The organism is Pseudomonas sp. MOIL14HWK12:I2, assembly GCF_000510745.1.
GTDB classification, from domain to species: Bacteria; Pseudomonadota; Gammaproteobacteria; order Pseudomonadales; family Pseudomonadaceae; genus Chryseomonas; species Chryseomonas oryzihabitans.
The window spans coordinates 1-54,613 of sequence record NZ_AZOA01000016.1 but is presented as its reverse complement, the minus strand read 5'-3'; the positions used below and the strand labels follow the sequence as shown (position 1 = coordinate 54,613).

51 protein-coding genes and 2 pseudogenes (1 of these 53 cut by a window edge) are annotated in these 54,613 nt (G+C 66.6%); 20 read left to right on the top strand and 33 right to left on the bottom strand.

Translation table 11 applies throughout. The features are described 5' to 3' along the window. Window positions 1-212 carry the final stretch of an HTH-type transcriptional regulator CysB gene (gene cysB / locus PSK12I2_RS0114770; protein WP_007160555.1) on the top strand. 763 nt of this gene lie to the left of the window's left edge, so the window shows 212 of its 975 coding nt (coding positions 764-975); its start codon lies off the left edge, out of view; it ends in the stop codon at window positions 210-212. Window positions 213-455: 243 nt separating this feature from the next. Here the strand turns inward: cysB and PSK12I2_RS0114765 are convergent, their stop codons facing one another. Then, window positions 456-1,379 (bottom strand): LysR family transcriptional regulator, encoded by a 924-nt coding sequence (locus PSK12I2_RS0114765; RefSeq protein WP_007160554.1) that lies wholly within the window; start codon window positions 1,377-1,379, stop codon window positions 456-458. Between the two features lie 102 nt (window positions 1,380-1,481). On the opposite strand from PSK12I2_RS0114765, the gene araD1 reads away from it, so the two are divergent. Both araD1 and PSK12I2_RS0114755 read left to right on the top strand, forming a co-directional pair. Then, a complete protein-coding gene (gene araD1 / locus PSK12I2_RS0114760; RefSeq protein WP_027599002.1) occupies window positions 1,482-2,477 on the top strand; it encodes an AraD1 family protein in 996 nt (331 codons plus the stop codon). Between the two features lie 152 nt (window positions 2,478-2,629). Continuing rightward, window positions 2,630-4,207, top strand: a complete 1,578-nt coding sequence (locus tag PSK12I2_RS0114755) for an aldehyde dehydrogenase (NADP(+)) (protein WP_027599001.1) — start codon at window positions 2,630-2,632, stop codon at window positions 4,205-4,207. A gap of 248 nt (window positions 4,208-4,455) precedes the next feature. Here the strand turns inward: PSK12I2_RS0114755 and PSK12I2_RS0114750 are convergent, their stop codons facing one another. The 8 genes from PSK12I2_RS0114750 to PSK12I2_RS0114715 all read right to left on the bottom strand — a co-directional run bounded on the left by PSK12I2_RS0114750 (window position 4,456) and on the right by PSK12I2_RS0114715 (window position 13,777). After that, window positions 4,456-5,604: an aldose epimerase family protein gene (locus PSK12I2_RS0114750; RefSeq protein ID WP_027599000.1), complete on the bottom strand. Its 1,149-nt coding sequence runs from the start codon at window positions 5,602-5,604 to the stop codon at window positions 4,456-4,458. Window positions 5,605-5,726: 122 nt separating this feature from the next. Beyond that, entirely contained in the window at window positions 5,727-7,466 is a 1,740-nt protein-coding gene (locus PSK12I2_RS0114745; protein ID WP_007160550.1) for an IlvD/Edd family dehydratase, read from the bottom strand. An 82-nt stretch (window positions 7,467-7,548) separates the two neighbouring features. Continuing rightward, window positions 7,549-8,517 (bottom strand): L-arabinose ABC transporter permease AraH, encoded by a 969-nt coding sequence (araH, locus tag PSK12I2_RS0114740; protein ID WP_027598999.1) that lies wholly within the window; start codon window positions 8,515-8,517, stop codon window positions 7,549-7,551. A 26-nt stretch (window positions 8,518-8,543) separates the two neighbouring features. Then, the gene (araG, locus tag PSK12I2_RS0114735) at window positions 8,544-10,070 is read right to left on the bottom strand and encodes an L-arabinose ABC transporter ATP-binding protein AraG (protein WP_007160548.1); all 1,527 of its coding nucleotides are present in this window, start codon (window positions 10,068-10,070) and stop codon (window positions 8,544-8,546) included. Window positions 10,071-10,129: 59 nt separating this feature from the next. Continuing rightward, complete coding sequence (locus PSK12I2_RS0114730) at window positions 10,130-11,134, bottom strand: substrate-binding domain-containing protein (protein WP_007160547.1); 1,005 nt, start codon at window positions 11,132-11,134, stop codon at window positions 10,130-10,132. A gap of 221 nt (window positions 11,135-11,355) precedes the next feature. Further along, window positions 11,356-12,225 carry an SMP-30/gluconolactonase/LRE family protein gene (locus PSK12I2_RS0114725; RefSeq protein ID WP_027598998.1) on the bottom strand — a complete coding sequence of 290 codons (870 nt, stop codon included), beginning with the start codon at window positions 12,223-12,225 and terminating at the stop codon, window positions 11,356-11,358. 80 nt (window positions 12,226-12,305) lie between these two features. Next, window positions 12,306-12,992 (bottom strand): FadR/GntR family transcriptional regulator, encoded by a 687-nt coding sequence (locus tag PSK12I2_RS0114720; RefSeq protein WP_007160545.1) that lies wholly within the window; start codon window positions 12,990-12,992, stop codon window positions 12,306-12,308. Window positions 12,993-13,021: 29 nt separating this feature from the next. Further along, window positions 13,022-13,777, bottom strand: coding sequence for a FadR/GntR family transcriptional regulator (locus PSK12I2_RS0114715; protein WP_007160544.1), 756 nt, complete (start codon window positions 13,775-13,777; stop codon window positions 13,022-13,024). 268 nt (window positions 13,778-14,045) lie between these two features. Here PSK12I2_RS0114715 and PSK12I2_RS0114710 point away from each other — a divergent pair, with 268 nt between their 5' ends. After that, the gene (locus PSK12I2_RS0114710) at window positions 14,046-15,356 is read left to right on the top strand and encodes an MFS transporter (RefSeq protein ID WP_027598997.1); all 1,311 of its coding nucleotides are present in this window, start codon (window positions 14,046-14,048) and stop codon (window positions 15,354-15,356) included. Here the strand turns inward: PSK12I2_RS0114710 and PSK12I2_RS0114705 are convergent. The 3 genes from PSK12I2_RS0114705 to pabB all read right to left on the bottom strand — a co-directional run bounded on the left by PSK12I2_RS0114705 (window position 15,329) and on the right by pabB (window position 18,683). Continuing rightward, window positions 15,329-16,609: an MFS transporter gene (locus tag PSK12I2_RS0114705; protein WP_027598996.1), complete on the bottom strand. Its 1,281-nt coding sequence runs from the start codon at window positions 16,607-16,609 to the stop codon at window positions 15,329-15,331. The two genes, PSK12I2_RS0114710 and PSK12I2_RS0114705, sit on opposite strands and share 28 nt — an antisense overlap. Window positions 16,610-16,670: 61 nt before the next feature. Continuing rightward, a complete protein-coding gene (locus PSK12I2_RS0114700) occupies window positions 16,671-17,291 on the bottom strand; it encodes a phosphoadenosine phosphosulfate reductase family protein (RefSeq protein WP_017641933.1) in 621 nt (206 codons plus the stop codon). Between the two features lie 48 nt (window positions 17,292-17,339). Beyond that, window positions 17,340-18,683, bottom strand: a complete 1,344-nt coding sequence (pabB, locus tag PSK12I2_RS0114695; protein ID WP_027598995.1) for an aminodeoxychorismate synthase component I — start codon at window positions 18,681-18,683, stop codon at window positions 17,340-17,342. A 152-nt stretch (window positions 18,684-18,835) separates the two neighbouring features. Between pabB and PSK12I2_RS0114690 the strand changes: the two genes are divergently transcribed. From PSK12I2_RS0114690 to prpD, 4 genes are all read left to right on the top strand, one after another. Further along, entirely contained in the window at window positions 18,836-19,537 is a 702-nt protein-coding gene (locus PSK12I2_RS0114690) for a GntR family transcriptional regulator (protein ID WP_027598994.1), read from the top strand. Window positions 19,538-19,541: 4 nt separating this feature from the next. Further along, the gene (gene prpB / locus PSK12I2_RS0114685) at window positions 19,542-20,429 is read left to right on the top strand and encodes a methylisocitrate lyase (protein ID WP_027598993.1); all 888 of its coding nucleotides are present in this window, start codon (window positions 19,542-19,544) and stop codon (window positions 20,427-20,429) included. Window positions 20,430-20,484: 55 nt separating this feature from the next. Next, window positions 20,485-21,612 (top strand): 2-methylcitrate synthase, encoded by a 1,128-nt coding sequence (gene prpC, locus PSK12I2_RS0114680; RefSeq protein ID WP_027598992.1) that lies wholly within the window; start codon window positions 20,485-20,487, stop codon window positions 21,610-21,612. A gap of 146 nt (window positions 21,613-21,758) precedes the next feature. Next, a complete protein-coding gene (prpD, locus tag PSK12I2_RS0114675) occupies window positions 21,759-23,243 on the top strand; it encodes a 2-methylcitrate dehydratase (protein WP_027598991.1) in 1,485 nt (494 codons plus the stop codon). A gap of 114 nt (window positions 23,244-23,357) precedes the next feature. On the opposite strand, the gene PSK12I2_RS0114670 is transcribed toward prpD, so the two are convergent. The 6 genes and pseudogenes from PSK12I2_RS0114670 to PSK12I2_RS0114650 form a co-directional block, all read right to left on the bottom strand. After that, on the bottom strand, window positions 23,358-23,687 hold the full coding sequence (locus tag PSK12I2_RS0114670) for a hypothetical protein (protein WP_007160535.1): 330 nt from the start codon (window positions 23,685-23,687) through the stop codon (window positions 23,358-23,360). 26 nt (window positions 23,688-23,713) lie between these two features. Further along, complete coding sequence (locus tag PSK12I2_RS0114665) at window positions 23,714-25,309, bottom strand: isocitrate lyase (protein WP_027598990.1); 1,596 nt, start codon at window positions 25,307-25,309, stop codon at window positions 23,714-23,716. Between the two features lie 597 nt (window positions 25,310-25,906). Next, window positions 25,907-26,827, bottom strand: coding sequence for a methyl-accepting chemotaxis protein (locus PSK12I2_RS25565; protein WP_371099732.1), 921 nt, complete (start codon window positions 26,825-26,827; stop codon window positions 25,907-25,909). 3 nt (window positions 26,828-26,830) lie between these two features. Continuing rightward, a pseudogene (locus PSK12I2_RS25560) lies at window positions 26,831-27,940 on the bottom strand (FIST signal transduction protein); the annotation flags it as partial. A 235-nt stretch (window positions 27,941-28,175) separates the two neighbouring features. Further along, complete coding sequence (locus tag PSK12I2_RS0114655; protein WP_027598988.1) at window positions 28,176-28,598, bottom strand: GFA family protein; 423 nt, start codon at window positions 28,596-28,598, stop codon at window positions 28,176-28,178. Window positions 28,599-28,691: 93 nt separating this feature from the next. Continuing rightward, window positions 28,692-28,973: a peptidylprolyl isomerase gene (locus PSK12I2_RS0114650; protein ID WP_007160531.1), complete on the bottom strand. Its 282-nt coding sequence runs from the start codon at window positions 28,971-28,973 to the stop codon at window positions 28,692-28,694. Between the two features lie 153 nt (window positions 28,974-29,126). Between PSK12I2_RS0114650 and PSK12I2_RS0114645 the strand changes: the two genes are divergently transcribed. Then, window positions 29,127-29,975 (top strand): CAP domain-containing protein, encoded by an 849-nt coding sequence (locus PSK12I2_RS0114645; RefSeq protein ID WP_007160530.1) that lies wholly within the window; start codon window positions 29,127-29,129, stop codon window positions 29,973-29,975. Between the two features lie 141 nt (window positions 29,976-30,116). On the opposite strand, the gene PSK12I2_RS0114640 is transcribed toward PSK12I2_RS0114645, so the two are convergent. Both PSK12I2_RS0114640 and PSK12I2_RS0114635 read right to left on the bottom strand, forming a co-directional pair. Next, on the bottom strand, window positions 30,117-30,497 hold the full coding sequence (locus PSK12I2_RS0114640; RefSeq protein WP_027598987.1) for a VOC family protein: 381 nt from the start codon (window positions 30,495-30,497) through the stop codon (window positions 30,117-30,119). A gap of 61 nt (window positions 30,498-30,558) precedes the next feature. Then, window positions 30,559-30,894 (bottom strand): DUF305 domain-containing protein, encoded by a 336-nt coding sequence (locus PSK12I2_RS0114635; protein ID WP_027598986.1) that lies wholly within the window; start codon window positions 30,892-30,894, stop codon window positions 30,559-30,561. A gap of 416 nt (window positions 30,895-31,310) precedes the next feature. Here PSK12I2_RS0114635 and PSK12I2_RS0114630 point away from each other — a divergent pair, with 416 nt between their 5' ends. Both PSK12I2_RS0114630 and PSK12I2_RS0114625 read left to right on the top strand, forming a co-directional pair. Then, window positions 31,311-32,501 carry a sugar transporter gene (locus PSK12I2_RS0114630; protein WP_007160527.1) on the top strand — a complete coding sequence of 397 codons (1,191 nt, stop codon included), beginning with the start codon at window positions 31,311-31,313 and terminating at the stop codon, window positions 32,499-32,501. A gap of 156 nt (window positions 32,502-32,657) precedes the next feature. Continuing rightward, a complete protein-coding gene (locus PSK12I2_RS0114625; protein ID WP_027598985.1) occupies window positions 32,658-33,125 on the top strand; it encodes a DUF4442 domain-containing protein in 468 nt (155 codons plus the stop codon). Between the two features lie 162 nt (window positions 33,126-33,287). On the opposite strand, the gene PSK12I2_RS0114620 is transcribed toward PSK12I2_RS0114625, so the two are convergent. After that, window positions 33,288-35,681, bottom strand: a complete 2,394-nt coding sequence (locus tag PSK12I2_RS0114620) for a DEAD/DEAH box helicase (RefSeq protein ID WP_027598984.1) — start codon at window positions 35,679-35,681, stop codon at window positions 33,288-33,290. Window positions 35,682-35,859: 178 nt separating this feature from the next. Between PSK12I2_RS0114620 and PSK12I2_RS0114615 the strand changes: the two genes are divergently transcribed. The 3 genes from PSK12I2_RS0114615 (at window position 35,860) to PSK12I2_RS0114605 (ending at window position 38,420) form a co-directional block, all read left to right on the top strand. Continuing rightward, window positions 35,860-37,221 carry a sodium:proton antiporter gene (locus tag PSK12I2_RS0114615; RefSeq protein ID WP_027598983.1) on the top strand — a complete coding sequence of 454 codons (1,362 nt, stop codon included), beginning with the start codon at window positions 35,860-35,862 and terminating at the stop codon, window positions 37,219-37,221. A 29-nt stretch (window positions 37,222-37,250) separates the two neighbouring features. Then, complete coding sequence (locus PSK12I2_RS0114610) at window positions 37,251-37,877, top strand: hemolysin III family protein (protein ID WP_007160523.1); 627 nt, start codon at window positions 37,251-37,253, stop codon at window positions 37,875-37,877. A gap of 144 nt (window positions 37,878-38,021) precedes the next feature. Then, the gene (locus PSK12I2_RS0114605; RefSeq protein WP_007160522.1) at window positions 38,022-38,420 is read left to right on the top strand and encodes a septal ring lytic transglycosylase RlpA family protein; all 399 of its coding nucleotides are present in this window, start codon (window positions 38,022-38,024) and stop codon (window positions 38,418-38,420) included. 6 nt (window positions 38,421-38,426) lie between these two features. Here PSK12I2_RS0114605 and PSK12I2_RS23975 read toward each other — a convergent pair whose 3' ends face one another. Then, window positions 38,427-39,443 (bottom strand): GGDEF domain-containing protein, encoded by a 1,017-nt coding sequence (locus tag PSK12I2_RS23975; RefSeq protein WP_027598982.1) that lies wholly within the window; start codon window positions 39,441-39,443, stop codon window positions 38,427-38,429. A gap of 247 nt (window positions 39,444-39,690) precedes the next feature. On the opposite strand from PSK12I2_RS23975, the gene PSK12I2_RS0114595 reads away from it, so the two are divergent. Together PSK12I2_RS0114595 and PSK12I2_RS0114590 are read left to right on the top strand one after the other, a co-directional pair. After that, window positions 39,691-40,323, top strand: coding sequence for a DJ-1/PfpI family protein (locus PSK12I2_RS0114595; protein ID WP_027598981.1), 633 nt, complete (start codon window positions 39,691-39,693; stop codon window positions 40,321-40,323). After that, the gene (locus PSK12I2_RS0114590; protein WP_027598980.1) at window positions 40,317-40,940 is read left to right on the top strand and encodes a glutathione S-transferase family protein; all 624 of its coding nucleotides are present in this window, start codon (window positions 40,317-40,319) and stop codon (window positions 40,938-40,940) included. The genes PSK12I2_RS0114595 and PSK12I2_RS0114590 overlap by 7 nt, the downstream gene beginning before the upstream one ends. 39 nt (window positions 40,941-40,979) lie before the next feature. On the opposite strand, the gene PSK12I2_RS0114585 is transcribed toward PSK12I2_RS0114590, so the two are convergent. The 8 genes from PSK12I2_RS0114585 to PSK12I2_RS0114550 form a co-directional block, all read right to left on the bottom strand. After that, window positions 40,980-41,327: a cupin domain-containing protein gene (locus PSK12I2_RS0114585; RefSeq protein WP_007160512.1), complete on the bottom strand. Its 348-nt coding sequence runs from the start codon at window positions 41,325-41,327 to the stop codon at window positions 40,980-40,982. Between the two features lie 102 nt (window positions 41,328-41,429). Next, the gene (locus tag PSK12I2_RS0114580) at window positions 41,430-42,458 is read right to left on the bottom strand and encodes an ABC transporter substrate-binding protein (RefSeq protein WP_027598979.1); all 1,029 of its coding nucleotides are present in this window, start codon (window positions 42,456-42,458) and stop codon (window positions 41,430-41,432) included. Continuing rightward, complete coding sequence (locus PSK12I2_RS0114575; protein ID WP_027598978.1) at window positions 42,449-43,585, bottom strand: FAD-binding oxidoreductase; 1,137 nt, start codon at window positions 43,583-43,585, stop codon at window positions 42,449-42,451. The genes PSK12I2_RS0114580 and PSK12I2_RS0114575 overlap by 10 nt, the downstream gene beginning before the upstream one ends. Continuing rightward, entirely contained in the window at window positions 43,582-44,943 is a 1,362-nt protein-coding gene (locus PSK12I2_RS0114570) for an NAD(P)/FAD-dependent oxidoreductase (protein ID WP_027598977.1), read from the bottom strand. The genes PSK12I2_RS0114575 and PSK12I2_RS0114570 overlap by 4 nt, the downstream gene beginning before the upstream one ends. Then, complete coding sequence (locus tag PSK12I2_RS0114565) at window positions 44,940-45,230, bottom strand: (2Fe-2S)-binding protein (protein WP_027598976.1); 291 nt, start codon at window positions 45,228-45,230, stop codon at window positions 44,940-44,942. The genes PSK12I2_RS0114570 and PSK12I2_RS0114565 overlap by 4 nt, the downstream gene beginning before the upstream one ends. 17 nt (window positions 45,231-45,247) lie before the next feature. Then, window positions 45,248-46,042, bottom strand: coding sequence for an ABC transporter permease (locus tag PSK12I2_RS0114560; RefSeq protein WP_027598975.1), 795 nt, complete (start codon window positions 46,040-46,042; stop codon window positions 45,248-45,250). Between the two features lie 4 nt (window positions 46,043-46,046). Continuing rightward, the gene (locus PSK12I2_RS0114555; RefSeq protein ID WP_027598974.1) at window positions 46,047-46,913 is read right to left on the bottom strand and encodes an ABC transporter permease; all 867 of its coding nucleotides are present in this window, start codon (window positions 46,911-46,913) and stop codon (window positions 46,047-46,049) included. Further along, window positions 46,910-47,929: an ABC transporter ATP-binding protein gene (locus PSK12I2_RS0114550; RefSeq protein WP_027598973.1), complete on the bottom strand. Its 1,020-nt coding sequence runs from the start codon at window positions 47,927-47,929 to the stop codon at window positions 46,910-46,912. Before PSK12I2_RS0114550 ends, PSK12I2_RS0114555 begins: the two co-directional genes overlap by 4 nt. 238 nt (window positions 47,930-48,167) lie before the next feature. Here PSK12I2_RS0114550 and PSK12I2_RS0114545 point away from each other — a divergent pair, with 238 nt between their 5' ends. After that, window positions 48,168-48,998, top strand: a complete 831-nt coding sequence (locus PSK12I2_RS0114545; RefSeq protein ID WP_027598972.1) for an IclR family transcriptional regulator — start codon at window positions 48,168-48,170, stop codon at window positions 48,996-48,998. Window positions 48,999-49,003: 5 nt separating this feature from the next. Here the strand turns inward: PSK12I2_RS0114545 and PSK12I2_RS0114540 are convergent, their stop codons facing one another. Next, on the bottom strand, window positions 49,004-49,471 hold the full coding sequence (locus PSK12I2_RS0114540) for an RNA methyltransferase (protein WP_027598971.1): 468 nt from the start codon (window positions 49,469-49,471) through the stop codon (window positions 49,004-49,006). Between the two features lie 97 nt (window positions 49,472-49,568). Here PSK12I2_RS0114540 and PSK12I2_RS0114535 point away from each other — a divergent pair, with 97 nt between their 5' ends. Next, window positions 49,569-50,312: a class I SAM-dependent methyltransferase gene (locus PSK12I2_RS0114535; RefSeq protein ID WP_027598970.1), complete on the top strand. Its 744-nt coding sequence runs from the start codon at window positions 49,569-49,571 to the stop codon at window positions 50,310-50,312. A gap of 6 nt (window positions 50,313-50,318) precedes the next feature. Here PSK12I2_RS0114535 and PSK12I2_RS0114530 read toward each other — a convergent pair whose 3' ends face one another. Next, complete coding sequence (locus tag PSK12I2_RS0114530) at window positions 50,319-51,077, bottom strand: SDR family NAD(P)-dependent oxidoreductase (protein ID WP_027598969.1); 759 nt, start codon at window positions 51,075-51,077, stop codon at window positions 50,319-50,321. A gap of 177 nt (window positions 51,078-51,254) precedes the next feature. On the opposite strand from PSK12I2_RS0114530, the gene PSK12I2_RS0114525 reads away from it, so the two are divergent. Further along, entirely contained in the window at window positions 51,255-52,130 is an 876-nt protein-coding gene (locus PSK12I2_RS0114525; RefSeq protein WP_027598968.1) for a LysR family transcriptional regulator, read from the top strand. 205 nt (window positions 52,131-52,335) lie between these two features. Here the strand turns inward: PSK12I2_RS0114525 and PSK12I2_RS23970 are convergent. After that, a pseudogene (locus PSK12I2_RS23970) lies at window positions 52,336-52,867 on the bottom strand (transposase). Window positions 52,868-53,530: 663 nt separating this feature from the next. Between PSK12I2_RS23970 and PSK12I2_RS0114515 the strand changes: the two are divergent. Then, window positions 53,531-54,502: an IS110 family transposase gene (locus PSK12I2_RS0114515; RefSeq protein ID WP_027598967.1), complete on the top strand. Its 972-nt coding sequence runs from the start codon at window positions 53,531-53,533 to the stop codon at window positions 54,500-54,502. The last annotated feature ends 111 nt before the right edge of the window (window positions 54,503-54,613 follow it).

Genomic DNA, 54,613 nt, shown 5'->3' with positions numbered 1-54,613 from the left:
ACCTGGTCTGCCTGGACGCCAGCCACCTCTTCGAAGCCAGCGTGACCAAGATCGGCCTGCGCCGCGGCACCTTCCTGCGCGGCTTCATGTGCGACTTCATCGGCCGCTTCGCGCCGCACCTGACCCGCGATGTCCTCACCGAGGCCATGCAGACGCCCTCGCGGCAGGAGCTGGAGACCCTGTTCCACGGGGTGACGCTGCCGACGTATTGAGGGCTTCCTCTCGCTGAAATCATCGCGGCCGCAGCAGCACGTAGCGTGGAAAACGGCGTAGCCTTTTCCACTGGAGACTGCGCTGAAGGGGACACCCTCACCCCAACCCTCTCCCGAGGGGAGAGGGGGCTATCCGAGCAGGCGTTCAGTCACGTCAGCCTCGGTGAAATCGCAACAAGCCGTCGTGCTTCCATCTGTAGGAGCGGCCGCATCGGCGAACCGCCATGGCCACGATGCGTTACCTCACCCCGCCAACCGCCACTGCTCCAGCAGCAACTGCGCGGCCGCCGACAATCCCGCGCCCTGGCGAACCAGGATCGAATAGGGTTCGTTGCGGGTGCGCTGGACCACGGGCAGGCGGCGCAGCAGGCCGTGTCTTTCGCCGAACTGGGCGATGTCGCTGGGCAGCATGGCCACCTGGTTGGCGTCTTCCTGCAGCAGGCCGAGCAGGGTGAAGGTCGAGGAGGTTTCCACCGGATAGCGGGGAAACTCCAGCTCCGCCGCGCGAAATTCCCGCTCCAGGGTCAGGCGCATGGGCAGGTTGGCCGGATAGACGATCCAGCGGCTGTCGACCAGTTCGGCCAGGCTCAGCGTCTCGGACTCCGCCAGCGGATGGCGGGGATGGCAGACGATCTCCAGCCGCTCTTCGCGCACCTCCAGGCAGTCGTAGGCATCCGGCCGGCGGCTGACGCTGCTGCGGCAGATGGCCAGTTCGATGCGACCGGCGTCGAGCAGGTCGAGCAGGCGCACGCTGGTGTCTTCGATGATCTCGATCCCCAGCTGGGGCTGCGCCGCCCCCAGGCGCGACACCGCGGCGATCAGCCGAGGCACGGCGCCCATGATCACTCCCACCGCCAGCCGACCGCCTTCGCCCTGCAGGATACCGAGCATCTCTTCGCGCAGATGGGCCAGGTCGCTTTCGATCAGCCGCGCATAGCGGATCACGCAGCGGCCCAGGTCATTGGGCTGCAGGCCCTGGTGGGTGCGCAGGAAGAGGGTGGCGCCCAGGGTGCTCTCGATCTCGTGCAGGGCCTTGGTGGCGCCGGGCTGGGAAATGGCGATGCGCTCGGCGGCCTTGTGCAGCGAGCCTTCCTCGTCGAGGGCGATCAGCAGGCGCAGTTGCCGCAGGCGCAGACGGGAGGCGATGGAGCCCAGGGATGGCAGCATGGGAATAACCGTTGGTTATCGCGGGATAGGGAGCTCTCATTAGGCAGGCCCCATGGCGCCGAGTAAAGTCTCCTGCAGGCGATAACCAACAAGGAGAATGCCATGCACCTGATTCAGTTCGAAGACCAGCAGGGCCAGCGCCGCGTCGGCGTGGTCGAGCGCGGTGAAGTCCAGCAGGTCCGCGGCGCGACCAGCACCCGGACCCTGGCGCTGCAGGCCATCCGTGCCGGCGTTTCCCTGGAATCTCATGTGCAGACCCTGGGCCTGGAGCCCGGCCCGGCCTATGCCGAGCTGCTCGAGGCCGGTCGCCTGCTGCCGCCGCTGGACCATGAGGATCCCGCGCACTGCCTGGTCACCGGGACCGGTCTGACCCACCTGGGCAGCGCCGCCACCCGCGACAAGATGCACCAGCAGAACAGCCAGGAGGAGGCCAAGCTGACCGACTCCATGCGCATGTTCAAATGGGGCGTGGAGGGCGGTCGGCCTGCGGCGGGGAGCGCCGGTGCACAGCCGGAATGGTTCTACAAGGGCGACGGCGGCATCCTGGTGCGTCCGGGCGGCGACATCCCGCTGCCGGAATTCGCCGAGGACGCCGGGGAAGAGCCGGAGCTGACCGGTCTCTATGTGATCGGTGACGACGGCAAGCCCTACCGCCTGGGTTATGCGGTGGGCAACGAATTCTCCGACCACGTGATGGAACGCAAGAACTATCTCTACCTGGCCCATTCCAAACTACGCTACTGCAGCTTCGGTCCGGCCTTGCGCACCGGTGAACTGCCGCGTCATCTGGCGGGCACCAGCCGGATCCGTCGCGGCGAGCAGGTGATCTGGGAGAAGGAGTTCCTTTCGGGCGAGGACAACATGTGCCACAGCCTGGAGAACCTCGAGTATCACCACTTCAAGTACGCGCAGTTCCTACGGCCGGGCGATGTCCATGTACATTTCTTCGGCACGGCGACCCTGTCCTTCGCCGATGGGGTGCGGGTCGAGCCGGGCGACAGATTCGAGATCGCGGTGCCGGAATTCGGCGAGCCGCTGAGCAATGGCGTCAAGGCCGGCACGGCAGCTTTCCAGCCCGGGCAAGTCCGTCAGCTCTGATGGTTGTATGATGACTGCTGACTATGCGAATGCTAGAGTGGGTATCGCACAGGCTGGCCCGGCCGCTCGGACACCGAGCGTGCCACCCTTTCGAAGACCTCCCCGTAGCGGGTGGTCTTCCCTGAACCCCTAGGTATAAGGAGTCGAGAACAATGCAGATCCAAGGCAAGAACTACATCGGTGGCGCTCGCAGCGGCGAGGGCGAGGTGCGGGTCTACAGCATCGACGCCACGACCGGCGAACAGCTGCCCTACGAATTCTTCCAGGCGTCCACGGCCGAGGTCGATGCCGCCGCCCGCGCCGCCGAGCAGGCCGCGCCCCTGTACCGCAAGCTGAGCGCCGAAAAACGCGCCACCTTCCTCGATGCCATCGCCGACGAACTGGATGCCCTGGGCGACGACTTCGTCCAGCTGGTCTGCCAGGAAACCGCGCTGCCGGCAGGCCGCATTCAGGGTGAGCGCGGCCGTACCAGCGGCCAGATGCGCCTGTTCGCCAAGGTGCTGCGCCGGGGCGACTTCCACGGTGCGCGCATCGACACCGCGCTGCCCGAGCGCAAGCCGCTGCCGCGTCCTGACCTGCGCCAGTACCGTATCGGCCTGGGTCCGGTGGCCGTGTTCGGCGCCAGCAATTTCCCGCTGGCCTTCTCCACCGCCGGTGGCGACACCGCCGCGGCCCTGGCCGCTGGTTGCCCGGTGGTGTTCAAGGCCCACAGCGGCCACATGGTCACCGCCGAATACGTGGCCGACGCCATCATTCGCGCCGCCGATAAGACCGGCATGCCCAAGGGCGTGTTCAACATGATCTATGGCGGTGGCGTAGGCGAGCAGCTGGTCAAGCACCCGGCCATCCAGGCGGTGGGCTTCACCGGCTCCCTGCGCGGCGGTCGCGCCCTGTGCGACATGGCCGCGGCCCGTCCGCAGCCGATCCCGGTGTTCGCCGAGATGTCCAGCATCAACCCGGTGGTGGTCCTGCCCGAGGCGCTCAAGGCCCGTGGCGACGCCATCACCGGCGAACTCGCGGCCTCCGTGGTTCTGGGTTGCGGTCAGTTCTGCACCAATCCGGGTCTGGTCATTGGCCTGCGTTCGCCCGAATTCAGCGCCTTCCTCGAGCGCCTGGCCGGTGCCATGAACGAGCAGGCGCCCCAGACCATGCTCAATCCGGGCACCCTGAAGAGCTACGAGAAGGGCGTCGCGGCGCTGCTGGCTCATTCCGGCGTGCAACACCTGGCCGGTGCCAGCCAGGAAGGCAACCAGGCGCGTCCGCAGCTGTTCAAGGCTGACGTGAGCCTGCTGCTGGAAAACGACGAGTTGCTGCAGGAAGAAGTCTTCGGCCCCACCACCGTGGTGGTCGAGGTGGCCGACGAGGCCCAGCTGCACCAGGCGCTGCAAGGCCTGCATGGCCAGCTGACCGCCACCCTGCTGGCCGAGCCGGCCGATCTGCAACGTTTCGAGGCCATCATCGGCTTGCTGGAGCAGAAAGCCGGGCGCCTGTTGCTCAACGGCTATCCCACCGGTGTGGAAGTCTGTGACGCCATGGTCCACGGCGGTCCCTATCCGGCGACCTCCGATGCTCGCGGCACCTCGGTCGGCACCCTGGCGATCGACCGCTTCCTGCGCCCGGTCTGCTACCAGAACTATCCGGACGCCTTCCTCCCGGAAGCCCTGCAGAACGCCAACCCGCTGGGCATCCAGCGCCTGGTGAACGGCGAGAACACCAAGGCCGCGATCTGATCGCGCGGTCCTGAGTGGTTGAGAACCCGGCGTCGCGAGACGCCGGGTTTTTTATTGGGTGGTGGAAGGGGGGTGGCAGGACAGTGGAAAAGGCTGCGCCGTTTTCCATGCTACTGAAGAGCTATGCGCGCGTGCCGGAACAACCCCCTCTCCCTCCGGGAGAGGGTTGGGGTGAGGGAAGCCGCATGCACAATCCCCAAAGAAGAAGGCCGCTCCCGGGAGCGGCCTTGCGTGCATCGGCAATCGCCTTACTTGGCGGCGAACTTGAAGATGGTCGTCTGGGTGTAGGTCTGGCCGGGGTCCAGGCGGGTGGTGGGGAAGTTCGGCTGGTTGGGGGCGTCCGGGTAATGCTGGGTTTCCAGGGTGAAGGCACCCCAGTGGCCGTAGGTCTTGCCGGCCTTGCCCTTGATGTTTCCTTCCAGGAAGTTGCCGGTATAGAACTGCACGCCCGGTTCGGTGGTGTAGAGGGTCAGGGTGCGGCCGGAGCCCGGATCGGTTACCACGGCGGCGGCCTTCTGCAGATCGCCCGCGGTGTTGAGCACCCAGTTGAAGTCATAGCCACCCTGCTTGGGTTCGGCGTACTTCAGCTGCTGGTTGTCGTCGGCGATGTGCTTGCCGATGGCGGTCGGCTTGCGGAAGTCCAGGGGCGTGCCGGCCACGGGCGGCAATTCGCCGGTGGGAATCAGCTTGGCGGTCACCGGCGTGTATGTGTCGGCATTGAGCATCGCCACCTGCTTGAGCACGGTGCCACTGCCGGCGCCCGCCAGGTTGAAGTAGCTGTGGTTGGTCAGGTTGAGCACCGTCGGCTTGTCGGTGGTGGCGCGGTACTTGAGGGTCAGCTGGTTGTGTTCGTCCAGCTGGTAGGTCACCTGGGTGGTCAGGGTGCCGGGAAAGCCCATCTCGCCATCGGGGGAGACATAGCTCAGGGTCACGCCGACCCAGCCGTCGCCCTTGGCCGGCTCGGCCTTCCACACCTTGGTGTTGAAGCCCTGGGGACCGCCGTGCAGGGCGTTGGTCTTGTCGTTCTGGGGGATCTGGTAGCTCTTGCCGTCGAGGCTGAAACGACCGTCGGCGATGCGGTTGCCGAAGCGGCCGATGGTGGCGCCAAAGAATACCGTGGGGTTGTCGAGATAACCCTGGACGTCATCGAAGCCCAAGACCACGTCTTCGCTGTGGCCCTTGCGGTCGGGTACCTTGAGCGCCTGCAGCACGCCGCCGTAGGTGATGACGGTGGCCTGCATGCCGTGGCTGTTGGTCAGGACGAACTTCTCGATGGGGGTGCCATCGGGCAGCTTGCCAAAGCTCGACTGCTGGCTGCTGAGGCCGGCCGCCTGGGCGGTAAGGGTGCTGATCATGAGTGACAGTCCAAGTCCGGTGAGGGCTAACGTGCGTTTCATCTCGACCACCTTTTCGGTTTGTTGTTGTGCAAGGGTGGGTCAGGCGACCCGGAATCCGGAGGAGGGGCGGTAAAGCCTCCTCACCCCAACCCTCTCCCGAGGGGAGAGGGGGTAGAAGCGGATCAATGGGAGTGGCGGGGCACCTCGGCGCCGCGGCAGCCGACCAGGAAGTCGAAGTCGCAGCCTTCGTCGGCCTGCAGCACATGGTTGACGTAGAGGCGGCGATAACCGCCGGCCAGCAGCTGATCGGCCGGCGGTTGCCAGTCGGCCAGGCGCGCGGCCAGTTCTTCGTCGGGGATATCCAGGTGCAGGCGCCCGGAGGCGCAGTCCAGTTCGATCATGTCGCCTTCGCGCACCACCGCCAGCGGGCCGCCGGCCGAGGCCTCGGGTGCCACGTGCAGCACCACGGTGCCGTAGGCGGTGCCGCTCATGCGGGCGTCGGAGATGCGCACCATGTCGGTGATACCCTTGGCCAGCAGCTTGGGCGGTAGACCCATGTTGCCCACCTCGGCCATGCCCGGGTAACCCTTGGGCCCGCAGTTCTTCAGCACCATCACGCAGGTCTCGTCGATGTCCAGATCCGGGTCGACGATGCGCGCCTTGTAGTCTTCCAGGTTCTCGAACACCACTGCGCGACCGCGATGCTGCATGAGCGCCGGGGTCGCGGCCGAGGGCTTGAGCACCGCGCCCTTGGGCGCCAGGTTGCCGCGCAGCACGCAGATGCCGCCATCGGCGCGCAGCGGGTTGTCCAGGGCGCGGATGACCTCGTCGTCGCCGTAGATGGGGGCCTCGGCGCAGTTCGCCCAGATCGTCTTGCCGTTGGCGGTCAGGGCCTCGGGATGGGGCAGCAGATTGGCTTCACCCATGCGGCGGATCACCGCCGGCAGGCCGCCGGAATAATAGAACTCCTCCATCAGGAAGCGCCCGGAGGGCTGCAGATCGACGATGGTGGGGGTGCCGCGACCGACCCGGGTCCAGTCGTCCAGCTCCAGGTCCACGCCGATACGGCCGGCGATGGCCTTGAGGTGGATCACCGCGTTGGTGGAACCGCCGATGGCGGCGTTGACGCGGATGGCGTTCTCGAAGGCTTCCTTGGTAAGGATCTTCGACAGCCGCAGGTCTTCTTCCACCATCTCGACGATGCGCATGCCGGACAGGTGGGCCAGCACGTAGCGCCGCGAATCCACCGCCGGAATGGCGGCGTTGTGCGGCAGCGAGGTGCCCAGGGCCTCGGCCATGCAGGCCATGGTGGAGGCGGTGCCCATGGTGTTGCAGGTCCCGGCCGAACGCGACATCCCGGCTTCGGCGGAGAGGAATTCGTTGAGGTCGATGGCGCCCGCCTTGTAGGCCTCGTGCATCTGCCAGACGATGGTGCCGGCGCCGATGTCGCGGCCGTGGTGCTTGCCGTTGAGCATGGGGCCACCGGTGACGACGATGGCCGGCACGTCGCAGCTGGCGGCGCCCATCAGCAGCGCCGGCGTGGTCTTGTCGCAGCCGGTGAGCAGCACCACGGCGTCCACCGGGTTGCCGCGGATGGCCTCTTCCACGTCCATGCTGGCCAGGTTGCGGGTCAGCATGGCGGTGGGTCTGAGGTTGGATTCGCCGTTGGAGAACACCGGGAATTCCACCGGGAAGCCGCCGGCTTCGTAGATGCCGCGCTTGACGTGTTCGGCGATCTTCCGGAAGTGGGCGTTGCAGGGGGTCAGCTCGGACCAGGTGTTGCAGATGCCGATGACGGGCTTGCCCTGGAATTCATGGTCCGGGATGCCCTGGTTCTTCATCCAGCTGCGGTACATGAAGCCGTTCTTGTCGTTGCTGCCAAACCACTGGGCGGAGCGGAGCGGGCGTTTGGGCGTGGTCATTGTTTGGTCCTCGGGCATTTCACGGGCAAAGCGGTCCCCGGCACGGCGCGCCTGGCGCCGCGGGGGAGGGCAGAGTCAAGGTTTAGCGCTGCTTGAAGCGGTCGATGACCACGGCCAGCAGCAGGATGGTTCCGCGGATGACGTACTGATAGAAGGTGTCGATGTTCTTCAGGTTCATGGCGTTCTCGATGATCGCCAGGATCAGCACGCCGGCGATCACGTGGCGGATCATGCCGATGCCGCCGGCCAGGGAAACCCCGCCCAGCACGCAGGCGGAGATCACCGTGAGTTCGAAGCCCTGGCCGATCATCGGCTGGCCGGAGGTCATGCGCGAGGCCAGCACCACGCCGGCCAGCGCGCCGATCACCCCGTGCATGGCGAAGATGATGATCTTGGTGCGGTCGACGTGGACGCCGGCCAGCAGCGCGGCTTCCTCGTTGCCGCCGATGGCCATGGTGTTGCGGCCGAAGGTGGTGTAGTTGAGCAGCCAGCCAAAGAACAGGATGCACAGCAGGGTGATGACGATGGGCACCGGCAGGCCGAACAGCTGGCCGTTGCCGAACACGAAGAACTGCTCCTGGGAGACGCCCACGGCCTTGCCGTCGGAGAAGATGTAGCCCAGGCCGCGCACGATCTGCATGGTCGCCAGCGTGGTGATCAGGGCGTTGATCTTGAGCTTGGCGATCACCAGGCCGTTGATCAAACCCACCACCAGACCCATGGCCAGGGCGGCGGCGACGCCGAGAAAGACGCTGTCGAATTCGCGCATCACCACCGCGGCGACCACCCCGGCACAGGCGATGACCGACCCCACCGAGAGGTCGAAGTGGCCGGAGGCCAGGCAGAACAGCATGGTGCAGGCGGCGATGCCCACCGTGGAGATCGCCAGACCCAGACCGCGCATGTTCAGCGGCGAGAGGAAGTTCTGCACGAACAGCGCGCAGAGGGTGAAGATGACGACGGCGGCCAGCATCATGGCCCAGTCGTCGAGGAAGCGGCGGGTGTCGAAACCGCGGCGCGGCGGGGTCAGGCTGTGGGGTTGGGCGGACATGGACGTGACCTCTTTTCTTGTTTTCATCAGGCCCGGGTACGGGGCAGGGCGAGCTGCAGCAGGCGCTCGTCGTTGAACTCGGCGCGGGCCACCTCGCCGGTGATGGCGCCTTCGCTCATCACCAGGATGCGATCGGCCACGCCCATGACTTCCATCAGGTCGCTGGACACCACCACCACGGCGATGCCGCGGGCGGCGAGGTCATGGATGATGGCGTAGATCTCCGACTTGGCGCCCACGTCGATGCCGCGGGTGGGTTCGTCGAGCAGCAGCACCTGCATGGGCATCGACAGCCAGCGCCCGAGGATGGCCTTCTGCTGGTTGCCGCCGGAGAGATTCTTGATCTTCTGCCCGGCGTGGGGCGTCTTCACGTTCAGCGCGCGAATCTGCTTTTCGGCGTTGGCCTTTTCCCAGCGACCCTGGATCAGGCAGCCGAGGCTGGCGTGGTGGGCGCGGGCGCTGATGTTGATGTTCTCGGCCACGCTGGCCAGGGGCACGATGCCTTCCTTCTTGCGATCTTCCGGGCACAGCAGGATGCCGGCGGCGATGGCGTCACGCGGCGACTTCAGGCTGACCGGGGCGCCCTTGAGACTCAGGCTGCCGGCCTTGTGCTTTTCCAGCCCCGCCAGCAGGCGCAAGAGCTCGGTGCGACCGGCACCGACCAGGCCGAACAGGCCGAGGATCTCGCCCTGGCAGACCTCGAAACCCACCGGTTGCTGCAGGCCCTGGCCGAGCAGGCCCTCGACCTTGAGGCAGCCACCGCCGATTTCGCGCGGGCGGTAGTCGTAGATGTCGGCGAGATCGCGGCCGACCATCAGGGTGATCAGCTGGTCGGGGGTGATGTCGGCAAGGCGCTCGATGGTGCGCACGTGGCGGCCGTCCTTGAACACCGTGACCGCGTCGCAGATGCGGAAGACTTCTTCCATGCGGTGAGAGACATAGAGCACCACCCGGCCTTCGTCGCGCAGTCGGGCGATGATGGTCATCAGCCGATCGGTCTCGCGGGCGGACAGCGAGCTGGTCGGCTCGTCGAAGGCGATGACGCGGGCGCCCCGGGAGAGCGCCTTGGCGATCTCCACCAGCTGGCGCTGACCGAGCGACAGGCGCCCGACCTTGGTGTTGGGGTCGATCTCTTCGGCCAGGCCCTTGAGCAGGTCCAGGGCCTGGCGGCGCAGGTGGCCGCGATTGACGATGCCATAGCGCGCCGGCAGGTGCCCGAGAAAGAGATTTTCGGCGACGGTCATTTCCGGCACCAGCTGCAGCTCCTGCTGGATCACGGCGACGCCGGCGCGGATGGCTTCGGCGGTGCTCTTGAACACCAGCTCCTGGCCGTCGATGTTGAGGTGGCCGGTGGTGGGGGCGTGGTAGCCGCTGAGGATCTTCAGCAGGGTCGACTTGCCGGCGCCGTTCTCGCCCATGAGGGCGTGCACCGAGCCGGGACGCACGTTGAAGGAGATGTCGGCGAGCGCCTTGACGCCGGGAAAGGTCTTGCCGATGCCGACGAAACCGAGGCTGTCGGCGCTCTGGGCGGTGGTTTGTTCCAGGGCTGCCATGGGGCACTCCTGTCAGACGAAAGAGGAGGGCGGCGCCAGCAGAGGCGCCGCCGGGGTCATCACTTCCAGAGGCCGATCTTTTCCAGCTCCTGCTGGAAATTGGCGCGAGTGATGAGGGTGACCTTGTCCATCGCGGTGTACTTGGGCGGTTCCTTACCGGTGGTCACCCATTCGTACATCATGCTGGCGGTCTGGTAGCCCTCTTCGTGGGGGCTGGGCAGCATGGAGCCGAAGAAGCCGCTGTTGGGTTTCTTCAGTTCGCCGATGGCGTCGGTGCCGTTGATGCCGATGCCGATCACCTGCTCGGCCTTGAAGCCGGCGCTTTCGGTGGCGCGGACGCCGCCCAGCACGGTGTTGTCGTTCATGCCGCCGATGATCAGATGCTTGGCGCCCGAGGGCAGCTTGACCAGCGCGGAGGTGGTGGAGTCCATGCTGCCAGGCACGTCCAGGGTCTTCTGCGGCGCGAAGATGATGTGATCGGCGGGCAGACCGGCCTTCTTCAGGGCTTCCACCGAACCGTCGGTGCGCTTCTTGCCGGTGTCCAGCTCGTTGTAGGTGTTGATCACCGCATAGGTGTCATCCCACTTCCAGCCACGCTTCTCGGCTTCGGCGGCCATGGCGGCGCCCTGCTGCTGGCCGACCTCGAAGGCGGCCATGCCCAGGTAGGGCACGTCTTCCATGAACTTGCCCTTGGCGTCAACGAAGCGGTCGTCCACGGCCATGACCTTGAGGTCGTTGAGCTTGGCCTTGGCCACGATGGCCGGGCCGAGGGAGACGTCGGGCGGGCAGATCACGAAGCCCTTGGCGCCGTTGGCGGCCAGGCTGTCGATGGCGGCGAGGGTCTTCTCGCCATCCGGCACGGCGATCTTGAGCAGGGTGAAGCCCTTGTCCTTGGCGGCTTTCTCGGCGAAGGCCCACTCGGTCTGGAACCAGGGTTCCTCGGGTTGCTTGACCAGGAAACCGATCTTGACCGGATCGGCAGCGAAAGCGGAGAGAGACAGGCTGACGGCACCGGCGGCGAGGGCGGCACGCAGCAGAGAACGAACTCCCGGAACACGGAACATAGCTGGAACTCCTTGTTTTTATTGGTGTGGCCAGGCAATGCGAGGCGGCGGGCTGCCGTCGTGGAGGTCAGACGACACCGCTCTTCATTGATATTATGATTGGATGGATGCGGGTGCAAGGAAAAGGTGACGAGATTTTTCGTCACCTCTGTCACCAAGCTGTTACATAGGGGCTGGAACGGAAAGGCGCCTCGGAGGGGCGCCTGGGTCGGTAGGATGAATCAGCCAGCGAACCTGTGGCAGGGCATGCCGGCTACCGGTACGGTCGCCTTGAGCAGGGCGCCGTCGAGGGCGCCATCGGCGGCGGCGCTGGTGACGTACAGGGTGCGCAGATCCGGTCCGCCGAAGACGCAGCTGGTGGGGCGCTGGACGGGCAGTTCGACGATCTCCAGCAGCTCGCCCTCCGGCGAGAAGCGCAGCAGGCAGTTGCCATCCCAGCGCGCATTCCATACGCAGCCCTCGCTGTCGATGGCCGAGCCGTCCGGCGAGCCGCGCTCGTGGGGGCCGGCCCAGACGGTGGGGGTCCCCAGGTTGCCATTGGCATCCAGCGGATAGCGATAGAGGGTGTCCTTGAGGGTATCGGCGCTGATGACGTGGTTGTCCGCCGCGCTCCAGACCAGGGTGTTGGCGATGCCGAGATCGCTGGCGTGACGACTGACGCTGCCGTCCGGATCGATGCGGAACAGCCCGCCCGAGTGGCGGTCGATGTCCACGTCGCCACCCTGGGCATCGAGATTGTTCTGCATGGTGCCCAGCCAGAGTCGCCCCTGGGCATCGCAGCGGGCTTCGTTGCCGCGATTGCCCGGATCGGGATCGGCGACGCAGAAGAGTTCCAGGGCGGGACGGTCCGGTGGCGAATCCAGGTCAAGACGGAAGACGCCGTCTGGCAGGGTTACCAGGGCGTCGCCGCGCACCGTGGGCACGAAGGCGGAACAGGGCCGATCCAGTTGCCATTCCTGATAGTGCTCGCCGCTTAGGCGGCAGGCCTTGAAGCCGGCGATGTCAACCCAGTAGAGCGCCTGGGTCTCCTGGTCCCAGAAGGGGCCCTCGGCCAGTTTGAAGCGCTGGGGAAGCAGCAGCTGCCAATCCATCGTTCACCTCTCTTGTTGTGGCAGTACGGGAAGTCCAGGCATGGGAACCTGCAGCGACGCCAAGGTTGCCGACCGAAACGTCAGTCCGTATAGCGCGCCAGGGTCACCGCCGCGCTGTCGATCAGCATCATGCAGGCCCAGACGGCGCGCGCCGCATCGCGCGAGGCGATGCCGTCGGCGAGGGTCTTGTGCAGGGGGAGGGTACGTCGCAATTCGGCGGGATCGGCCGACGACAGGGTAAAGGAGGCCGCCAGCAGGGCGCCCAGGGCGGGCACCATCTGCTCGATGAACTGATTGTGGCTGGCCGCCAGGACGCACTCGTGGAAACGCTGGTCGGCGGTGTTGTAGTCGCCGCCCTCGAGGGAGGCTTCCAGATGCTGGTAGGCGACCTGGATCGCCTGCACCTGCTCAGGGGTGGCTCTTTCGCAGGCCCAGCGGACCGCCGCCGGCTCGATGGCGTGGCGCAGATCCAGCAAGTCCTTGACGAAATGGGCAGGCAGACCGCCCGTGGCCAGCCAGCCCACCACCTGGGTATCGAACAGATTCCAGCGACTCAGCGGCAGGACCCGGGTACCGACCTTGGGGCCGACTTCCAGCATGCCCTTGGCCGCCAGGGTCTTGATCGCTTCGCGCAGGATGGTGCGGCTGACGCCCAGCTCCTGGCAGAGATCCGCCTCTACCTTGAGGGCGCTACCGGGCGGAAATTGCCCGGCCGCGAGGCGCTGGCCGAGTTGTTCTACGGTAGAGGCATGGTAGCTGCTGGACATGAGGGCATACCGCGAGTGGGTTCTTGCCCTCAATGATCATACGAAATTTCACCTTCAGACAAGGGCTGCGGCCGGAAGGCCTCGGCGACCATGTCATTGACACCGGCCAGCTGGGCGATGGCGGCGTGGCGAGCGGTCAGCGGGTCGCGGTGCTGGATGGCGGTGAGGATCGCCTTGTGCCGGGAGACCAGCAGGTTGAGGCTGTCGCCGGCGGCGAACAGCGCCGAGGAGCGTTCCAGGTAGTCCCGCACCGGCAGCAACATGATGCTGTAGAGGTGAGTCAGCAATTCGTTGTGGGTGGCCGTGGCGATGGACAGGTGAAAGGCCATGTCCGGTTCGGCCATGTTGGCGATGTCCACGGCCTGCTCCATCCGCTCGTAGGCGTCTTCGATGGCCTTCACGTCTTCGGGCTGGGCATTGGCAGCCGCCATGGCGGCGACCTCCGGCTCGATGATGTTGCGCACCTTGACCAGGGTCTCGTAGAAGCTGTGCCGCGAATCGCTCTCCAGCAGCCAATGCAGGACGTCGGGATCGAGCAGATGCCACTCGTTGCGTGGTTTGACCACGGTTCCGACCTTGGGCTTGGACCTGACCAGGCCCTTGGCCACGAGCACCCGGGTAGCCTCACGCAGGACAGGGCGGCTCACTTGGTACTCTTCGCACAGCTGCGCCTCGGGGGGCAGGCGCTGGTCTGGCAGAAAGTGTCCAGACACGATCTGGGTACCGAGCTCATGAACGATGCGAGCGTGTCTGCTTTTGCGCGGCAGCGGTGTCTTGTAATTCATCGAAAGGCATCCGAAGTCGTCGTGCCATCACTATAACACCATCAGCGCGATAACCGATCTTATCGTGGGCCAGGCGGCTCTGTAATGGGGATCAGCGGAAAGCAAGAGGTAAGATTTCCTACTTCGTAACATTATTTTAATAGTACCAAATTTACCTTAAGTGCCGATTAATGGCGGCTTATGGCTATTTAACGTCTCAATGATATTACGTTAGACTTTAGGGCGATCTGCGCTTCAACCGCACAAAAACAACAAGTCGGAGAACGCCATGCACCCCGAATCCGTCCTCATTCGCCGGATCACGCACAAGCTGATTCCCTTTCTCGTCCTGCTCTATCTGGTCGCCTACATCGACCGCTCTGCCGTGGGCTTCGCCAAGCTGCACATGGGCGCCGACGTCGGCATCGGCGACGCCGCCTACGGCCTCGGTGCCGGCCTGTTCTTTATCGGTTACTTCCTCTTCGAAGTACCCAGCAATCTGCTGCTGGAGCGCTTCGGTGCCCGGCGCTGGTTCGCCCGCATCCTGATCACCTGGGGCGCCATCACCATGGGCATGGCCTTCGTCCAGGGCCCCACCAGCTTCTATGTCATGCGCTTCCTGCTGGGGGTGGCCGAGGCCGGCTTCTTTCCCGGGGTGCTCTACTACCTCACCCAGTGGTTCCCGGTGCGTCACCGCGGCAAGATCATGGGGCTGTTCATCCTCTCCCAACCCATCGCCATGCTGGTGACGGGGCCGCTGTCGGGCATGCTGCTGCAACTGGATGGCGCGCTCGGCCTGCACGGCTGGCAGTGGCTGTTCCTTTGCATCGGCGCGCCGGCGGTGCTGCTGGCCTGGCCGACCCTGACCCGGCTGCCGGATGGTCCGCAACAGGTCGCCTGGCTGAATGCCGAGGAAAAGCGCTGGCTGGCCACGGAGCTGGAAAAGGACCTGCACCTCTTCGACCAGACCCGCCATGGCAACCCCCTGCATGCGCTCAAGGACCGCCGGGTGCTGCTGCTGGCGCTCTACTATCTGCCGGTGACCTTGAGCATCTATGGCCTGGGGCTGTGGCTGCCGACGCTGATCCACCAGTTCGGCGGCAGCGATCTCACCACCGGCTTCATCTCGGCGATCCCCTATGCCTTCGGCATTCTCGGCCTGCTCATCGTGCCGCGCAGTTCGGATCGCCTGGGCGATCGCTACGGTCACCTGGCGGTGCTCTATGCCGTTGGCGCCCTGGCCATGGCCGGCAGCGCCTGGTTCGGCACCGCCGTGCTGCAACTGGCGGCGCTGTCGGTCGTGGCCTTCTGCCTGTTTTCCCTTACCGCGCTGTTCTGGACCCTGCCCGGACGCTTCTTCGCCGGGGCCAGTGCCGCCGCCGGCATCGCCCTGATCAATTCGGTGGGCAACCTCGGCGGCTATCTCGGCCCCTATGGCATCGGCGCGCTCAAGGCGGCGACCGGGACCCTGGCCTCGGGTCTCTATCTGCTGGCCGCGGTGCTGGTGTTTGGCCTCCTGCTGACCGGCATCGTCTACACCCGCCTGGAGCGCAAGAACCGTCGGGAAGAGGGTTACGCCGCGGAGCGTTGCGCCGGCTGACGCCCCGGGCAGGTCTCGGCGGCGAACCAGGCGGCGCCGAGGCAGACCAGATTGGCCACCAGCAGATAGCCGGCCGGCGCCATGCGATCCCCGGTGGCGCCGATCAGCCAGGTCACCACGATCTGGGCGGTGCCGCCGAAGGCCGCCACCCCCAGCGCATAGACCAGCGAGAAGCCGGTGGCCCGCACCCGCTGCGGAAAGCTTTCCACCAGGAGCACGATCAGGGCGGCGCCGCTCATGCCGTGCAGGCCGGAGAGCACGGCCAGGGTCAGCAGGAAGGTGCCCGGGCCGGGTGCCTGGGTGATGAGCTCCAGCGCCGGATAGAGCAGCACCAGCAACAGCAGCCGCGGCAGGATCAGCACGATGCGCCGGCCATAGCGATCGCTGAGCACCCCGCCCAGGATCGAGCAGACCGCCATGGCCGCGCCCATCACCAGGGTGGCGAGCATGGCGATTCCGGCCGGCAGCTTGAGCTCCACCAGGGCGAAGGTGGTCATGTAGTTGAGGAAATACTGGGTGATGGTGCTGCCGGAGAGGATCAGCAGCCCCAGCAGCAGTGGCCGCCGCTGGGTGGCCAGCACCTCGCCCAGCACCGCGCCGGTGCCCCGGGTTTCACCGACGTGGGTATCCACCAGGCCGCGACGGATATAGAGACCGATGGGCAGGATCGCCAGGCCGAGCAGGAAGGGCAGACGCCAGCCCCAGGCCAGCAGTTGCTCCGGTGTCAGCCAGAGGGTCAGGCCATAGCCGATCAGGCCGGCCGCCACCGCGGCCAGGCCCTGGGCCACCACCTGCCAGCAGGCGTAGGTGCCCCTCTTGTGCAGCGGCGCCGCTTCCAGGATGTAGGTGGTGGCCGGGCCGGCTTCGCCACCCCAGGCCAGGCCCTGCAACAGCCGCGTCAGCACCAGCAGGATGGGGGCGGCGATGCCGATCTGCTCGTAGCCCGGCAGCACGGCGATGCCGCCGGTGCCCAGGGCCATCAGCACCATGGTCAGCAGCATCGCCGGCTTGCGCCCGACCCGATCGGCCCAGGCGCCGATGAGGATGGCGCCCAGCGGGCGGACGACGAAGCCGACGCCAAAGGTGATGACGCTGGCCATGAGGCTGGCGAAGGCGTTCTGCGAGGGAAAGAACACCTGGCCGATCAGCACGGCGAAGGTGGCGTAGACGCCGAAGTCGAAGAACTCCACGGCGTTGCCGAGCACCACGGCAAAGACGCCCTTGCGGGAGTGGATGGGGCGGGAAGCGGTCATGGGCGAGCTATCAGCAGGAGCAGGGCGCGCGCCCGGGAGCGGACGCGCGAAAGGCACGGACTCAGTGGGCGAGGTGCAGGCCGCACTCGCGGTTCTCGTCACCCTTGGTGGGATCGAAGTAGTCGAACTCGTTGGGCAGGTCGTGGGCGGTGAGGTACTGGTAGAGATCCTTGGAGGTCCAGTGCAGCAGCGGCGCGACCTTGATCAGGCCGTCCGGATTGACGCTGACCGGGTCCATCTGGGCGCGCACCGCGGTATCGGTGGCGCGCAGGGCGGTGAACCAGACCTCGGGCGCCGTCTCGCGCAGGGCGCGGGCGAAGGGTTCCAGCTTGACCTCTTCGGTGAAGGCGGCGTGGCGCGGATCGTCCAGCCCGGGTACCGGGCCGTCGATGGCCTCGCGGTGGGCGCGCGAGCGCTTGGGCAGGTACGTCACCAGGTTGAGATTCAGCTTGCGCACGATCTCGTCGGCGCAACGGTAGGTGGCGGGGGTGTTGTAGCCACTGTCCATCCAGACCACCGGGATGTCCGGCTTGACCTGGCTGACCAGGTGCAGGATCACCGCCTCGAAGGGGCGGAAGTTGGTGGTGACGATGGCGCTCTTGCCCAGGCCCAGGGCCCAGGCGACGAGCTTTTCGGGATCGCGACCGAGGTCGGCGTTGATGCGGGCGAGATCGAGAGACATGGCGGACTCCAGCCGGGTAAGGGATGAGGCCATGGTAGCAAAGCCGGATCAGCTGTGGGCTGCCAGCGTCTCCAGCAGCACTCGCACCTTGGCCAGGGACTCGGCGTATTCGTCGGCCCAGTGGGAATCCATGACGATGCCGCCGCCGCCCCAGCAGCTGAGCACGCCGTCTTCGGCGAGCAGGCTGCGGATCAGGATGGAGCTGTCGCTCTCGCCGCGCACGTCCAGATAGAGCAGCGAGCCGCAGTAGGGGCCGCGGCGGGTCTCTTCAAGTTCGTCGATGATCTGCATGGCGCGGATCTTCGGCGCCCCGGTGATGGAGCCACCGGGAAAGCTGCCGGCCAGGAGATCCAGGGCGTCCAGCCCTGCGGCCAGTTCGCCGGTGACGGCGCTGACCAGGTGGTGGACGTTGGGATAGCTCTCCAGGGCGAACAACTCGGGCACCCGTACCGAGCCGATCCGGCAGCTGCGCCCCAGGTCGTTGCGCAGCAGGTCGACGATCATCAGATTTTCGGCGCGATCCTTGGTGCTGGCCAGCAGGGTGTTGGCCTCGGCGGCATCGGCGGCCGGATCGGCGCGGCGCGGACGGGTACCCTTGATCGGTCGCGTTTCTACCTGACCGCGGCTGACCCGCAGAAAGCGCTCCGGTGAATGGCTGAGCAGGGCGCCCCTGTCCAGCGCCAGATAGCCGGAGAAGGGCGTCGGGCAGGCCGCGCGTAGCGCCTGGTAGGCGGTCCAGGGCGAACCCTGGAAGGGCGCGCGAAAGCGCTGGGCGAAGTTGACCTGGTAGCAATCGCCGGCGGCGATATAGGCCTGGATGGCCTCGATGCGCTGGCGATAGGTGGACTCGTCGATATCGGCGACGAAGGGGGCGGTCAGCCGGAAGCCTTCGGCCTCGGGCGCCGCCCCGGCGTCGAACAGGGCGATCAGTCGCTGGCGTTCCCCTGCGTCCAGCGCCGGATGGCAGACCAGCTGGCTGGTCCGCGCCTGGTGATCGCTGATCAGGGCCCAGGCATAGAGGCCCAGGCGGCTATCGGGCAGTTGCAGATCGGCGTGGGCGCCGTCTGGCAGCCGTTCCAAGCGCCGGCCGAAGTCGTAGCCGAGATAGCCCAGCAGGCCACCGGCGAAGGGCAGCGCCACCTCGTCCGGCAATTCCGCCCGGCCCAGTTTGACCAAGGCGGTACGCGCCCGGGCGAAGAAAGCGCGGCCATCTTCGTCGGCTGCCGGTTGCAGCACCGCCAGCGGCCAGGCCGCCATGAGGTCGTAGCGCCCGCGCTCGGCCACCGGCCGCCCGGAATCCAGCAGCACCGCGCCGGGCTCGCCCTGCAGCAGAGCGAAACGCGCCGTGGGATCGGCATGGTAGGGCAGGGGATGCAGGTGGCAGAGGGGCATGGCGAGGTCGGCTGGGAGGGCGGCGCGCTAGTGTAGCGAACCGCCTCTGGCGGAGCGAGATACAGGCTGTCACAGCTGGATTGTCGACAAAGATTGACTGGAAAGGCGTTCAGGCGTAGTTATTCAGCCCATAAACACAAAAGGTGTCGACAATGATCGATAGCCCCCTCCAGGCCGAAGCGCCCGAGACCGACAGTGGGACCCTCTCCGAGCAGGTGTTCCGCCGGATCCGCGAGGCCATCGTCCGCGGTGACGTGGCGCCGGGCAGCAAGATTTCCGAGCCCGAGCTGGCGCGCACCTATGGCATCAGCCGCGGGCCGCTGCGCGAAGCCATCCATCGTCTGGAAGGCCAGCGCCTGGTGGTGCGGGTGCCCCATGCCGGCGCCCGGGTCGCCGCCCTGAGCCTGGCCGAACTGGTCGAACTCTACGAAATCCGCGAATCCCTCGAAGGCATGGCCTGCCGCCTGGCGGCCGAGCGGCTCACGCCCCAGGGCATCGACGAATTGCGCCAGCTGCTGGATACCCACGAACGCGATCCGGCGTTCCAGGCCGGCACCGGCTACTACCTGCAGGAAGGCGACCACGACTTCCACTACCGCATCATCCAGGCCAGCGGCAACGGCATGCTGGTGCGGCTGCTCTGCGGCGAGCTCTATCACCTGGTGCGCATGTACCGACTCAAGGTCTCGGCCACCCCCAATCGTCCGCGCCAGGCCTTCGCCGAGCACCACCGCATCCTCGATGCCCTGGCCGAGGGCGACGGCGAACTGGCCGAGCTGCTGATGCGCCGCCACATCGCCGCTTCCAAGCGCAATCTGCAGCACCATCCCCTAGTCCAAGCTCAGTCGAGGTAACGCCATGCCTGCCGTCAGTCCCGGCCAGAAATTCCGCGCCGCCGTCGCCGCCGAACGCCCGCTGCAGGTGGTCGGCACCCTCAACGCCAATCATGCGCTGCTGGCCAAGCGCGCCGGCTTCCAGGCCATCTACCTGTCCGGCGGCGGGGTCGCGGCCGGCTCCCTGGGGCTGCCGGACCTGGGCATCAGCGGCCTGGAAGACGTGCTGATCGACGTCCGCCGCATCACCGATGTCTGCGACCTGCCGCTGCTGGTGGACGTCGACACCGGCTTCGGCGCCTCGGCCTTCAACGTGGCCCGCACCACCCGTGCCCTGATCAAGGCCGGCGCGGCGGCCATGCACATCGAGGATCAGGTCGGCGCCAAGCGCTGTGGTCATCGGCCGGGCAAGGAGATCGTCAGCCAGCAGGAGATGGTCGACCGCATCAAGGCCGCGGTGGATGCCCGCACCGATGCGGACTTCGTCATCATGGCGCGCACCGACGCCCTGGCGGTGGAAGGCCTGCAGGCCGCCATCGATCGCGCCTGCGCCTGCGTCGAGGCCGGCGCCGACATGATCTTCCCCGAGGCCATAACCGAATTGCCCATGTACCGCCAATTCGCCCAGGCGGTGAAGGTGCCGATCCTGGCCAACATCACCGAATTCGGCGCCACGCCGCTGTTCACCACCGAGGAGCTGGCCGGTGCCGATGTCGGCCTGGTGCTCTACCCATTGTCGGCCTTCCGCGCGGCCAATCGCGCCGCCGAAAACGTCTATACGGCGATCCGCCGCGATGGCAGCCAGCAGGCGGTGGTCGACACCATGCAGACCCGCGCCGAACTCTATGACCGCATCGACTATCACCGCTACGAGGACCAGCTGGATCGCCTGTTCCAACAACAGAAACACTGACGCTCCACCCTGAACGCCCGCTTTTTCGCACAACAACTCCAAGAGGAGCGAGACGATGGCAGACAGTAAAACCCTCGGCGGCGCCGGCCTGCGTGGCCAGGTCGCCGGCCGGACCGCGCTTTGCACCGTCGGCAAGACCGGCGCCGGCCTCACCTACCGGGGCTACGACATCCGTGAGTTGGCCGCCGGGGCCGACTTCGAGGAAGTCGCCCACCTGCTGCTCTATGGCGAGCTGCCGACGCAAGCGCAACTGGACGCCTATCGCCAGCGCCTGGCGGCCCTGCGCGACCTGCCGCAGCCGCTCAAGGAAGGCCTGGAGCGCATCCCCGCCAGCGCCCACCCCATGGACGTGATGCGTACCGGCGCCTCCCTGCTGGGCACCCTGGAGCCGGAGCACAGCTTCGCCGACCAGCAGCAGGTGGCCGATCGCCTGCTCGGCGCCTTTCCGGCGATCCTGCTCTACTGGCACCACTTCAGCCAGAGCGGCACCCGCATCGACTGCAGCAGCGATGCCCCGGACATCGCCAGCCACTTCCTCACCCTGCTGCACGGCAAGGCGCCCAGCGAGTTGCATGCCCGGGTGATGAACGTCTCGCTGATCCTCTATGCCGAGCACGAATTCAACGCCTCCACCTTTACCGCCCGCGTCTGCGCCTCGACGCTGTCGGATCTCTATTCCTGCGTCACCGGCGCCATCGGCTCCCTGCGCGGCCCGCTGCATGGCGGCGCCAACGAGGCGGCCATGGCGTTGATCGAGCGCTTCGCCTCGCCCGAGGAGGCGGTCAGCGGCCTCAAGCAGATGCTAGAACGCAAGGAAAAGGTGATGGGCTTCGGCCACGCCATCTACCGCGACAGCGATCCGCGCAACGAGGTGATCAAGGACTACGCCCGGCAATTGGCGGCAGAGGTGGGAGACAGCGTGCTGTTCCCGGTCTCGGAAGCCATCGACCGCACCATGAAGGAAGAGAAGGGGCTGTTTCCCAACGCCGACTTCTACCACGCCTCGGCCTACCACTTCCTCGGCATCCCGACGCCGCTGTTCACCCCGATCTTCGTCTGCTCGCGGACGGCCGGCTGGTGCGCCCACGTCTTCGAGCAGCGCGCCGACAACCGCATCATCCGCCCCAGTGCGGACTACATCGGCGTCGAGCAGCGGGCCTTCACGCCCATCGCCAATCGTTAATCGTTTGATCGCGGCCATGGGCCGCTCCTACAAGGGCGGGAGCGTCCTGTAGGAGCGGCCCATGGCCGCGATGAACCTAACCCCGTACAGCGGCCGCATCGGCAGACCGCCATGACCGCGATAAGACGCTATATAAAGGAACCTCCATGAGCGCCAACGTCGATCTCAACAACCGACCCGATTACGACCAGGTCATCCAGGACCTGGCCGACTATGTGCTGACCTACCAGGTCACCTCCCGCGAGGCCCTGGACACCGCCCGCAACTGCTTGATGGACACCCTCGGCTGCGGCCTGCTGTCCCTGCGTTTCCCCGAGTGCACCAAACTGCTCGGCCCCCAGGTGGAGGGCACCCTGGTACCCCAGGGCGCGCGGGTGCCGGGCACCAGCTATCGCCTGGACCCGGTCAAGGCGGCCTGGGACATCGGCTGCATCATTCGCTGGCTGGACTACAACGACACCTGGCTGGCCGCCGAGTGGGGCCATCCCTCCGACAACCTCGGCGCCATCCTGGCGGTGGCCGACCACCTCTCCCAGCGCCGCGTGGCCCAGGGCGAAGCGCCCCTGACCATGCGCGAGGTGCTGGAGGCCATGGTCATGGCCCACGAGATCCAGGGCGTCTTCGCCCTGGAGAACTCCTTCAACCGAGTCGGCCTGGACCACGTCTTCCTGGTCAAGCTGGCCTCCACCGCGGTCAGCGCCAAGCTGATGGGCGCCAACCGCGAGCAACTGCTGGCGGCGCTGTCCCACGCCTTCGTCGATGGCCAGGCGCTGCGCACCTATCGCCATGCACCCAATGCCGGCAGCCGCAAGTCCTGGGCCGCCGGTGATGCCTCGAGCCGTGGTGTACGCCTGGCCGACATCGCCCTGCGTGGGGAGATGGGTATCCCGGGCGTGCTCAGCGCGCCCCAGTGGGGCTTCTACGACGTGCTGTTCAGTCACACCAACAAGGATCTCGCCACCAAGCCGGCGGACCAGCGTCAGTTCAGCTTTCCCCAGGGCTTCGGCAGCTACGTGATGGAAAACGTGCTGTTCAAGATCAGCTTCCCGGCGGAATTCCATGCCCAGACCGCCGCCGAAGCCGCGGTGATCCTGCACCCCCAGGTGCGCGACCGCGTCGACCAGATCGAGAAGATCGTGGTGACCACCCACGAATCGGCCATCCGTATCATCTCCAAGCAGGGCCCCATGGCCAACTCTGCTGACCGCGACCACTGCCTGCAGTACATGATCGCCGTGCCGCTGCTGTTCGGCGACCTGGTCGCCGAGCACTATGAGGACGCCTTCCACCAGGCGCATCCGCGCATCGATCAGCTGCGCGAGAAGATGGAGATCGTCGAGGACGAGCGCTACAGCCGCGAATACCTGGAAGCCGACAAGAGATCCATCGCCAATGCCCTCCAGGTGTTCTTCACCGATGGCAGCAGCACCGAGAAGATCGCCGTGGAATATCCCATCGGCCATCGCCGGCGCCGCGAAGAGGGCATTCCGCTGCTGGAGCGCAAATTCCAGAGCAACCTGGCCACGCGCTTCCCGGCCGGTCGCTGCGCCCAGATCTTCGCGCTGTGCAAGGATCAGGCAGGCCTGGAAGCCACCCCGGTGCATCGCTTCGTGGACCTGTTCGTGCTGTAAATGGAAGAGGCGACTCGCTCGATCCGGGAGGGCCATCCAGGATCAGGCGAGTCGCCTCGAAGGTGGGGCAGGGCGCGGCGGGTGGTCAGCTACCCGTCGCGCCCTTTTTCATGGCTAGCAGTAGCGATCCACGTAGGCCGGCTGCTGCTGCCGACCGGCCAGGCGCCAGTGCTCCTGCAGGGCGGTGTGGACGCTTCGGATGAAGTTGTCGTCCGCCGCTGCCGACTTGCCGACGTAGCCGCCGCCCTTGTTGTAGGTTTTGAAGCGGATGCGCAGGCTGGGATGGCGCTCCTCGAATTGCTCGGGCGTCTCGCCGCCGGGCAGGCGGTCGACGTGCACCGCGCCGCTCTCGCAGACCCAGAGGATGTGGTTGTGGTTCTTGTCCTTGAGCCGGCCGAAGAGTTGCTTGAGATCGTCCAGGCTGGGGTTGTCGTTCAGGTTCATGAGCGTGTCCTCCGCAGTGGCCGTGATCAATGGAACTGGTTCATGGTGTTGTCCTTGCCCGCCGCCTTGAGCGCGGCCTCCCCGGCAAAGTATTCCTTGTGGTCGTCGCCCATGTCGGAGCCGGCCATGTTCTGGTGCTTGACGCAGGCGATGCCCTGGCGGATCTCCTGGCGCTGCACGCCCTTGACGTAGGCCAGCATGCCTTCCTCGGCGAAGTAGCCCTTGGCCAGATTGTCGGTGGACAGGGCCGCGGTGTGGTAGGTGGGCAGGGTGATCAGGTGGTGGAAGATGCCTGCCTCCCGCGCCGCATCGCGCTGGAAGCTCTGAATCCGCGCATCGGCCAGGCGCCCCAGTTCGGTGTCGTCGTAGTCCACGCTCATCAGCTTGGCGCGGTCGTAGGCGGAGACGTCCTTGCCCTCGGCCTGCAGGGCGTCGAACACCTGCTGGCGGAAGCTCAGGGTCCAGTTGAAGGAGGGGCTGTTGTTGTAGACCAGCTTGGCATTGGGCACGACCTCGCGGATGCGGTCGACCATGGCCTTGATCTGGCCAACGTGGGGCTTCTCGGTCTCGATCCACAGCAGGTCGGCACCGTTCTGCAGCGAGGTGATGCAGTCCAGCACCACGCGATCCACACCGCTGCCGGCACGGAACTGGAACAGGCCGCTGGCCAGGCGCTTGGGCCGGAGCAGCTTGCCGCCACGGCTGATCAGCACATCGCCGTTGCCCAGCTGGCTGGCGTCCACCTCGTCGCAGTCGAGGAAGCCGTTGTACTGGTCACCCAGGTCGCCCGGCTGCTTGCTCACGGCGATCTGCTTGGTCAGGCCGGCGCCCAGGGAGTCGGTGCGGGCGACGATGACGCCCTCGTCCACGCCCAGTTCGAGGAAGGCGTAGCGCACGGCATTGATCTTGGCCAGGAAGTCCTCGTGGGGCACCGTGACCTTGCCGTCCTGGTGGCCGCACTGCTTCTCGTCGGAGACCTGGTTTTCCAGCTGGATGCAGCAGGCGCCGGCCTCGATCATCTTCTTGGCCAAGAGGTAGGTGGCCTCGGCGTTGCCGAACCCGGCGTCGATATCGGCGATGATCGGCACCACATGGGTTTCATGGCTGTCGATCTTGGCCTGGATAGCGGCGGCCTTGGCGTTCTCGTCGGCGGCGCGGGCGGCGTCCAGCTCGCGGAACAGCATGCCCAGCTCGCGGGCGTCGGCCTGGCGCAGGAAGGTGTAGAGCTCTTCGATCAGTGCCGGCACGCTGGTCTTCTCGTGCATGGACTGATCCGGCAGCGGGCCGAACTCCGAGCGCAGCGCGGCGATCATCCAGCCGGACAGATAGAGGTAGCGGCCTTTCGTGCTGCCCAGGTGCTTCTTGATGGCGATCAGCTTCTGCTGCCCGATGAAGCCGTGCCAGCAGCCCAGCGACTGGGTGTAGGCGCTGCTGTCGGCGTCGTAGGCGGCCATGTCCCGGCGCATGATGGCCGCGCAGTGGCGGGCGATGTCGAGACCGGTCTTGAAGCGATTCTGCAGGCGCATCCTCGCTGCGTACTCCGGATTGATGGCGCTCCAGTGATTGCCGGTGCTGTTCTTGAGGGCGGCGATGGCCTGAACGTCGTTCTCGTAAGCGGACATGAGTCGATCCTTCTCGATGAGGTTTGCTTGGGTACCAGTCTTTTCCCAACGTCCGGCAGCGGGATGGCGGTTGCCACCCGGATACCGGTCGCGAAGGCGAAAGGTCAGCCCAGCTGTCGAGTCATGTCGCCGTACGTTCCTACATGGATCCGGACGTCACCTCTGGCGACGCTGCCTCGAGCAGCGCGGCATTTCAGTCGTCTTCTCTTGTAGTGCCTCTTGAGCATCACTACGCAAGACGGCCCGAGGGTCACCCGGAGCCCAGGCGCGACCCGCATGGATAGGGGGTTCGCGTCCGGTGCAGCTAGAGATTTGCAGGAGACAAGGGCGTCGTCAACTCAGTTTTGTAGTGCTTTCGTATAGTCACTACAAAAGTCGTAGACGCGGCCGGGAGCGGGTTTGGGGCGTCTATTGCTGACTCATGGGTCGCTGATGAGGGTAAAACAGGGCCGCAAGCCACGGCGCTGGCCGTGACCCTGCGGTCACTCGAGAGGTGAGCTAGAGTCACCCGGTCGCCCCTCCTGGTGAGGGGCGGCGGTGCGGGAAGAGGGCGGGACTTGCCGGTCAGTGCCGACGAACGGTAAGTCCCCTCCTGCCTTAGGACGAGGTAGCGGCGGTGAGACCGGTCAGGGTATCGGCGATGTCCTTGGTGCGGTGGGAGGTCTGGGCGGTGAGGCGACCGGACTCGCGCAGGACGGCGAGCAGCTCCTGCAGCGAACCCACGTCCTGGGCCTGGCCGGCGATATGGGCACCGACCTCGCTGATGGCGCGCGACAACTGGTCGATGTCGGCGCCGATCTCGGCGGCGTTCTTGTGGGTGATGGCCGCCAGGTTGCGCACCTCGTCGGCCACCACCGCGAAGCCGCGACCGCTCTCGCCGGCGCGCGCCGCCTCGATAGCCGCGTTGAGCGCCAGCAGGTTGGTCTGGCCGGCGATCTGCTGGATCACCTGGACGATGGACTGGATGCGCAGACTCGACTGGCTCAGCTCGTTGGCGCTGCGCACCACGTCCTCGGCCTGTTCGGTGAGGTGCTGCACGGTGCTGTCGGCCTGGCGGGTGACCTCGCCCTGCTGCAGGATGTTGCCCGCCAGATCGTCCATGCTGCTGTGCAATTCGCCGGAGTAGTGCCGCAACTGCTCGCCGATCTCCTGGCGACTCTGGTGCGCCTGGCGCAGCACCTGGCCAAGGTCGGCGAGGCCGCCGAACACCGCCTGGATGGAGTCGTCGAGGCCCTGGGCATCCACCACACCCGTGAAGTTCTGCCGCTTGAATTCGTTGATCTGGTTGACCACCACCTGGCTCAGACCGGCCAGCTTCTTGATCTGCCGGCGCAGGAAGAAGGCCTTGAACTCGCCGTAGTGGGCGGCGAAGTTGTCGACGTAGTCGTCGCGGAAGGGCGCGCCCTCCGGGGTACGGAAAAAGAACACCGCGGTGAGCGTCTGGTTGAGGTTCAGGCCGAGGATCTCGCCAAAGGTGGAAAAGCCCACCACCGGCGTCTGGCCGAACACCTCGCCCATGCGCGGCAGCTCGGCGCCGTTGTTGGCGCGGCGCAGAATGCAGTCGTTGAGCACGCCCACCAGCGGGGTACCGCTCTTGCCCTGCAGGAAGCGGGCGAAATCCTCGCGGGTGGCGTCCACCAGGGAGGTGCGCTTGACCATCACCAGCTCTTCGCCGGGCGCCACGTCGCAGAACAGGTGGATGCGCTCGCGCTCGTAGTCGATGCGGGCGATGGAGCGGACGAACAGCTCCTCGCCCACGCGGATGGCGAAGGAATAGTCCGCCAGGCGCTGCTCCAGCTGCTCGGCGCTGCAGCTCAGGGCCTCGCAGAGGGCCGCCACCATGCTCTTGATCTGGCCGCGGCTGTCGACCACCTGGCTGATGTAGCGCTCTTCCAGGGAGGCGGTGAGGACACTGAGGCTGAGCGGCGTGGCGCTGAAGTTCTGGCTCTTGAACACCCCGAAGCGGGTGTTCCGGGCCATCTTCAGGAATACCAGCTGGGCATGGTTTTCATAGGCCTTGCGGCCATCGTGCAGCAGCGTCTGGCGGAAGTCACCCTTGCCGCCGGCGGAACCGCCGACGAACAGGCAGGGGAAGCGGCCGGACTCGTACAGCGCCTCCATGAAGAAGGATTCCGAGGCGGACAGGCCGTCGAACAGCACGAAGGCCAGGGTATCGCGGTGATCGATGGGCGTGCGCACCTGCAGGCGCTTGAGCGACTCGGTCAGGCGGGCGAGGCGCTCCTTCATGCTGCGCCGCGGTCCGCCACGGCGGATGTCCTCGCTGTCCAGCGGCACGTGCACCACCTCGGCCGAGGCGATCACCGAGGCGTCGAAGAATTGCAGCACCAGCCGGTCCCAGGCGCCGTCGGCGGCGCAATACAGGCGCTGCTCGCTGCCGCAGAGTTCGCCGGAGGTGGTGCACAGGCTGATGGATGCGCCGGGAAAGCGCCCCGCCAGCTGCTGGGCGATGGCGTCCAGGTCCAGGTGTGGCGAAACGAAGCCGGCGATATAGGTGGGCTTGAGGGCGACGCCGCCGAGGCGGTCGCCGAGTTCGCGAGCGGAGCAGGTCAGGCTGAACACGCCGCTACCGCCCTGGCGGGCACGCGCGCCGAAGCGTTGCAGAAACCCCATGATTGTTCCTCTTGTCTGGCAGGCTGGGAAAGGGAGCTCACCCAGGCATCGGCGCGTTTGCCGGCGGCTTGATAGGGATGTGCGCCCAGGCCGCAGGCGACCGGGCGCAACGGATCAGAGGTGCGGCAGGGGCCGGGGCTCTGGCATGAGCCTTGGCGTGATAACGAGCGTGCGCAGGACCCCGAGGTCGCCCGCAGCGAGGCGACCGGTGGTCATGGCTGGCGCCGGAAGGCGACTAGTCCTGTTCGCCGTGCTCGGCGATGGCCTCGGCGCCGGTCAGCTGGCGGGTCTGGTTGGCGAAGCAATACCAGGCCGGCTTTTCCTCGATGAAGATCTCGCTGTCCAGCAACCAGTCGCTGCCCTCGAGCAGGCCCACCGGAATGGCGTAGTAAGGCTCGGCCTTGAGGCGATAGAACAGGTGAGTGCCGCAGTGGCGACAAAAGCCGCGCTCGGCCCAGTCGGACGAGGCATGGACGGCCAGGGCATCGCCACCGCCGATCACTGGTGGCTGAGCACAGTCCACTGCCAGCAGCGGGCCACCGCTCCAGCGGCGACAGGTCCGGCAATGACAGGCCGAGACGGCAAGGCTGTCGAGGCGACAATCCAGCTGGACGGCGCCACACAGGCACTGACCGTGACGTTCGAGGGGAAGGGACATGGCACTATCCTCGTGAGACAGGAGGTCTGCAGGATAGCCGGTTGGGCGCAGGGAAGGGAGGTGCCCCCGCTGCGAGCGGGAGCACCGGCGCGATCAATCTTCGCGGCTGGTGACTTCCACCAGGTGATAGCCGAACTGGGTCTTTACCGGACCCTGGACCTGATGCAGCGGCGCGCTGAACACCACGGTGTCGAATTCCTTGACCATCTGGCCCGGGCGGAAGGTGCCCAGGTCACCGCCCTGGCGGCTGGAGGGGCAGCTGGAGTTGTCCTTGGCCACCTGGGCGAAATCGGCGCCCCCTTCGATGGCGGCTTTGAGTTCGTTGCACTTGGCTTCGCTGGAAACCAGGATGTGGCGGGCAGAGGCTTTGGCCATGGGAGAGACTCCTGTTGAATGAGCCGGCGAGCCTACTCCAATCACCCTTGCAAGCAAACTGCCATCCGTTCCTCGGCTGGCCACCGGTCTGGCTTGCGCCCTGGATTCAGGCCGGGTACATAGCGCTTCCGTCTTTTCCGGATCCGCTCGCGCATGTCCCGTTTCCCCGCCTTGTCCCTGCTGCTGACCACGACCCTGCTGACCCAGGCTGCCCTCGCCGCGACGCCCGAGGAGGCGCGCCTGGTCAGTCTGATCAACGCCTATCGCGCCGCCCCCCAGGGGTGCCCGGGCACCCGCGCCGCGGCGCCGCTCGCCGCCGACAGTCGCCTCGCGGCGGTGCGCCTGACCGGTCGCGATCGGCTGCAGGGCGATCTGCGCGCCGCGGGTTATCAGGCATCGGCCGTGCAGGTGATCATGCTGGCGGGCGCCCCCACCGCCCAGGCGGCCATGGCCGGACTGCGCCAGCAGTATTGCCGGCCGCTGGCCAGCAGCGACTATGCGCAGATCGGGGTGAGTCAGCAGGGTCCGCGCTGGCAGCTGGTGCTGGCGCGTCCGGTGGTGAGCGCCGGCCTGGGCGACTGGCAGAGCGCTGGCAAGGCGGTGCTGGCCGAGGTCAATCGCGCCCGGGCCCAGGCGCGCACCTGCGGCACCCGGCGTTTTGCCGCGACCACCCCGCTGCGCTGGAATCCGGCGCTGGCCAATGCCGCCCTGGCCCACAGCCAGGACATGGCCGGTCGCGACTACTTCTCCCATACCGCCCCCGGCGGCGGCACCGTGGCCGAGCGGGTGGGCAAACAGGGCTACGGCTGGACCCGCATCGGTGAAAACATCGCCGCGGGCGCCGGTTCGGTCAGCCAGGCCATGCAGGGCTGGCTGGCGAGTCCGGGCCACTGCGCCAATCTGATGAATCCGGAATTCACCGAAATGGGCGCGGCCTATGCCCTGAATCCGCGGAGCACCCACAGCCTCTATTGGACCCAGGTGTTCGGTCGGCCGCGCTAGGCTCTGTACGAAAAGTGCCTGCACTCGGTGATGCGTCGTTGAAAACGCCTTCGGAATGCTCATTTACCACTCGTAAACTCCGCTTCCTCAGGCTTCTTTTCGCCTCGCCTGACCTTCGCTCGGCGACCTTTCGCGCAGAGCCTAGGTCGGGTACTCGGCGATCTCGATCAGGTTGAGGTCGGGATCGCGGACATAGACCGAGCGAATCGGTCCGGTGGCCCCGGTGCGAGCCACCGGGCCTTCGATGATCGGCCAGCCCTCGCGCTGCAGATGGGCGATCACCTGGTCCAGCGGCTCCTGGGCGATGAAGCAGAGGTCGAGGGCGCCCGGCACCGGCAGGTGCGCCTTGGGTTCGAATTCGTGCCCCCGCTCGTGCAGATTGATCTTCTGGTTGCCATAGCGCAGCGCCTTGCGCCCCGCGCCAAAGGTCTCCAGGCGCATACCCAGCACCCGGGTGTAGAAATCCTCGCAGGCGGCGAGGTCGATGGTGGTCAGGACCAGATGATCCAGATGGTCGATCAGCATGGTGGACTCCGCGTCGGGACTGGCGTCCCACTGTGCCAGTCCCGGACGCGGTGCGCCATTACTTGCCGTGGGCCTTGATCCAGCGATTGAGCTGGTCGATTTCCTTCTGCTGGGCCTGGATGATGTCCTCGGCCAGCTTGCGCATCTCCGGGTCCTTGCCGTGCTGCAGCTGATAGCGGGCCATGTCGACGGCGCCCTCGTGATGGGCCAGCATGCCCTTGGCGAAGGCCAGGTCCGGGTCCTTGGCCTTGAGGCCTTCTTCCATGCCCTGGTGCATGGTCTCCATGCTCTTCTGCATGTCCTGGTGGGCCGGGTGCTGGGTCTCGGCGGCCTGGGCGACGCCGCCGGCGAGCAGACTGAGGGCGAGCAGGGTGGAGGAGAGGACGATACGCATGGGGGAGGCTCCTGACTGGGCTGGTGACGCCGAGGCTAGAGCTTGCCCCTGGGGTAAGGTCAATCGTCCGGCGCGTTTCGCTCGGAGCTTCGTCCAGGCAAAAGGTTTCGCGATGTTTTGTCGCAGCGCCAGGCGATCGGCGTGCTGCTCCCAGGTAAAAAAGCGCCACCGATCAGGCGGTTGGCCGCTTCGGCCAGGCGATTGCCGCTGTCAGGCGCAACTGCGGGAGGTTGTGATGGTCCGAATCGACAGCGTAGAATTTTTACTACATTCAATTCCAATCCCTACCTACAGCAGACTTCTCGCTCGCGACCCGGCGTCGCAGGCGGGCCAGGCCTTTGCTCGTGGGTTTTTGTCGTCGGCTTTCTGACCGAGAGTCGCCATCCACCCTTTCGCTCTGGAGTAGAAGACCCCCCATGGATGCTACCGCCGAAGCCCGGAAGCCCAGCTGGTCCGGTGTCATCGCCCTGGCCCTGGCCGCCTTCATCTTCAACACCACGGAATTTGTTCCGGTGGCGCTGCTCAGCGACATCGGGCGCAGCTTCGACATGCGCCCCTCGCAGGTCGGCTTGATGCTGACCATCTATGCCTGGGTGGTGGCCCTGATGTCGCTGCCGATGATGCTCGCCACCCGCTCCATCGAGCGGCGCCGGCTGCTGGTGTTCGTCTTCATCGTGTTCATCGCCTGCCACGGCCTCTCCGGGGTGGCCTGGAGCTTCGAGGTGCTGGTGGCCAGCCGCATTGGCATCGCCTTCGCCCATGCGGTGTTCTGGTCGATCACCGCCTCGCTGGCGGTGCGCATCGCCCCGGCCGGCAAGCAGACCCAGGCGCTCGGCCTGCTGGCCACCGGCACCTGCCTGGCCATGGTGCTGGGCATCCCGCTGGGCCGGGTGCTGGGTGAATTGCTGGGCTGGCGCTACACCTTCGTCGCCATCGCGGCGCTGGCGGTGGGCACGGTGCTCTGGCTGGCGCGCAACCTGCCGCTGCTGCCCAGCGAGAACTCCGGTTCCCTGGCCAGCCTGCCGGTGCTGTTCAAGCGCCCGGCGCTGCTGTGCATCTACCTGCTCACCACCCTGGTGGTGACCGCCCACTTCACCGGCTACAGCTACATCGAGCCCTTTGCCGTGGAGGTGGCGGGCATGGGTGGCATGCAGATCACCGCCTTGCTGCTGCTGTTCGGCGGCTCCGGCGTCATCGGCTCGCTGCTGTTCAGCCGCTACAGCCTGAGATTCCCCAATGGCTTCCTGATCGCGGCAATCGCTGGCATCGCCCTGTCGCTGCTGTTGCTGCTGCCCTTCGCCTGGAAGAGCTTCATGCTGGAGGGCCTGAGCGTCATCTGGGGCATCGCCATCATGAGTTTCGGCCTGGCGCTGCAATCCAAGGTGCTGGCCCTGGCCAAGGACGCCACCGACGTCGCCATGGCGCTGTTCTCCGGCATCTACAACGTCGGCATCGGCGGCGGCGCCCTGCTCGGCAGCGTGGTGGGGACCCATGTCGGCATGCCCTACGTTGGCCTGGTGGGCGGCAGCCTGGCGGTGGCCGGCCTGCTGTTCGCGGTGTTCATGACCCGGCGCTACGCCGAGCAACTCAACGCCAATCCGCTGTAAGGCCCGCGGGCGCCTCTTCGGCGAGGCGCCCGGCCGCGCGACCCGGGGGTCGCGAACTGTCTACCGGGCCGCGCGCGCGCGCCGTGGAGCTGCACGGGGCGAAGCGCTAAGCTGCGGGCACCTGGCGCTCCGGCCAGGCTGCCGGATGCGCTCGCCATGAATCGACTGTTGTTCAATCTCTTCGTCTGGACCAAGGTGCCCATCGCCAAGATCGCCGGCCTGCGCCTGCGCCACCTGGACGATGCCGGGTGCCAGATGCAGGTCACCCATGGCTGGCTGAACCAGAATCCCTTCAAGAGCATGTTCTGGGCGGTGGAGGGCATGGCGGCGGAATTTTCCACCGGCATCCTCGCCGACCGGCACATCCGTCTTTCCGGCAGCCGCTACGCCATGCTGGTAGTGGCCATGAGCGCGACCTTTAGCAAGAAGGCTGTGGGCACCATCGTCTTTCGTTGCGACCAGGGCGCGGCCATCGCCGCGGCGCTGGTGCGCGCCCGGGAGACCGGCAAGCCGCAGCAGGTCGAGCTGCGCAGCATCGGCACCGACGAAAGCGGTGAGCAGGTGGCGGAATTCTTCTTCACCTGGAGCTTCAAGGCGCGGTCGCCGCTGGGGACGTCCCGGTAGGAGCGACTGTCTTTCTTTATCGCGGCCATGGCGGTCCGCCGATGCGGCCGTTCTGGCTTGGACTATCGCGGCCATGGGCCGCTCCTACAGGAGCATCATTTCCCTGTAGGAGCGGCCCATGGCCGCGATCGGTAGCATGACCCTCGGCGACTCCCGATCCGCTTAACGCCCGAAGCGCCCACCGCGCCGCTCGCCGCGACCCTGGCGGCGGCCGCCATTGCCCTGGCCCTTTTCCTGGCCACGCGGCCGGCGTCGGCGGGACAGCTCCCGGGTGATGGCGTCGTTAAGCAGGTCGCGATGATCCTGGCCGCGTTCCAGGGCCGGAAACAGCTCGGGCAGGCTGCGGGACAGGTGCAGATAGGTCTCCACCACGTGCAGGGCGCTTTCCAGTCCGGCGAGATCGGTGCCCATGGGGATGCGCGGCAGATCCACCGGCTCGCCGCGGGCGACGCTGCGCAGCCAGCGCTGGGCCTGGCTGCTGGCCGGGCCTTCCAGGCCGCCACGGATTGGCGTGCAGGCGAAGATCCAGCGCAGTTGGAAGTCGATGCCGGGCAGGTCGATCAGCTTGATCCACTCGGCCAGCTCGTCGGGCAGTACCGAGACGAAGGCGTCGCCATAGTTGATGTTGCGATTGAAGGTCAGCCAGGTGCGCAGCAGGCTGGGCTCTTCCATGAATTCGGACAGCGCGCGCAGGTGCTCCAGGCTCGGTCGCACCTGGAACTGGTGCAGGTCAACCGGATCGTCAGGGCTGTGGAACAGCCGCTTGATGTTGCGCAGCACATGGGGTTCGAGCGCGGTGATCTCGCCCTCGGCATGATGACCGAACCGTCCGGCGCGACCGCCGATCTGCTTGACCTCCTGCACCCGCAGCGGCCGGTTCTCCACCCCGTCGAATTTCTCGTCGGTGTAGAAGCACAGGGTATGGGCCGGCAGGTTGAGGCCCATGCCCACGGCATCGGTGGCGACCATGATCTCGGTCTCGCCTTCGCGGAAGCGCCGCGCCTGTTCCCGCCGCACCTCCGGCGAGAGGGCGCCATAGACCACCGACACCCGGCGCCCGGCCATCTCCAGCAGGCCCTTGAGTTCCAGCACCACCCGACGGCTGAAGGCCACCAGCAGCGAACCCGGTTCCAGGCGCTCCAGGGTGGTGGCGTGGCGCGCCACCGTGACTGGCGACAGGCGCTTGGTGGGCTTGATCTCCAGGCGGTCCTCGCACAGCTCGCAGAGGGTGCGCAGTGAGGGTTCGATCAGCGCCGGACCGGTCATCAGCAGGCGCTTGGTGTGGGCGCTGACCAGGGCATCGACCCAGGCCCAGCCGCGCTGCGGATCGGCCAGCATCTGCACCTCGTCGACCACCACCACTTCCCACTGCTGGCGGCGGAAGCGGGCGAATTCCTCCACGGTGCAGCAGAAGTGGGTGGCGCCCGGGCGGATGATCTCCTCCTCGCCGGTGACCAGCGAGCAGGGTACGCCAAGGGATTCCAGGCGCTCCTGATTTTCCAGGGCCATCAAGCGCAGCGGCGAGAGGTAGATGGCATGGGTCACCGCCGCCATGGCCTCGATGGACCTGTGGGTCTTGCCGCTGTTGGTGGGGCCGAGCAGGGCGGTCCAGGTGCGGGTCAGGCGGCGGGCCGGATAATTCTGGTGGTACTGGCCGAAGCGCGGATTGTTTTCCAGCAGCACCGCGAAGGCCATCTTCTCGCGCTGCTGGGTCACGGCGTGGCGCAGCGCGCGGCGCAGCTTGTCGGCTTCCAGGCGCATCAGCTCCTGCAGGCGCGGCGTGCCCAGCTGGTGCAGATCGAAGTCCAGGGCATCGGCTTCGCCCACCAGCACGGCGAAACGCTCCCGCAGGTCCGCCTCGGCTTCGGCCCTTAGCGCGGCGACATCGGCGTCACTCAGCAGTCGGCCCTGGTTGGCCGCCAGCCGCCGGGGGATCTCCAGGCGAATGTCCTCGTGGGTCAGCACCACGTTGAATCTCAATTCGTGGCGCGTTTCGTTGAGCACCTCCACCGCCCGCGGCAAAAAGTCGTCCAGGCGGATCAACGCCTGGGGCACCCGCTCCAGCACCCGCTGGCGATCCTCGTCCGCCATTTCGGCGAAGGGCGCCGCCAGGAGGCCGAGGCGCTCGCGCACGGCATTGCCCAGACGCTCGCTGACCGCGGCGGCAAAGGCCTCGGCCGAAGCGCTGTCGGCCAGATTCAGCGCCCAGTGGGGTTCGAGCAATTCGCTCGCCGCGCCGCCGGTAAAGAGCTTTTCGCTGCCGAAGACGTCCACCGGATAGCCGAAGGTCTTGCCGGCATTGAGCAGCGCCTGGCCCAGCAGGCTGTCGGGATCGGGCGCGCTGCCGACGGCGACCGCAGCGCCTTCGTCCAGCCCCAACCAGAAGGCCTTGGCGATGCGACCCAGGTGCGGCAGGGGATAGCCCGAATAGGGTTTGAACCAGAGTTCCTGGTGCTGCTGCTTGGCGACGAAGTCGGGATGGGTGCGGCCGGCCCAGTCGAGGAAGCGCTGCAGGCGTTCGAGGCGGCGTTGCTTGCGGAGGCGGTGATCGCTCATGCGGGTAGGGGCTTTCCTTGGGACTATAGGGCATGGGACCCCGGCCAGGGCCACGGGGTCACCCGGAGGCGCGCCATTCGGCAGATAGGGGGCACGCGGCTACGCCGGCGCAGTCTCCATCAGAAGGGTGACGTCTGCTACCCGTTCTTCCTTCTCTGTTCTGGATCACGCTACCCACATGACTTTTCTCGTCTGGGTCGGGGTATTGGGATCGCTGTTGATGATCCTCGCCCTGACCTCCGCCTACCTGCGCTGGCTACCGGTCACCACCTCGGTGGTCTGCCTGGCCTTCGGCATGCTCATCAGCCCCATCGGCCTGGGCCTGGCCGAGGTCGACTTCCAGCAATCGGCAACCTGGATCGGCCACCTCACCGAGGTGGCGGTGCTCTTTTCGCTGTTCGTCAGCGGCCTCAAGCTGCGCCTGTCCTTTCATCGCTCTTCCTGGCATGGCGCCTATCTGCTGGCCGGGCCGGTGATGATCTTTAGCATCGCCGGGGTCTGCCTGGTCGCCCACTACCTGCTCGGTCTGCCCTGGGGCGTGGCCCTGCTGATCGGCGCCATCCTCGCGCCCACCGACCCGGTGCTGGCCGGGCTGGTGCAGGTCAACCACGCTCAGGATTTCGACCGGGTGCGCTTCGGTCTCTCCGGCGAAGCGGGCCTCAACGACGGCACCGCCTTTCCCTTCGTGCTGCTCGGTCTGCTGCTCCTGCAGCATGGCGAACTCCAGTGGGGCTGGACCCTGGAGTGGTTTCTCAAGAACGTGGTCTGGGGCGTACCGGCGGGCCTGCTGCTGGGCTATGCCATGGGCAAGGGGGTCGGGCGGCTGATGATCTTCCTGCGCACCCGGCATGGCGACAGCACCATCTCGCCCAACGATTTCCTCGCCCTGGCGCTGATCGCCCTGTCCTATGTGCTGGCCGACGAGATCGGCGCCTTCGGCTTTCTCGCGGTGTTCGCCGCCGGCCTGGGCCTGCGCCAGGCCGAGGTACAGACCTCCGGTAATGCGGAAACGCCTTCCGAGCAACTGGCGCAACCGGTGATCGGTCACCTCACCGGAGCGCCGGAGCGTGCCACGGTGGCCAACGCCGAGGACATCGAGGAGCCGCGCATGGCCGCCGGGGTGATGATGGGCGACATGCTCGCCTTCGGCAGCCTGGTGGAGCGCTCCTTCGAGGTGCTGCTGGTGACCCTGCTCGGGGTGGTGCTGATCACCCATTGGGACAGCCGCGCGCTGCTGCTGGGCGCCTTGCTGTTCGTGGTGATCCGCCCGCTGGGCGTGGCGAGCATGCTGCCCTTCACCCGCATCGATCGCCACCAGGGTGCGCTGATCGGCTGGTTCGGCATCCGTGGCATCGGTAGCCTGTATTATCTGTGCTACGCGCTCACGCATCAGGTCACGGCCGACTGGGCCGGGACCATCGTCGACCTGACCCTGTCGGTGGTGGCCTTGAGCATCGCGGTCCACGGGATTTCCATCCAGCCGCTGCTCGACCGCTACGAGCGCCTCACTGCCCGTCGCGAGGGCTCGGCGAGACCCTGAGCCCATTTGCGACCTACACCGGAGGACGCATGTACTACGGCGAACGTCTCAATGCCTGGACCCATCTGGTCGGTGCCCTGCTGGCCCTGGCCGGCGCCATTGCCCTGGTGGTACTGGCCAGCCTGCAGGGCGATCCCTGGCGCATCGTCAGCGTGGCCATCTATGGGGTCGCGCTGGTGATCCTCTACAGTGTCTCGACCCTCTACCACAGCGTGAAGGGGCGGGCGAAACGCCTGCTGCAAAAGCTCGATCACCTGTCGATCTATCTGCTCATCGCCGGCAGCTACACGCCGTTCTGCCTGGTGACCCTGCGCGGTCCCTGGGGCTGGACGCTGTTCGGCATCGTCTGGGGGCTGGCGCTGATCGGCATGGCGCAGGAGCTCAAGCCGCGTTCGGAGGCGCGCATCCTGTCGCTGGTGATCTACGCCACCATGGGCTGGATCGTGCTGGTGGCGGTGGGACCACTGCTGGATCGCCTGGGCGGCGAGGGCTTCGCCTGGCTGGCGGCCGGCGGGGTGCTCTATACCGTCGGCATCCTCTTCTTCGTCTTCGACGATCGCTTTCGCCACTGGCATGGCATCTGGCACGGCTTCGTCATGGCCGGCAGCGCCCTGCATTTCGTGGCCATCCTCAGGTACGTGCTGCCGGCGCCCTAGGGCGGTCTTGAGGGGCTCGTCACAGATGGGCTGGCCGCTGGCCATCCCTGGCGAACCTCCCGGGGGCGCCCGGGTTCAGAGCTAGCTGAATCCACTCTCCGAGCGTTGCTTTCCCGAAAACCAAGAAAAAGAGGAAGGTGAAACGTGTTCATCCGTCCCAGATCCCTCGTGTTGCTTCTGATACTTGCCTGCACCGCCTGCCAGGAAAAGGACGCCAAGACCGTCGCGGCACCGGTCAAGAAGGAAGCCGGCTTCGAACAGCGCGGCAAGGCCTCCTTCTACTCGCGCAAGTTCCACGGCAAGGAAACCGCCAGTGGCGAGACCTTCAACAACAACGAACTGGTCGCCGCCCACAAGACCCTGCCGCTCGGCACCCGGGTCAAGGTGACCAACCTGGAAAACGATCGCGCCGTGGTGGTGCGCATCAACGACCGCGGGCCCTATATCCGCGGCCGCATCATCGATCTCTCCCGCGCCGCTGCCCGGCGAGTGGACATGGTCGACGACGGCACCACCGCGGTTAAGGTGGAAAAGCTGGAGTAGCGGTCCTCAGCGGATCCAGACCACCTGGTCCTTGCCCTGGCGCTTGGCCTGGTAGAGACCTTCGTCCGCCTGGCGCAGCAGCTCGTTGAGCGACAGCTCCGGCGCAAGGCGAAGCGCTCCGGCGCTGAAGCGGATGCCCAGGGGGGCGGCCTCGGCCAGGCGCGCGCGCAGGGTTTCCAGCAGGTGGCTGATCCTTGCCTCGTCGAGGCCGCGGATCAGCAGGCCGAATTCCTCGCCGCCCAGGCGGCCGCCCTCCAGTCGCGGATCTAGTCGATCGAGTTCCCGCGCCGTGGCGACCAGCACCTCATCGCCCACCTGATGGCCGTGCCGGTCGTTGATCTCCTTGAAGTTGTCGATGTCGAGCATGACGAAATGCCTGGCTTCCCGTCCGCTCTCGCCCCGCGCCGCGTCCAGCTGTTGCAGGAGCTTGCGGCGGTTGGCGATCCGGGTGAGTTCATCGGTTTCCGCGAGAATCCGATAGCGCTCCTTGAGCCTGAAGGTCCGTCGCATCCACTGGCTGTTGGCGTGGTTGTAGGCGATGCCGATTGCCAGGGCGACACTGACCAGCAGCCCGACCAACTGCTCCGGCATCGCGCTGGGTATCAACCGGTCCTGACCGATGAAGAGGATGAAGCCGGCGCCGGCCAGGGTGATGAGGTAGTGGGAGAGGCGGTAGGTCAGGCCGCAGGTGCCCAGGATGATGATGAGGGCGACGGGCAGGTTCCAGTAGTGACCCACGGCGCCGCCATCCTGGATCTGGATGCGGAAGGCGAGGGCGAATGCCCAGATGTTGCCGGTAAAGGTCAGACTCATCATGCGTGCGCTGCGCGCCACGCTGAGCAGGGCGCTAATCGCCAGCAACAGCAGCATCAGCGCGAAATAGCGTCCCTTGTAAGGACTGCCGATCAGCGGATTGCACCACAGGGTCAGCGGCCACATCGCCAGCATCAGCGGCTGCAGCACCAGCAGGGGCGTGCGCAGCACCCGCCGGACGTGCTGTTCATAACGAATCTCGTTGTCCATCGACATCTCGAAAGGGGGTAAGGCCGATGGGCGATGACAAATCGGCCGGTGGCTCGGCCAGGGTGTGTCACTGTAATGGCTAAGTGCCATAGCTTCCAGTGCTCCAGCGTCGTCGTTGCGCGGCTTAGAGCGGTTTGCCGATGATTGGCATGACTGTATGGCCAGCCCGGTGCGGCACTGTATCTGGTCGAACGGCAGGGTCGCGGCCAAGAATCATTGGATCGACAGCAAGCCCTTGGTAGCTCCCATGCACCTCGCCATCCTCACCTTCGACGGCTTCAACGAACTGGACTCCCTCATCGCCCTGGGCCTGCTCAATCGCATCAGGCGCCCGGACTGGCGGGTCTCGCTGATGGCGCCGACCCCCTTCATCACGTCCATGAACGGCGTCCGCCTGGAGCGCCAGGCCGGCTTCGACGAACTGGCGGATTGCACCGCCGTGCTGGTTGGAAGTGGCAACCGGACCCGTGAGCTCGCCCGGGATGCGGCATTGCTGGAACAGCTGGCAGTGCTCGATCCCGGGCGCCAGCTGATCGGCGCCCAGTGCTCCGGCACCCTGTTGCTGGCGCGCCTCGGCCTGCTCGACGGCGTACCCGGCTGCACCGATCTCACCACCAAGCCCTGGGTGCAGGAAGCCGGCATCGAGGTGCTGAATCAGCCCTTCTTCGCCCGCGGCAACCTGGCCACCGCCGGCGGCTGCCTGGCTTCCAGCTACCTGGCGGCCTGGGCCATCGCGAGGCTGCTGGGCCGCGACGCGGCGGCCGAGGTGCTGCATTACGTGGCACCGGTGGGCGAGAAGGAGGACTATGTGCAGCGCGCGCTCGGCCATATCGAGCCCTATCTCAGCCATCCATTCCGGGAGGTCGCCTCGGCATGCTGAAGATTCTTGGTCGCGTCTCTTCGATCAACGTACGCAAGGCGCTCTGGTGCCTCGATGAACTGGGCCTGGGCTATGAGCGCGAGGACTGGGGCGCCGGCTTTCGCTCAGCGCAATCCGCCGAGTATTTGCAGTGGAATCCCAATGGCCAGATCCCGGTCCTGCTGGACGGCGACTTCGTGCTCTGGGAGTCCAACAGCATCCTGCGCTACCTGGCCAACGCCCATGGCGGCGAGGCGCTGTATCCCACCACACCGCGCGCCCGGGCGCGGGTCGATCAGTGGCTCGACTGGCAGGCCTGCGAACTCAATCCGGCCTGGAGCTATGCCTATCTGGCGCTGGTGAAGCAGCAGCCACCGGAACCCGATCCGCAACGCCTGGCGCAAGGCATCGCCGCCTGGAACGGGCGCATCGCCATTCTGGAGGCGCACCTGGCGCAGCACGGCCCCTATGTGGCCGGCGAGTCCTTCAGCCTGGCCGACATCGCCCTGGGCCTGTCGCTGCACCGCTGGCGCAGCACCCCGATGGAGCGCATCGCCGCCCCGGCCATCGAAGCCTATCTCGAACGCCTGGCCACCCGCCCGGCCTGGGCCTGCTATGCGAGCGATGCCACGCCCTGATCAGCCCACCGGCAAGAGCCGGCAGGCGGTGCCTTCAGATCAGGCGAACACGAAATACTTGCGCACCGTCTCGACCACTTCCCAGGTGCCCTTCATGCCGGGTTCGACGACGAAGATGTCGCCGGCTTTCAGGTGGATGGGCTCCTGGCCGTCGGGGGTGATGATGCAGTAGCCCTCCTGGAAGTGGCAGTACTCCCACTTCACATAGTCGACGCGCCACTTGCCGGGGGTGCAGATCCAGGTGCCCATGATCTTGCTGCCGTCATCGGAGGTGTAGGCATTGAGGTTGACGGTATGGGGCTCGCCTTCGATGCGCTCCCATTTGCAGGCATCGACCACGGGCAGGGGTTGGGTGTCGCGCAGAACGGTGATGGGCGGGTTGGCCATGGCGGCTCTCCTGGTGATGGAAGCCGCCAAGGGTGAAGGGTCGCCCCGAAGCTGGGTTGTCCAGGGTCGACACCTAACGGCGCATTTGCGCTATCAGAGCGACTAGCGCTCCACCTGCCGATTCCAGCGGGCGTTCCACTGCGGCCGCACCTTGTTCACTTCGTCCCAGTCGATGGTCACGGCGGTCTTCAGGTAGTTCTGCATGGCTTCCACCTGGCCGCGGGTCTTGTCGGTGGTGGGGGTGTTGGGGTTGGACGGGATCTGGTCGCCCAGTTCCAGCGCCGGGGCCTGGGCCTCGGGGGTCAGCAGGTATTCCGCCAGTTGCTGGGCCAGCTCGGGCTGGTCGTTGTTGGCGGTCACGCACTCGGCGACGTTGAGCACCACGGCGCCTTCCTTGGGCGGGGCGTATTCCACCGGGATGCCCTTGAGCTTGAGCGCGGTGACCTGGGTGGGCGTGAGCGGGAACAGCGCCGCCTCGTCGGTCTGCACCATCTCCGAGAGCTTGGCCGAGCTGGGGATGTACTCCAGCACATTGGGGCCGACGGTGGTGGACCAGGCCTTGAAGCCGGGGTCGACGTCCTGCTCGGTGCCGCCCTTGAGCCGGTTGAACATCAGGAAACCATGCAGCCCGAAGGTGGACGAGGACAGCGACTGGAACACCACCTTGCCCTTGTACTTGGGATCGGCGAGGTCCGCCCAGGAGGTCGGCGCCGCCCAGCCCTTGTCCTTGAACAGCCGGCTGTTGTAGGCGAGACCGGTCACGCCCAGGCTGACGGCGGCTGCCTGGTCCTTGATCTTGGCCTTGTCGGGGATCTGCGCCAGGGCCGCGCTGGGCTTGAGCGGACTGCACAGATTCATGCCGATGGCGCGGTACATGATGCCGTCGTCGAGAAACATCACATGGATCGGCGGCTTCTGCGGACTGGCCTGGACCTTGGCGAGGATGTCCGCCGAGGTGCCGGGCACGATCACCACCTTGACGTTGTGCGCCTTCTCGAAGGCGGGCAGCACGCTGTCGGCATAGAGGCGTTCCATGGTGCCGCCATTCATGCCGAGGTAGAGCGTCGGTTCGGCCACGGCGGCCAGGGGCAGGCCGGCGAGGGCCACGAGCAGGGCAGGGGTCAGGCGCATGTTTGGGAACTCCTGGGCTGGGATGGGAAACGGGCGATGGAAAAGGCCTGCAGGCTGTGCCGGGGGGCGCCCTGCAGGATGCACTCGGCCAGGGCTTCGCCAGCCGCCGGCCCGATCTGGAAGCCCGCGCCGGCAAAGCCGAAGCCGTGCAGCAGGCCGGGGGTGGTGAGACTGGGGCCGAGCACCGGCTGGTGATCCGGCAGATAGCCCTCGACGCCGCTCCAGGTGCGGATGGCCTGGGCACCGCTGAGGGCCGGATAGAGTTCGGCGGCGTTTCTGAGGATGTCGAGGATGGCCAGCTGGCCGGGGCGGGCGCGGTCGGCGTCGAGGGCGAAACCGCGCCCGCCGCCCAGCACGCAATTGCCCCGCGCCACCTGGCGGGCATAGATGCCGCCGCCTTCTACGCCGGTGCTGGCGGTCATGAACGGCGGCAGCGGTTCGGTCACCAGCATGGCCGGATGGGCCGCGGTGAGAGGGACCGGCTCGCCGAAGCGGGCGGCCAGCTCCGCCGCCCAGGCACCCGCGCAATTGAGCAGCCAGGGCGCGCTCAGGGTCAGGCCGCTGTCGGTGCGGAGCTGGAAGCGCTGGCCGTCGTGCTCGACCGCGGTCACGGCGGTCCGTTCGAGGATGCGGGCGCCGGCGCGGGCAGCCGCCTGGGCGAAGGCCGGGGAGACCAGGCGCGGATTGGCGTGGCCGTCCTCCGGGCAGAAGGAGGCGCCCACGGCGATGTCGCCGACCCAGGGAAAGCGCCGGCGCAATTCGCCCCGGTCGAGCAGTTGCAGATCGAGGTCGAAGCCCTGGCTGGCCTGGGCATAGGCCTGCAGGGAGGCGAAGTCGGTGTCGCTACGGGCCAGTTTGAGGTGGCCGGATCTGAGGTATTCGCCATCGGTACCCAGCAGGTCCCGCAGACCGCCCCAGATCTGATGGGCGCGACTGGACAGCGGCAACTGCACCAGCGGGCGGCCCTGGCGGCGTACCCCGCCGTAGTTGACGCCACTGGCCTGGGCGCCGCAGAAGTTGCGTTCCAGCAGGGCGACGCGCTGGCCGCCCTGGGCCAGGAACAGCGCCGCGCTGCTGCCGACGATGCCACCGCCGATGATCAGGACATCCACGTCCAGCCGACTCATGGCGCCAGCTCCACGCCAAAGGGCAGCGGCTTGATCGGCGCCTGGGCGCGCAACCGGCCGATCTGGTCCAGCGGGCGACCACTGGCGCAGGCGATCAGCTCGGCCGCGGCGGCGCCGCAGATGCGCCCTTGGCAGCGGCCCATGCCTACCCGGCAGGTGGCCTTGACCCTGTTGATCTCCCAATGGCCCTGGGCCACGGCGGCGCGGATCTCGCCGGCGCTGACCTGTTCGCAGCGACAGACCGTGACTTCGTCCGGCGCCTTGGCCGCCCAGTCCGCGGGGAAGGGAAAGGCCCGCTCCAGGCCCTGACGAAAGACCTCGAAGCGCGCCAGGCGTCCTTGCAGGGTCTGGATGCGCGTCCTGTCCACCGGCATGCCGCGATCGTCCAGCAGACTCAGGGCCGCCAGTTCGCCCGCCAGCTCGGCGGCATCGGCGCCCTGGATACCGGCGCCGTCGCCGGCCAGGTAGACCCCGGTCTGACTGCTGCGCCCACCCGGATCCCGCACCGGCAACCAGGCGCGATTGAGAGCGCTCCAGGCGAAGTCGCAGCCCAGCAGGTCGGCCAGCTGGGTCTCGCTGCGCAGCGTCTGGCCGAAGCCCAGGGCGTCGCACTCCAGTCGGTGCGCCTCACCATCGGCGGCGCGCCAGCGCACGGCGTCTACTCGACGCTCGCCTTCGACCGCCAGGAGCTCGGCACCCTGGTGCACGGGTACGCCGTGCAGTGCCAGCCAGCTGCGGTAGTAGAGGCCCTTGGCGAAGGTGGCCGGTTGACCGAGCAGGGCCGGGGTGGCCGCGGCCTGGTCGCGGAAGGGCGCGCTGTCCAGCACCGCCAGTGGCTTGGCCCCGGCCTTGGCGTATTGATAGGCGACCAGATAGAGCAAGGGGCCGGTACCGGCCAGCACCGGGCGGCTGCCGATGGCGCAGCCCTGGAACTTGAGCGCCACCTGGGAGGCGCCCAGGCTGTAGACGCCGGGCAGCGTCCAGCCCGGCACCGGCAGGATGCGGTCGGTGGCGCCGGTGGCGACGATCACCTGCTCGAAGGCCAGGCGATCGACATAGCGGCCCTGGCTCAGGGTATCCAGGGCGCGCGCTTCGGCATTCCACACCAGGGTGTCGGGTCGATAGTCCAGCTGTGCCTGCACGGCTTCCAGCGCGCCGTGCAGCGCCTGGGCCTTGCCGGCTTCGAAGCCGTACAGCGCCTTGCTCGGCCGCCGGAAATTGCCCGGTTGCTGGCGATAGATCTGGCCGCCGCCGCGCGCGCTTTCGTCGAGCAGCACCGGCGCAAGGCCATGGGCGACCAGGGTCTGGGCCGCGCGAATGCCCGCCGGTCCGGCGCCCACCACCACGACGGCGCTCACAGCGGCCGCCCCGGATCGCGGCTGACCTGCTGGCCCGCTTCGAGAAAGGTGGCGCAGGCGCGCACCCGGCGACCGTCGGCCAGGCGTACCCAGCAATCCTGGCAGGCGCCCATCAGGCAGAAACCGGCGCGGGGTTCGCCGCCGAAGTCGCTGCCGCGCAGGTGATCGCTCTGGGTGAGGATGGCGGTAAGCAGGGTATCGCCCTGCAAGCCCTCGGCCGGCTGGCCGTCGAGGGAGAAGGCCAGGGTCGGGCGGTCGCGTTCGGCCACCCGCTTGAGCAGTGTCATGGAGGGGTCTCGGCTGTTCATTGTTTGCCCACCAGCACGCGATCCAGGCCATAGATGCGGTCGAGCAGGATCATGGTGGCCGCGGTGAGAGCGATCACCAGGGCCGACACCGCCGCCATCATCGGGTCGATGGATTCGGTGGCGTAGACGTACATCCGCACCGGCAGGGTCTGGGTCGCCGGGGAGGTGACGAAGATCGACAGGGTCACCTCGTCGAAACTGTTGATGAAGGCCAGCAGCCAGCCGCCGGCCACGCCTGGCAGGATCATCGGCAGGGTGATGCGGCAGAATAGCGTGGTGCGACTGGCGCCCAGGCTCTCGGCGGCCTGCTCGGCGCTACGGTCGATGCCGATGGCCGCGGCGATCACCAGGCGCAGCACATAGGGGGTGATCACCACCACGTGGGCCAGCACCAGCCAGCTGAAGCTGCCGTTCACCCCCAGCAGGGCGAACAGCCGCAGCATGGCCACGCCCAGCACCAGGTGCGGGATGATGATCGGCGAGAGGAACAGGCCGTTGAGGAAGCCCTGGCCGGGAAAGCGGTAGCGGGTGATGGCCAGCCCCGCCGGCACCGCGATGAGCGTCGCCAGGGTGGCCGACAGCGCTGCCAGCTGCAGGCTGTTGTAGAAGGCGGTGAGGAAGTCCGCCCGCTCGAAGACGGCGGCGAACCAGCGCAGCGAGAAGCCGGCGGTGGGCAGGCTGAGGGTGTTCTCCGGGGTGAAGGCCACCAGGCAGACCACCACCAGCGGCGCCAGCATGAAGACCATCACCAGGGTATGGAAGGCGAGCCCGAGCGGGCCGTTGCGGGTCATGAGGTCAGACTCCCAGGGCACGTTTGTAGCGGCGTTCCACCAGGCGATTCCAGCCCAGCATCACCAGCAGGTTGAGCAGCAGCAGGGCCACCGCCAGGGTGGCGCCCATCGGCCAGTTGAGTTCGGCCAGGTACTGGTCGTAGATCAGGGTGGCGACCATCTTCAGCCGGCGTCCGCCAAGCAGGCCGGGGATGGCGAAGGAGCTGGCGGCCAGGCCGAAGACGATCAGGGTTCCGGAGAGCACCCCGGGCATCACCTGGGGCAGCACGATGCGGCGCAGCACCGTCAGGTGACTGGCGCCCAGGGACAGCGCGGCCTGTTCGGCGGCAGGATCGAGTTTCTGCAGCGAGGTCCACACCGGGATGATCATGAAGGGCAGCATCACGTGGACCAGGCCGACGACTACCGCGAAGGGGGTGTAGAGCAGCTTCAGCGGGCGCCCGCCCAGGGCCACGATGGCCTGGTTGACCAGGCCGTCGGCGCCCAGCAGCAGACTCCAGCCAAAGGCGCGCACCACCACCGAGATCAGCAGCGGCGTCAGCACCAGGATCAGGAAGATCGAGCGCCAGGGCGCGCCCATGCGACTGAGGACGATGGCCTCCGGCACTCCGATCAGCACGCAGAGCAGGGTGACCAGGGCGCTGATCCAGAAGGTGCGCAGGAAGATCTCGTAGAAATAGGGATCACCCAGCAGGCTCAGGTAGTGGGCCAGGGTGTAGCTGCCTTCCTTGATTCCGGTTTCGTAGTCGAAGACGTTGAAGGACAGCGCCAGGGTCAGGGCCAGGGGCGCCAGCAGCAGTCCGGCAAACAGCACCAGCGCCGGGGCGCTGAGCAGATAGGCGCGGCCGGTGCCGCGCAGCAGGGTGCTCATGCCGCAGCCTCCGCGGCTTCCAGGCGGCGCAACAGACCGTCGTCCCAGTGCAGGCCGACGCGCTGGCCCTCGTCCAGCGGCGGCAGTCCGTCGTTGCTGCGCAGCACCGACACCTCGCCCAGCGCCGTCTCCAGGCGATACAGCCACTGGCTGCCAAGGAAGAAGCGGGTCAGCACCCGCCCTTGCAGGCGACCCTCGCCGGCGGGGCGCAGCTCGATCTTTTCCGGCCGCAGCGAGATCGCCAGGGCGCCACCGGCGGCGATCTGCGGCCGGCCCTGGGCATCCAGGCTGCCCGGCAATAGGTTGGCCTTGCCGACGAAGTCGGAGATGAATCTGTTGCGCGGATGCTCGTAGAGCCGATAGGGCGCGTCCACCTGGGTGATGCGCCCGGCCTCCATCACCACCACCCGGTCGCTGATCGACAGCGCCTCGGACTGGTCGTGGGTCACCATCAGGGTGGTGATGCCGACCTCGCGCTGGATGCGGCGGATCTCGAACTGCATCTCTTCGCGCAGATGGGCGTCCAGGTTGGACAGCGGTTCGTCCAGCAGCAGCACCGGCGGGGCTATCACCAGCGCTCGCGCCAGGGCCACCCGCTGGCGCTGGCCACCGGAGAGTTCACGCGGATAGCGCTCGGCATGCTGGCCCAGGTGCACCAGGCCCAGGGCCTCGTCGACGCGGCGGGCGAGTTCGGCGCCAGCCACCTTGCGCATGCGCAGGCCGAAGGCGACGTTGTCGCGCACCGTCATGTGCGGAAACAGTGCATAGCTCTGAAAGACCACCCCGAGGCCGCGACTGGCCGGCTTGGCGTGGGTGATGTCCTGGCCGTCGAGCAGGATGCGCCCGCTGCTGACCTCGACGAAGCCGGCGATCATCTGCAGGGTGGTGGTCTTGCCGCAGCCGGAGGGGCCGAGCAGGGAGACGAATTCGCCGCGCTCGATGGCCAGGGTCGAGCCCGCCACCGCATAGCTGTCGCCGTAGCGCTTGCTGAGATTGTCGAGAGTCAGGAAAGCCATGGCCGCAATGCTCCTCCGGTCGCGCCCACGGGGACGGTGGGCAAGGTTTTGGCAGGGCGAAAGACAGCCTGGATCTGGACGTTGGCGCTCGCTCGAATGGCGGCGTCCGGTGATTGTGAGTATCGCCCTATGGACCTGAAGGTAAGGGCGACCTAGGATGCAGGACAAGCGGGTTTTTCACTGAATGAACTCTTTTTTCGGATTTATTCATTCAGTGAAATATTTTGGAGTGCTGTAGATGGAAGATTCCATTGAAAGAAAGGCGGTTGGCGGTGAGCCAGGCGTCGGCGCCATCAGCCGGGTGTTCGCCGTGGTGCGCGCCCTGGGCGAGGGCGATCCCGAAGGGGAAAAGGTCACCCGCCTGGCCGAGCGCGTGGGCCTGTCGCAACCCACCACCCACCGGCTGCTGCGCGGCCTGGTGGAGGAGGGCATGGTCGAGCAGTGCGCCCGCAGCAAGAGATACCGCCTGAGCCTGGACTTCTTCGCCCTGGCGGCCCGCGCCGGCCAGGTCGGCAACCTGCGCGACCTGGCGCGGCCGAGTCTGCTGCGGCTGTCGGCGTCCCTGGGCGATTCGCTGTTCCTGCTGGCGCGCAGCGGCTTTGACGCCATGTGCCTGGATCGCAGCGAAGGGCCCTATCCAATTCGCACCTTCACCGGCGACATCGGCGGTCGCGTGCCCCTGGGCGGCGGCCAGGGCGCCCTGGCGATCCTGGCCTTCCTGCCCGAGGAAGAACGCGAAGAGGTGATCCGCTACAACCTGCCGCGGCTGCGCGACGCCCATCACTACGACGAGGTGCTGCTGCGCGCCGAGATCGACAACGTTCGCCAGCAGGGCTACGCCGCGCGCAACACCGGGGTGCTGGCCGGCATGGCGGGCCTCGCCGTGCCCATCCTCGACCGCAACGGCCGGGCGGTGGCGGCCCTGAGCGTGGGCACCCTGAGCGAACGCCTCAACGCCCAGCGCCTGCCCACGGTGATCGAACTGCTCCGCCGCGAAGCCGGGGTGATCGCCGCGCGCATCAACCCCTTCGATCCGGTCTTGCGCCGGCCGACCCAGGGGTTTGGCTAAACGCGTTAGAAGAGCGGACCCGAGCGGGTGTTATTGCCCTTCGCCAGGCGGTCATAGAGCACCACGTTGACCGTGGCCGCCAGATTCATGCAGCCCTGGGTAGGGATGTACACCACGTCTTCGCACCAGTCGCGCAGCTCCTGGCTCAGGGAGCCGTCCTCGGCGCCGAACAGGTAGAGGGCGCGATCCGGATGGGTGTACTCGGGCAGCGGCCTGGCGCCATCCACCAGCTCCACCGCCACCGGCATGCAACCCAGCGGCAGGATGCGGCGCAGGTCGTCGATGTTGATCAGCGGGATGTCCTGGTGGACCTTCTTGGTGTCGGTGACGAAATCCTTGGCGCGGTCGTAGCGGGTGCCGGTATAGAACACCGAGGCCACCCCGTAGCAGCCCGCCGCCCTCATGATGGACCCGACGTTGGACGGCGACTTGGGGTTGCTCAGGCCGATGCAGGCGTATCTCTTGTTGCTCACGTCAAGGGACTCTCGGGAAAACCGCCAGTATAAGGCGTCCATCATCGCGAAAACCGACTAAGATGCGCGCCCGCATCTTCAGCCCCGAGCCCCTGCGATGTCCGCCACCGCCCTCTACACCGACCTGTCGGTCTACTACGACCTGCTCTGCGCCGACATCGACTACCAGGCCCAGAGCCAGGCGGTGCTGCGCCTGCAGCGGCTGTTTGGCAACGGCGGTGGCCGCCACCTTGATCTCGCCTGCGGCACCGGTCCCCATGTGCGGTATTTTCTCGATGCCGGCTTCCAGAGCAGCGGGCTGGACCTTAATCCGCCGATGCTGGCCCAGGCCGCGCTGCGCTGCCCCGAGGCCCAGTTCTCCTGCCAGGACATGTGCGCCTTCGAGCTGGAGCAGCCGGTCGATCTCATCACCTGCTTTCTCTACTCCCTGCACTACAGCGGCAGCCTTGCACGGCTCCAGGCGTGCCTGGCGCGGGTCCAGGCGGCCCTGACCCCGGGCGGCCTGTTCTGCTTCAACGCCGTCGACAAGCGCCGCATCGACAATGGCTCCAGCGTCGGCCACAGCGTCGCGCGGGCCGACGGCCACTTCAGCTTCGCCTCCGCCTGGCACTACCCGGGCGAGGGCGAGCACCAGCAACTCCGTCTGCGCATCGAACGCCGTCACGCCGGCCAGCAGCAGACCTGGCAGGACGAACACCCCATGGTGGCGGTGGCCTTCCCCGAATTGCTGGCCCTGCTGGAACCGCACTTCGAGGTCCAGGTGCTGGAGCACGACTACCAGCGCATCGAACCCTGGGCCGGCGAAGCGGGCAATGCGCTGTTCGTCTGCGTCAAACGCTAGAGGGTGTTAGTGGGCATGGGCATGCATCCCGCCATCCACCGCGATCACATCACCGATGAGGTAGCGCGCCAGCGGTGAGGCGAGAAAGGCCACCACCTGGCCCACGTCTTCCGGCTCGCCGAAATAGCCGATGGGAATGTGCCGGGCGATAAAGGCCTGGCGCGCTTCGGGCGTCGGGTGCAGCCGCTGCAGGATCTGCTCGGAATTGATCCGCCCCGGGGCGATGGTGTTGACCGTGATGCCCTCGGCCGCCAGCTGACTCGCCAGCCCCTTGGACCAGAACTGGATCGCCGCCTTGGCCGCCCCGGCGCCGTTCACGTCCCGCGGCTCCATGCTGCCGCTGAAATTGACGATGCGTCCCCAGCGTCTTTCGCGCATTCCACCCAGCAGCGCCTGGGTCAGGCGGCGGGTTGCAGTGAAGTTGAGATTCCAGGCTTCGTCCCAGGCCGCGTCGTCCGCCGTCAGCGAAAGCGGTCTTGTGCCGCCGGCGTTATTGACCAGGATATCCACCCGGCCCAGCCCTTCCTCGGCTTCCCGTGCCAGGCGCTGGACGTCTGCGGCGTCGGTGATATCCGCTGCGATCACCAGCGGCCGGGCATGACCCGCCGCCACGATCTCCTCGGCCAGGGCCTCCAGGGCGTCCCGCCGCCGCGCGGTAATCGCCAGCCGAACGCCTTCGGCCGCCAGGACGCGGGCGATACCCGTGCCTATGCCCATGCTGGCGCCGGTCACCAGGGCGGTACGGTCGTGCAGTTGCAGATCCATGATCGATTCTCCACTTCAGGGTCGGTAGGGTGGAAAACGGCGCAGCCTTTTCCACGGGTTTGGCTGAGCGCAGCGAAGCCCAACACTCCGCTACCTCATCCACGCCACTAGCCTCACCCACCACCCAAATGAGATAAACACCCTCCCAGTGCGAGGATTCCTTAGCAGGAGTGTGGAATGGATCTGCTCGACAGCATGCAGGTGTTCGTTGCCGTGGTGGAGCGCGGCAGCCTGGCTGCGGCGGCCCAGGCCCAGGGCATCTCGCCGACCATGGCCGGCAATCACCTGCGCAGCCTGGAGAAACGCCTGGGCCTGCAACTGCTGGTACGCACCACCCGGCGCCAGCGGCTGACCGCCTTTGGCGAGGGCTACTACGCCCGCTGCCGCGAGATCCTCGCCTTGGTCGCCGACACTGACCGCCAGGCCGAAACCCAGCGCCTGGCACCCGCCGGCATCCTGCGCGTGTCGGCGCCGGTGTCTTTCGGAACCTACGGCCTCACGCCTCGGCTGGGTGACTATCTGGCGCGACATCCCCAGGTCACCCTCGATCTGGTGCTGAGCGACCGGGTCCAAGACCTGGTGGAGGAGGGTATCGACATCGCCATCCGCATCGGCGAACTGGCCGATTCCTCCCTGGTGGCGCGACCCCTGGCGCCCTATGTGATGTGGTGCTGCGCCGCGCCCGGCTATCTCGCCCAGCGCGGCACCCCCGAGCGACTGGCCGATCTGGAGGCCCACGACTGCCTCGGCATGGACCCTCGCGCCCTGAGCCAATGGCGCGCCCAGACCGGCACCCCCTTCGGCCCGCTGCCACCCGGCCGCCTGCACCTCAGCAACGGCCCCGCCCTGCGCCTCGCCGCCCTGCAGGGCCTCGGCGTCATCCTGCAACCCGCCTTCCTGCTGCAGGACGACGTCGCCGCCGGCAATCTGGTCCGCCTCTTCCAGGGCCAGGAACTCACCCGCCCCCTGACCGCGCTCTATCCCCAGACGAGATGGCGCTCGGTGACGGTGAGAAGCTTCGTGGAATTCCTGTTAACGGAGTTCACCTCGTAGCGTGGAAAACGGCGCAGCCTTTTCCACTGATGCCGCCAAGTCGTGACCCCGCGTGGACAAGCTTCGCGTTGTCCACTCTACGGTATTGACGACGGTCTGATCCCAGGTATGTGGCCGTGAGGCGCTCCATTAGCGGAGTTCACCCGTAGCGTGGAAAACGGCGCAGCCTTTTCCACTGATGTCGCCAAATCGTGACCCCGCGTGGCTATTCCCCCCAACGCCCTGTCTCCGCCATAAAGTCTCCACCCCAATCTTGCGGATAGAGCCCCATCCGCACCGCTCGATGAAAACTCGAATAGGGCCAGTCCTTCACCGCGCCAACGTGCCCATGCTTGACCGGATTGAAGTGGATGTACTCCACATGACGCTGGTAATCCTGCTCGTCTCTTAGCAGATGCTCCCAATACCGCCGCTGCCATATCCCGCGTTCACCCCCGGGCTCTTTGCGTCGCCGTACGCCCTTCACCTACTGGCAGGCGCCTTGAGAAACCGAACTTGATCACCTTCCAGCGCAAGGCGAAATTCGCATCGCCCTCCGGCAGGGCCCAGATGCAATGCAGATGATCGGGGAGGGTGACCCAGGCATCGATATGAAAGGGATGGCGCAACTGCGTTGCCCGCACTGTCTCGCGGAGCAGACCAATATGGCGTGTCAGCAGATCGCTACGCCGATCCGTCAGGACAACGGTGAAAAAATAGGAAGCCCCCTGAACACGGGCACGACGAAATCGAGACATGGCAGCTCTTCCTTGAGCAGAGACAGAAACGATAGCTCACCCGTAGCGTGGAAAACGGCGCAGCTTTTTCCACTGACGCCCCCAGCGCACGGCCCCAAAGCTCCCACATGGACAAGCTTCGCGTTCTCCGCCCTACAAAATCCGTAGCGTGGAAAACGGCGCAGCCTTTTCCACTGACGCCTCCAGCGCACAGCACCAGAGCTCCCGCGTGGACAAGCTTCGCGTTGTCCACCCTACAAAACCCGTAGCGTGGAAAACGGCGCAGCCTTTTCCACTGACGCCCCCAACGCAAGGCCCCAAAGCTCCCGCATGGACAAGCTTCGCGTTCTCCGCCCTACAAAACCCGTAGCGTGGAAAACGGCGCAGCCTTTTCCACTCATGCCACCAACGCACAACCCCAGAGCTCCCGCGTGGACAAGGCTGCGCCGTTGTCCACCCTTGTATCTCGACTACAGCCTCCTCAGGAGGTCATAGTCCCCGACTGATCATCGGGGGAGGATGGCAAGCCGCGTCCACCCTTAAGCCTTTGAGCTTGCAGCGTAGATAGGCTGCCTCCTCCACACTCATCCCCAAGTCCGAACGGTATCTGGAGCCTCAAGAGCTCGTATTACGCAAGGTTGGACGGGATGACGTGATCGTGACGCATCTGAAGGAGGAGACATCATGGCCGTAGTAGTAGGCGTTGATATCGCCAAGCGCAGCTTCGACCTGGCCGTCCTGCAGTCCAACGGCAAGTACCGGACAAAGGGCAAGCTGAGCAACGATCAGGCAGGCTTCGCGGTCTTTGCTGACTGGCTGCAACAGCATGCCGAGCCAGGCGCTTGGATCGTGATGGAAGCCACGGGCATCTATCACGAATCGCTCGCCGAGCACTTCCATGCGTTGGGCTACCGAATCGCGGTGCTCAATCCAGTACAGATCTTCCGTTATGCGCAAAGCCAGTTGCAGCGCAGCAAAACGGACAAACTCGACGCCAAGCTGATTGCCACCTATGGCCAGCGGCATGAAGATAGTCTGCGAGCCTGGCACCCGGAACCTGTGTCCATCCGCACGCTTCGCGCGCTGACCCGGCGCCTGGAGGATCTCCAATCGCTACGGCAGATGGAGCTCAATCGGCTTGAGATCAGTCCGGAAAAAGTCCAGGACTCGATCCGGGCAGTCTTGCAACGGCTCGATGAGCAGATCGCCTGGACGCTCGAACAGATCAAACGCCATATCGACGACGATCCGGACTTGCGTGGTAAGCGCGACCTGCTGGTGAGTATCGACGGCATCGCTGACAAGACTGCCGCCCTTATCCTGGCGGAGCTCGGCGATATCGACCGCTTCGCCGATGCGCGCGCCGTTACCGCCTTTGCCGGCTTGAACCCACGCCTGCAGGAGTCCGGCCTCGCGCGCGGCCATACCTGCATCTCGCGCATGGGATCAGTCCGCTTACGAAGTGCGCTATACCTACCTGCTGTCGTGGCGCTGACCTATAACCCGGCTATCAAGGCGCAAGCCGAGCGCCTGAAAGCCAGGGGCAAGAAAGGTAAACAAACCGTCTGCGCCGCCATGCGTAAGCTGCTGACCATCGCCTATGGCGTGCTCAAATCGGGCAAGCCTTTCGACCCTGCTTTAGCCATTGCACACTGAAGGGCGAAGACGGTATCTACAAAACCCGTAGCGTGGAAAACGGCGCAGCCTTTTCCACTGACGCCCCCAGCGCACGGTCCCAAAGCTCCCGCGTGGACAAGCTTCGCGTTG

What these genes read in the sequence shown, in the direction of transcription:
- PSK12I2_RS0114730 (WP_007160547.1), bottom strand. Translation starts at nt 11,134, where the DNA reads ATGTTCCGTGTTCCGGGAGTTCGTTCTCTGCTGCGTGCCGCCCTCGCC.
- PSK12I2_RS0114535 (WP_027598970.1), top strand. Translation starts at nt 49,569, where the DNA reads ATGTCCGCCACCGCCCTCTACACCGACCTGTCGGTCTACTACGACCTG.
- PSK12I2_RS0114575 (WP_027598978.1), bottom strand. Translation starts at nt 43,585, where the DNA reads ATGAGTCGGCTGGACGTGGATGTCCTGATCATCGGCGGTGGCATCGTC.
- PSK12I2_RS0114700 (WP_017641933.1), bottom strand. Translation starts at nt 17,291, where the DNA reads ATGTCTCTCGATCTCGCCCGCATCAACGCCGACCTCGGTCGCGATCCC.
- PSK12I2_RS0114750 (WP_027599000.1), bottom strand. Translation starts at nt 5,604, where the DNA reads ATGAAACGCACGTTAGCCCTCACCGGACTTGGACTGTCACTCATGATC.
- PSK12I2_RS0114665 (WP_027598990.1), bottom strand. Translation starts at nt 25,309, where the DNA reads ATGTCCGCTTACGAGAACGACGTTCAGGCCATCGCCGCCCTCAAGAAC.
- PSK12I2_RS0114670 (WP_007160535.1), bottom strand. Translation starts at nt 23,687, where the DNA reads ATGAACCTGAACGACAACCCCAGCCTGGACGATCTCAAGCAACTCTTC.
- PSK12I2_RS0114565 (WP_027598976.1), bottom strand. Translation starts at nt 45,230, where the DNA reads ATGACACTGCTCAAGCGGGTGGCCGAACGCGACCGCCCGACCCTGGCC.
- PSK12I2_RS0114635 (WP_027598986.1), bottom strand. Translation starts at nt 30,894, where the DNA reads ATGCGTATCGTCCTCTCCTCCACCCTGCTCGCCCTCAGTCTGCTCGCC.
- araG (WP_007160548.1), bottom strand. Translation starts at nt 10,070, where the DNA reads ATGGCAGCCCTGGAACAAACCACCGCCCAGAGCGCCGACAGCCTCGGT.
- pabB (WP_027598995.1), bottom strand. Translation starts at nt 18,683, where the DNA reads ATGCCCCTCTGCCACCTGCATCCCCTGCCCTACCATGCCGATCCCACG.
- PSK12I2_RS0114560 (WP_027598975.1), bottom strand. Translation starts at nt 46,042, where the DNA reads ATGACCCGCAACGGCCCGCTCGGGCTCGCCTTCCATACCCTGGTGATG.
- PSK12I2_RS0114755 (WP_027599001.1), top strand. Translation starts at nt 2,630, where the DNA reads ATGCAGATCCAAGGCAAGAACTACATCGGTGGCGCTCGCAGCGGCGAG.
- PSK12I2_RS0114590 (WP_027598980.1), top strand. Translation starts at nt 40,317, where the DNA reads ATGCTGAAGATTCTTGGTCGCGTCTCTTCGATCAACGTACGCAAGGCG.
- PSK12I2_RS0114745 (WP_007160550.1), bottom strand. Translation starts at nt 7,466, where the DNA reads ATGACCACGCCCAAACGCCCGCTCCGCTCCGCCCAGTGGTTTGGCAGC.
- PSK12I2_RS0114655 (WP_027598988.1), bottom strand. Translation starts at nt 28,598, where the DNA reads ATGTCCCTTCCCCTCGAACGTCACGGTCAGTGCCTGTGTGGCGCCGTC.
- PSK12I2_RS0114545 (WP_027598972.1), top strand. Translation starts at nt 48,168, where the DNA reads ATGGAAGATTCCATTGAAAGAAAGGCGGTTGGCGGTGAGCCAGGCGTC.
- PSK12I2_RS0114550 (WP_027598973.1), bottom strand. Translation starts at nt 47,929, where the DNA reads ATGGCTTTCCTGACTCTCGACAATCTCAGCAAGCGCTACGGCGACAGC.
- PSK12I2_RS0114525 (WP_027598968.1), top strand. Translation starts at nt 51,255, where the DNA reads ATGGATCTGCTCGACAGCATGCAGGTGTTCGTTGCCGTGGTGGAGCGC.
- PSK12I2_RS0114650 (WP_007160531.1), bottom strand. Translation starts at nt 28,973, where the DNA reads ATGGCCAAAGCCTCTGCCCGCCACATCCTGGTTTCCAGCGAAGCCAAG.
- PSK12I2_RS0114690 (WP_027598994.1), top strand. Translation starts at nt 18,836, where the DNA reads ATGATCGATAGCCCCCTCCAGGCCGAAGCGCCCGAGACCGACAGTGGG.
- PSK12I2_RS0114715 (WP_007160544.1), bottom strand. Translation starts at nt 13,777, where the DNA reads ATGAATTACAAGACACCGCTGCCGCGCAAAAGCAGACACGCTCGCATC.
- PSK12I2_RS0114710 (WP_027598997.1), top strand. Translation starts at nt 14,046, where the DNA reads ATGCACCCCGAATCCGTCCTCATTCGCCGGATCACGCACAAGCTGATT.
- PSK12I2_RS0114610 (WP_007160523.1), top strand. Translation starts at nt 37,251, where the DNA reads ATGTACTACGGCGAACGTCTCAATGCCTGGACCCATCTGGTCGGTGCC.
- prpD (WP_027598991.1), top strand. Translation starts at nt 21,759, where the DNA reads ATGAGCGCCAACGTCGATCTCAACAACCGACCCGATTACGACCAGGTC.
- PSK12I2_RS0114625 (WP_027598985.1), top strand. Translation starts at nt 32,658, where the DNA reads ATGAATCGACTGTTGTTCAATCTCTTCGTCTGGACCAAGGTGCCCATC.
- PSK12I2_RS0114585 (WP_007160512.1), bottom strand. Translation starts at nt 41,327, where the DNA reads ATGGCCAACCCGCCCATCACCGTTCTGCGCGACACCCAACCCCTGCCC.
- PSK12I2_RS0114555 (WP_027598974.1), bottom strand. Translation starts at nt 46,913, where the DNA reads ATGAGCACCCTGCTGCGCGGCACCGGCCGCGCCTATCTGCTCAGCGCC.
- PSK12I2_RS0114595 (WP_027598981.1), top strand. Translation starts at nt 39,691, where the DNA reads ATGCACCTCGCCATCCTCACCTTCGACGGCTTCAACGAACTGGACTCC.
- PSK12I2_RS0114765 (WP_007160554.1), bottom strand. Translation starts at nt 1,379, where the DNA reads ATGCTGCCATCCCTGGGCTCCATCGCCTCCCGTCTGCGCCTGCGGCAA.
- PSK12I2_RS0114620 (WP_027598984.1), bottom strand. Translation starts at nt 35,681, where the DNA reads ATGAGCGATCACCGCCTCCGCAAGCAACGCCGCCTCGAACGCCTGCAG.
- araH (WP_027598999.1), bottom strand. Translation starts at nt 8,517, where the DNA reads ATGTCCGCCCAACCCCACAGCCTGACCCCGCCGCGCCGCGGTTTCGAC.
- PSK12I2_RS0114720 (WP_007160545.1), bottom strand. Translation starts at nt 12,992, where the DNA reads ATGTCCAGCAGCTACCATGCCTCTACCGTAGAACAACTCGGCCAGCGC.
- PSK12I2_RS25565 (WP_371099732.1), bottom strand. Translation starts at nt 26,827, where the DNA reads ATGGGCGAGGTGTTCGGCCAGACGCCGGTGGTGGGCTTTTCCACCTTT.
- araD1 (WP_027599002.1), top strand. Translation starts at nt 1,482, where the DNA reads ATGCACCTGATTCAGTTCGAAGACCAGCAGGGCCAGCGCCGCGTCGGC.
- prpC (WP_027598992.1), top strand. Translation starts at nt 20,485, where the DNA reads ATGGCAGACAGTAAAACCCTCGGCGGCGCCGGCCTGCGTGGCCAGGTC.
- PSK12I2_RS0114725 (WP_027598998.1), bottom strand. Translation starts at nt 12,225, where the DNA reads ATGGATTGGCAGCTGCTGCTTCCCCAGCGCTTCAAACTGGCCGAGGGC.
- PSK12I2_RS0114615 (WP_027598983.1), top strand. Translation starts at nt 35,860, where the DNA reads ATGACTTTTCTCGTCTGGGTCGGGGTATTGGGATCGCTGTTGATGATC.
- PSK12I2_RS0114645 (WP_007160530.1), top strand. Translation starts at nt 29,127, where the DNA reads ATGTCCCGTTTCCCCGCCTTGTCCCTGCTGCTGACCACGACCCTGCTG.
- PSK12I2_RS0114630 (WP_007160527.1), top strand. Translation starts at nt 31,311, where the DNA reads ATGGATGCTACCGCCGAAGCCCGGAAGCCCAGCTGGTCCGGTGTCATC.
- PSK12I2_RS0114580 (WP_027598979.1), bottom strand. Translation starts at nt 42,458, where the DNA reads ATGCGCCTGACCCCTGCCCTGCTCGTGGCCCTCGCCGGCCTGCCCCTG.
- PSK12I2_RS0114705 (WP_027598996.1), bottom strand. Translation starts at nt 16,609, where the DNA reads ATGACCGCTTCCCGCCCCATCCACTCCCGCAAGGGCGTCTTTGCCGTG.
- PSK12I2_RS0114530 (WP_027598969.1), bottom strand. Translation starts at nt 51,077, where the DNA reads ATGGATCTGCAACTGCACGACCGTACCGCCCTGGTGACCGGCGCCAGC.
- prpB (WP_027598993.1), top strand. Translation starts at nt 19,542, where the DNA reads ATGCCTGCCGTCAGTCCCGGCCAGAAATTCCGCGCCGCCGTCGCCGCC.
- PSK12I2_RS0114515 (WP_027598967.1), top strand. Translation starts at nt 53,531, where the DNA reads ATGGCCGTAGTAGTAGGCGTTGATATCGCCAAGCGCAGCTTCGACCTG.
- PSK12I2_RS23975 (WP_027598982.1), bottom strand. Translation starts at nt 39,443, where the DNA reads ATGGACAACGAGATTCGTTATGAACAGCACGTCCGGCGGGTGCTGCGC.